We start from the raw sequence: 57,671 nt of genomic DNA on the forward strand, positions 1-57,671 counted from the left end.
TAGCCATGTCGTTCTGTGAGCCAAGGAGTTGGTAGAATGTTTTGTCTTCCTAAGACCGCTTGGCCTCCGACTTGACGGTCAGTTCGGCGACGACAGGTGTGCCGGCGGGTGCGCCGACACCGGTATTGGCAGATTGGGAGTGCAGATTCATCGCAATGGCGCTCCGTTTACTGCGCGCCGGCTTTCTTGATCAGCGTGTCGAGCATGCCGAACTCGGCGTCCGTGAGATCGGTGAGCGGCGCGCGCACCGGACCCGCATCGCGGCCGACGAGCTTCGCACCCGCCTTCACGATGCTGACCGCGTAGCCCGCGCGGCGGTTGCGGATTTCGAGGTACGGCAGGAAGAACGTATCGAGCAGTTCGCCGATCGTCGCGTGATCGTCGGCGGCAAGTGCGCGGTAGAACTGCATCGCCGTTTTCGGAATGAAGTTGAACACCGCCGACGAATAGACGGGCACGCCCAGCGCCTTATACGCGGCGGCATACACTTCTGCGGTCGGCAGGCCGCCGAGATACGAAAAGCGGTCGCCGAGCTTGCGGCGAATCTGCACCATCAATTCGATGTCGCCGACACCGTCCTTGAAGCCGATCAGATTCGGGCAGCGGTCGGCGAGGCGCGCGAGCGCATCGGCGCCGAGCTTCGAATTCGCGCGGTTATAAACGATCACGCCGATATCGATGGCCTTGCAGACCTGCTCGACGTGCGCCGCGATGCCGTCCTGGCTCGCTTCGGTCAGGTAATGCGGCATCAACAGCAGGCCCTTTGCACCGACACGCTGCGCTTCTTTTGCATACGCGATCGCCGTACGTGTCGGGCCGCCCGCGCCCGCGAGAATCGGCACCTTGCCTGCGCAGGTCTCGACCGCGGTACGCACGACGTCCGTGTACTCGGCGGGCGTCAGCGAGAAAAACTCGCCGGTGCCGCCCGCGGCGAACAATGCGGTCGCGCCATACGGTGCGAGCCATTCGAGACGTTGCGCGTACGTCTTCGCGTTGAAGTTTCCGTCCCGGTCGAAATCGGTGACGGGGAACGACAGCAGGCCTTCGGAGACGATCTGCTTCAATTCTTGCGGTGCGGTCATGATGGAGACTGTCCTATGGGTGCGCATCGGGCGCGCGCGACGAAATTTGCAGGATGACGGACGAGGCAATTCCGATGAGTCCGTGCGTGTTATATGTCATCGTACAACGTACGTCGAAGCGGATCAAGTGGACAAAACGCAACCGCACATATGCGACCGGGCCGACCGGATCCGCCGATCGGCGCGGCCGGCCGGCTCAAGCCGATTGCGCCGTCTTGCCGGCGCCCTGCCCGGTTCCCGCTTCCTGAGCGCGGCGCAGCCGTTCGCGGCTGTTCGACAGATGCATGCGCATCGCCGCGCGCGCCGATTCGGAGTCGCGCCGCTCGATCGCATCGTAGATGTCCTCGTGCTCGCGATTGACGCGGTCGAGATATGTCTCGGGGTCGTTGTGCGCAAGCGCCGCCGAATTCACGCGCGTGCGCGGGATGATCGTGTTGCCCAGCTGGCTCAGGATGCTGTGGAAATAGCGGTTGCCGGTCGCCTTTGCGAGCTCGAGGTGGAACGCCACGTCGGCGGCAACCGCATTGCCGGTTCGCTCGGCGACGTGTTGCTGGAATTCGTCCAGCGCGCGGCGCATTTCCTTCAGGTTCCCGTCCGTGCGGCGCAGTGCGGCGAGCCCGGCCGCCTCGGCCTCAAGGCTGATGCGCAGTTCCAGTATGGCCATCACGTCGCGTACCGTCAGCTCGCTCGGCACGCCGCCGAGCAAGCTCTCCTGCTCCTGCGGCTCGAGCACGAAGGTGCCGATGCCGTGGCGCGTCTGCACGAGGCGCGCGGCCTGCAGGCGCGAGATGGCCTCGCGCACCACGGTGCGGCTCACGCCGAGCTGATTCATGATCTCGGACTCGGTCGGCATCTTGTCGCCGGGGCGCAGCGCACCGCCGCGGATACGCCCGGACAGCTCGGCGACGACTTCCTCGGTCAGATTGCGGGAGCGGCGCAGCGGGCGCGCTTCGGGAGCTTGAGGCATGGCGGGCGCCAAGGTGGCGAGCGGTAACGGAACCCCATTATAGAGGCGAAGCAGGCCTTGTACGATGACCTCGATCGGCTGACACAGGCGCAGCGTACTTCGACAATCGCCGTACCGACTGCAACCGCGCGGCTGCAAAGGTGCTGGTTCCGCGTTCCGGCACAGGCTTGCCAGGGTTACTCCGGATTGGTCCGCGCGAGCGAGCCCCGCACACTGATGTACGATGACATATAACTAGCAGCGCCCCATTGCTCGCACGGTAGTTCGTCCACCTGTTGTTTCCACGGATGCCAGACACCGCCCGCGAGCGTTTCTGCGTTGCCTCGCTTCCGGAGATTCGCTGTGCCTCTCGCTTCCCCCTTTTCCGATCCCGCGACGCTCGCGCGCGCCGTCAGCAAGGCAAAGCGGCGCCTGTTTCCGCTGCTGCTCGTGATGTTCATCGCGAACTACATCGATCGCGTCAATCTCGGTTTCGTCGCCTCGCATCTGAAAGTGGATCTCGGCATCGGCGCGGCCGCGTTTGGCCTCGGCAGCGGTCTGTTTTTTGTCGGCTATGCGATTTTCGAGGTGCCGTCGAACGTGCTGATGCAGAAGTTCGGCGCACGCGCCTGGCTCACGCGGATCATGTTCACCTGGGGCATCGTTGCCGCGGCAATGGCGTTCATTCAGGGGCCGGCCTCGTTTTATACGCTGCGCTTTCTGCTCGGCATCGCGGAAGCGGGTTTCTTCCCGGGCGTGGTCTTTTACTTCACGCAGTGGTTTCCGCGTCGCGAACGTGGCGAGGCGGTCGCGGTGTTTCTTGGCGGCTCCGCTTTTGCATCGGTGTTGTCGGGGCCGATTACGGGCGCGTTGCTGTCGGTGCGCGGTCTCGGCCTCGCGGGCTGGCAATGGATGTTCCTTATCGAAGGACTCTTTTCGGTCGCGCTGTGCGGCCTTTGCTGGGTGCTCCTGAAGTCGCACCCGTCGGAAGCGAGGTGGCTCACGCGCGACGAACAGCAGGCCCTCGAAACGACCATCGCCGCCGAGCAGGACGAACGGGAAGCTGCGCGCGGCGGCAAGCTGCCGATCGGTGCACTGCTGCGCGACCCGCAACTGATTCTGTTCTGCCTGCTCTACTTCGCGATCCAGCTGACGATTTATGCGGCAACGTTCTGGCTGCCGACGATCATCCGCAAGATGGGCGGCCTCAGCGACTTTCAGGTGGGCCTGCTCAATGCGATTCCATGGCTGCTCGCAATCGGCAGCATGTATGGCTTTGCGCTGTTGTCGCGCCGCTGGCGTCATCAGCAGGCATGGCTTGCGACTGCGCTGATCGTCGCAGCGGTCGGCCTGTTCGCATCGACGAAAGGCGGTCCGGTATTCGCGTTCGTCGGCATCTGTATTTCGGCGCTCGGCTTCAAGGCGGCAGCATCGCTGTTCTGGCCGATTCCGCAGGATTATCTCGATGCGAAGATCGCGGCCGGGATGATCGCGCTGATCAATTCGCTCGGCAATCTAGGTGGTTTCTTTGCGCCAGCCACGTTCGGCTACCTGCAGGAGCACACGGGGTCGATTACGGGCGGACTCTACGGACTTGGCGTGATTTCGGTGATCGCAGCGCTCGCTGCGTTTCTCGCGCGCGATGTGCCGACGAAGCGCACGCCTGGGCATGATGCAAGTGGCGCGCCAAGGTCGGTTGGATGAACGGCGATGTTCGAACTGGCGTCCGGTCGCCGGTTGCGGGTCAGGCGCGCGCTTTCGGGTTACAGCTGCGGCGCTCGCACGGTGTCTGTCCGGCTCGCGCGCAAGCGATCCGAGGGTGGACGGTACGTCGTCCACCTCGCAAGCCATGGTGCTCAAGCGCTATTGCGTGACCGTGCCGGTTTTCACGCCCGTGTATTTGAGATTCTCGATTTCCTTTGGCGCGGTGTCCGGATCGTCCAGCGTCGGCGTGATATGCCCGACCAGAATTCCCATGCTGATCGACGTGCGGACGTATTTCGTATCGCCGGCGTGCAACGTGAACGTAACTTCTCTTTTCACTTCCGTTGCGGTGGAGACGGTGTAATCGCCCGGAGCTTCGTCAACGTAGAAAAATCCCCCCGCTACTGAACGACCGACGACTTGATCGTTAAGCTTGATCTCCGGTTGAATCATCGCTCCGCCGAACGCATCCGCACGGAAGAAATAGATGCGGCCATGGTCGGAAGCGAGCGTCGGTATCGAAGACGCAATTTCCTTGTACTGTGGCCCGGATGCGCAGCCTGTTGCAACCAATGCGACGCCGGCCGAAAAAAGGAGCGTCCGATAGAGTGTTTTCATCCAGTGTCCCCGTGGATTCTGTTTGATAGTCGACTGATGCTCGGCCAGGACCTCGACACGGAGCGCCTTGGCACGGCATTCCTGATTACGGCTGCAGAGGCGAATTCTTTAACAAGGCAAGATCAGGCGGAACTCCATTGGAGACAGCGCCGCTGCTGCGGGAAAGGATTTCACAGTCCTGATGTTTCGCATTGCAATTCTCGCGGGAATATCAGTTTCGATGCGTCATGAAATGGTTCGCGCCGTAATGTACCTTTCATCTATGTCGATCGCATTCGGCCGACCCTAGCTCGCGACTCCGGGTACCATCGCGGAATCCGCCATCCCCAGCGGACCCCACTCCCCCATCACCCATCAGAGGACTCAAGAGGACACCATGGCAAAAGCTGGCTTTATTGGACTGGGCATCATGGGCACGCCGATGGCGGCCAACCTGATCAAAGGCGGCCACACGCTCTTTCTGCACAGCCGCTCAGGCGTGCCCGACGAACTCGTCAAGCAAGGCGGCAAGGCGTGCGCATCGCCCGCCGAAGTCGCACGCGAAGCGGACATCGTGTTCCTGATGGTGCCCGATACGCCGCATGTCGAGGCGGTGCTGTTCGGCGACAACGGCGTCACGTCGACGCTCGGCAAAGGCAAGACCGTCGTCGACATGAGCTCGATTTCGCCGATCGCCACCAAAGGCTTCGCAAAGCGTATCAACGACCTCGGCAGCGACTATCTCGACGCGCCTGTCTCGGGCGGCGAAGTCGGCGCGAAAGCCGCGTCGCTGACGATCATGATCGGCGGCCCGCAGCCGGTGTTCGACAAGGTCAAGCCGCTCTTCGAGCTGATGGGCAAGAACATCACGCTCGTCGGCAACAACGGCGACGGCCAGACCGCGAAGGTCGCGAATCAGATCATCGTGGCGCTGAACATTCAGGCCGTGGCCGAAGCGCTGCTGTTCGCCTCGAAGGCCGGCGCCGATCCGGCGAAGGTGCGCGAAGCGCTGATGGGCGGTTTCGCGTCGTCGCGCGTGCTCGAGGTACACGGCGAACGCATGATCAAGCGCACGTTCAACCCGGGCTTCCGCATCAATCTGCATCAGAAGGACATCGGCCTCGCGAACGAAGGCGCGAAAGCGCTCGGCGTTTCGCTGCCCAATACCGGCGCGATGCAGCAGCTGATGAACGCATGCATGGCGCTCGGCTTCGGCGACCTCGACCACTCGGCGCTGTGCCAGGCAATCGAAACGTTGTCCGCGCATCGAATCGCCGGTTGATCCGAACCGAACCGAACCGCGCATGAGCGGAGCGCATCGGTCCGCGCTCCGCATGCAAGAAACGGCTCACGTCCTCTCGCATCCCATCTTCGGCAACCGCTAAAATCTCGCTGGCCCGCGGGCGGCCGGCGTGACATCGCACGCACCGTCCCGGCTGTCCTGACACGCATGCGGAGACATAGTGCACCTTACAGCCACCTTTACCCCTTGGTCCGCGCACGATACGCGCCTGATTTTCTCGTGCGCATTGGGCCTCTCGATCATCATCGTTTCTATCAGTGCGCTAAAACTCGCGCCATTCCTGTCGATTCTCGTCGGCACGTTCGCGGCCGGCTTTAGCGCGGGCTTGCCGCTCGAAGCGGTTGCGAGCGCATTCAGTAAAGGCGCAGGCGCGCTGCTCGGCGACATCGGCATCATCATCGCGCTCGGTGCGATGCTCGGTGCGCTGATGGCCGATTCGGGCGCGGCCGACCGCCTCGTCACCACGATCCTCGATCTGTCGACGCCACGTCGGCTGCCGTGGATGATGGCGCTCGTCGCGATCATCATCGGCTTGCCGCTGTTCTTCGAAGTAGGCCTCGTGATGATGGTGCCGATCATCTTCGTGATGGCGCGCCGCGCGCAGCAGCCGATCCTGCGCATCGCGATTCCCGCGCTCGCCGGCATGACGACGCTGCATGCACTGCTGCCGCCGCATCCGGGACCGCTGATCGCGGTCAGCGCGCTGCATGCGGATCTCGGCCTGACGTTAGGCCTCGGCCTGATCGTCGCGATTCCGGCTGTGATTCTCGCGGGACCCGTCTACGGCGGCTGGCTCGCGAAACGCATGCAGATCGCCGAGCCCGACGAGATGGGCAAGCTGTTCCGCTCCGAAACGGCGTCGTCCGCGTTGCCCGGCTTTGCGATCTCGCTCAGCACGATTTTGTTGCCCGTCGTGCTGATGCTTGGACGCACCGTGGCAAAGCTTGCGCTCGAGCCGAACACGCTGGCCCACGACGCGCTCGATTTCCTCGGCGAGCCGCTCGTCGCACTCGGCCTCACCGTGCTCTTCGCGATCGTGGCGCTCGGGTGGTCGCGCGGCATGCCGCGCGAGCGCGTGGGCGGCATTCTGCGCAAAAGCCTGCCGCCGATCGCCGCGCTGCTGCTCACGATCGGTGCGGGCGGCGGCCTGAAACAGACGCTCGTCGTCGCGGGCATCAGTACGACGATCGGCAAGATCGCGGTCGGCGCTCATCTGCCGCTGCTCGTGCTCGCCTGGCTCATCGCTGTCGCATTACGCCAGGCCACGGGGTCCGCCACGGTCGCAACCACGACGACCGCGGGCATCGTTGCGCCCGTGGTGACGGGCCTGTCAGTCACGCACAACTCGCTGCTCGCGCTTGCGATCGGCGCGGGGTCGGTATTCTTCTGTCATGTCAACGACGCGGGATTCTGGATGGTCCGCGAGTATTTCGGACTCCAGTTAAAGCAGACGGTTTTCGTCTGGTCGATTTTGCAGACCATCGTATCGGTCGTCGGTCTCGTGCTGACGCTCGCGTTATGGAGCGTGCTGACCTGAGTGCGCTTCGATAACGCGCGACGAAAGATGCAATGCGTTCGCGCGGCGGCCATGCCATGCATGCGTTTCGCCGCGCATGCATGGCGCGCGAGCTCAGCGCATATGAAATGACGAAGCCATGCGCCTATAGCACGTTCTTCTTATCATGTGATCTGCGACTGTGCATCAACGCACACATCGATGCATGACACCATTGTGTTCGCACGGTATCCGAGCTAGTTTTCTTCGCTGACACGGCTTCCTTCATCAAGTCGACTTCAAGGAGATCACCGTGCTGTCCGCAAACAAGTCACCCCGCCCGCCGATTGTCGCCTTGACGGTTGCCGTCGCAACAATTTCCCTGATTGTGCCGGCCATTGCATCAGCCGACGATAGTGGCGCTGCTGCACGCAGCACTCAAACGAACGCGAACGCGATCGGCGCCATTCCGCCCGTTGCCAATGCGGTCAACGCGAATGCGTCCGGCTCGGGCGATTCGTCGTCCAGTACTGCGGCCGCTCCGTCGGCCACGTCGGCCGCCGCCGCTTCGACAATCAATCCGGCCGACCCGAATCCGCCGGACATTCCCGGTCAGGTGATTCTCGGCGACGGTTTCGTCTATCAAGGCAGCTTGCGCGACGGCATGCCGGACGGCAAAGGCGTCAAACGCTGGCCGACCGGCGACTGGGTTGCCGGCGATTTCACCGCCGGCCTGCTCGAAGGCGATGCCGTTATTCATCGCTCGGACGGCGGCTCGCTGACAGGCACCTTCCGTCACAACGCGCCGTGGGACGCCGTCGAAAAGGATGCGAACGGCAACGTCGTCGCCATATATCACGGCGGCGTGATGCGCGCCGTCACGCAGGCAGCGGCGCCTCGCGTACAACAGGTTCATTCGGGAACGTCGGTTTCCAATCAGTAATGCCGGATCTGCGGTGCAGGACGCGGGTTGGCCGCGGTACCTTGCGGGGGACGGCGGTACGTCGGGTACGTCGGTGCTGCGACTCATGCGCTTGCGTCGCAGCGTTTTCGCCTTGAACCGGTATCCGCGCGTGCCGCGTCTCGTCACGCAGAGAATCAAACGTTCATAGCTCGATGGGCTGGCCATGCGGCGTGCGGCGCGCGGCCCGATCCCATGCCTCGCGCCGCTCCAGCAATCCCGCGGGCGTCACGCAGCCTTTCGCCGCGGCGATGCGCTCGAGCGCGGTCAGCCAGTGCCGGTAATACGTGTCGCCGCGATCGGGGTCGCCGGCCGATTGCGCGTCGCGAATCGCGTCGTGCAGATACGCGGCCCACTCGGCCCATGTGAAAACGCCGCGGCGATAGAGCGCGAGCGTCATCGCAAACGCGGCCGCTTCCCACGGCGCGTTGAAGACGGGGGCGTTGCCGTCGCGCGGCAATTCCGGCAGGTGCGCAAGCAGGTCCGACGATTCGCCCAACCCTGCATGCGCAGCGACTGTCGTTGTCATGGTTGTCATAGCTTTCGCGCCTGTTCCGGCGCGCTCAGTGTTCCTGTCCATGCTCGCCCGCGGGTTCGAGGTACGGTTCCCAGCAGTCGACGCATACCGATGCGGCGCTCGTATCGTCGCCCCACAGCTCCGCCGCCGCGAAGCGCACGGTATAAAGCCAGCGCGGCTGCTCGCCCTGCCCGATCGCATGTGCATCGGGAAACACATGCGCACCGCGCACCGCGACGATTTCGCCGCGCTTGCCGCGACAATAGCGCGGCAAGCGCGTGTGCGTCGCCGGATTCATTTCGCGCGCGCGCACCGCGTCGCCGGCGACAAAGCGCGCCGGATCGGCCATCGGCCTGTCGTATGGAAAGCCGCGTGACAACGTCGGGCGCACTTGCGCTGCCTCAAGCACGCGCTTGAGGCGCGCGGCCGGCCCCGCCGGCCTGCCCGCTTCGATTTCTTCCGCAGTGGCGAGGCCGTGTTCGATCAGCAGCTTGCAAAGGCCGTCGAACCAGATCTCGTAGTACGTATCGGCGAGGTACCGCGCGGGAGGCAGACTTTCGCGCGCTGCGCGCGACATGTCGATATTCCACGTGCCTGTCGCGCCCATCGCGAGCGTCAGCGCAAGGACGCGCGGCTCCCAGTCCGCGTGGAAGATCGGCTCGTCGCGCTCGGGCTGCACGGGGCCGAAGCTCTGCATGCCGCCCATATCGTGTGCGCCGTTCATGCGCGTACTCCTTGCGCGTCTCGGGACGCATGCGGCAAGCCCGTGCCGATCATCGAGTCGCGCGTGACGAGTTCCGCGAGCGCCTCTTCGCTGAAGCCATCGGTTCCTTCGGGACGCATCGGCAGCACGAGATAGCGCAATTCGGACGTCGAATCCCAGACGCGGAATTCGACGTCTTCGGGCAACTCGTAGCCGAACTCTTTCAGCACGCCGCGCGGATCGATCACGACGCGCGAGCGGTATGGCGCCGACTTGTACCAGACCGGCGGCAAGCCGAGCACCGGCCATGGATAGCACGAACACAGCGTGCAGACGACCATGTTGTGCACGCGCGGCGTGTTCTCGAGCACGACCATATGTTCGCCGCCGCGGCCCGAATAGCCGAGCGACGCGATCGCGGCGGTCGCGTCGTCGAGCAGCCACGCGCGGTATTGCGGATCGCTCCACGCGCGCGCGACCACGCGCGCGCCGTTGCGCGGTCCGATCTGATGCTCGTAAGTTTCGATCAGCACGTCGAGCGCCTGCGGGTCGACGTAGCCCTTCTCGACCAGCAGCGACTCGAGCGCGCGCACGCGCAGCTCCATTTCCGATAAGGCGCTGCCCTCGTGGGCATGGTCATGGCCGTGTTCATGCCCGGCTTCATGCGGATCGTGCGGTATGGGGTTTTCGTGGCTCATCGCGGTTCGATTCCCGAATGCGGAAGGTGGCTGATCGGCGTGCCTCGCCGATGTGTTGTCGATGTACTCGTCGATTTTCTGTTTGACGTGCCGCATCGACGGGCATGGGCGACGGTCGCGACGGATAACGAAGCGACCCACTCAGTATCGTTTGCCAGGCTGACGAATGCAATCTTCAGACGATGCGCACGCATCTCACCGCGCGTATCGACCGGCGCTCGCGGCGGCGGACACGCGTCGCACGCGCGCCTCGCTCGGGCGGTACAATTGCGGTTTCGTCTAACGAACGAGTCCATCGACGATGATGCGCTGGCGATAGCCCGCAGTGCACCCAGCCGTGCATCCAGTAGCGTACCGGGCAGTGCGCTTCGGTTGCACGATCATCCCAACCGGAATTGTCTGGCCGTCGCATTTCGGGCGGCAGGCCGGCCACCGCATCGTTATTGATTGCGCCCGCTCGCGCAGCCCTTCGTTCTTCGCTTCTTCAAACACACGAGGTAAGCGCGCGGCCCATTGGCCCGCGCGTCGTCGCACATGGCCGACAGGAAAACCGCTCAAGGCACGCAGGCATTTCGCAGCGTCCTCGCTTTTGTATTCGCACACTGGTGGCGGCAGCCGGCGCGCGTCGCCACGGTCGCGGCGTTCGCGCTGTGCGGCGCGCTCGCCGACGTGATGACGCCGCTGTTCGCCGGACGGCTCGTCGATGCGCTGTCCGCCGGCGCCGCCAGCGTGGCCGCGAAGGCGCAGGCGTGGGACGCCGCGTCGCACGCGTTCGGCGCATTGATTGCGCTCGGCTTCACGGGCATGGTGCTGCGCCAGCTCGTCTATCGCAACATCATCACGATGACGCTGCGCATGATGAGCGAGATCGCCGCGAGCGGCTTTCACCGCGTGCAGCGCTTTGCGACCGACTGGCATGCGAACAGCTTCGCGGGCTCGACCGTGCGAAAGATCACGCGCGGCATCTGGGCGCTCGATCTGCTCAACGACACCTTGCTGATTACGCTGATGCCCTCCTGCGTGATGCTGATCGGCACGACAATCGTGCTCGGCACGCGCTGGCCAGTGATGGGTGCGATCGTCGGCGTCGGCTCGCTGCTCTATATCGGCGTGACGGCCACGCTGTCGCTGCGCTATGTCGCGCCGTCGGCACGGCTCGCCAATATGTGGGACACGCGTCTTGGCGGCTCGCTCGCGGATGCCGTCAGTTGCAACGCGGTGGTCAAGGCGTTCGGCGCCGAACATCGCGAGGAAGCCCGGCTCGCGCGTGTCATCGCGAAATGGAGCAAGCGCACGCGCCGCACGTGGAGCCGCGGCACGACCAACGGCGGCCTGCAAAGCGCGATGCTCGTGCTGATGCAGGCGGCGATCGTCGGCACGGCGCTCTGGCTGTGGACGCACGACAAGGCGAGCGTCGGCGACATCACGTTCGCCCTGACCACCTTCTTCATGCTGCAAGGCTATCTGCGCGACATCGGCCAGCACGTGCGCAACCTGCAGCGCTCGATCAACGATATGGAAGAGCTCGTCGCGCTCGAGCACGAACCGCTCGGCATCGAAGACAGGCCGGGCGCGCGTCCGATCGACATCGTGCGCGGCGAAATCCGCTTCGAACACGTGACGTTCCGCTATGGCGCGGCGCAGGCGCCGCTCTACGAAGATCTGTCGATCCGCATTGCGCCGGGCGAGCGCATCGGGCTCGTAGGCCACTCGGGCTCGGGCAAGACGACCTTCGTCAAGCTGATCCAGCGGCTCTACGACATCGACGCGGGCCGCATCACGATCGACGGCCAGGATATCGCGCAGGTACAGCAGGCGTCGCTGCGCCGGCAGATCGCGATCGTCCAGCAGGAACCGGTGCTGTTTCACCGTTCGCTCGCCGAGAACATCGCGTACGCGCGCCCTGATGCGACGCTCGCGGAAATCGAGCGCGCCGCGCGTCTGGCCAGCGCGCATGAATTTATCGACGCGTTGCCGCAAGGCTACGACACGCTCGTCGGCGAGCGCGGCGTCAAGCTCTCGGGCGGCGAGCGGCAGCGCATCGCGATCGCGCGCGCGTTTCTCGCCGACGCGCCCGTGCTGATTTTCGACGAAGCGACGTCGAGCCTCGACAGCGAAAGCGAGGTGCTGATCCAGCAATCGATGGAGCGGCTGATGGCGGGACGCACGACGCTCGTCGTCGCGCACCGGCTGTCCACCGTGCGCTCGCTCGACCGGCTGCTCGTGCTCGACAAAGGCCGCATCGTCGAGGAAGGCCCGCACGAACGGCTGATCGAGCGCGAAAACGGCCTGTACCGCCGGCTTTTCACGCGTCAGGCAGTCGAACTCGCGAAGGGCATGCTCGACGACGGCAGCCGCGCCGGCAGCGGCGCAACTCACGATGCCGACAGCGCGATCGACGAGGCGAGCGCAGCGCCGCCCGTCGAGTACGCAGGCGACCCGAGCGCGACCCACGGGCTCGGGCCGATCAGCGCAAACCGGTAAGCGTTAGCCGCGCCTTGCGGCCCGCAACTGCCGCTTATCTGCCGCTATCTGCCGGCAGCGGCAAAACCTTGTCTTCGCCTCGCTGCTGAACGATTTGATCCGTGCGAGCATGCCTTTGCGACGATGGATCATATCGGCGCTTAACCCCCTGCCCTACGATTCTTTTCAGGCCGGGCGCAACAGCGCAGTCCGGCAGCGAACGGATCCCGGAGGTTAAGGCAATGGCACCAGTCGAACGGTTTGAGTATGTGTTTCTCGGCGGCGGCAAAGGCGGCAAGACGCTCGCGGTCGAACTGGCGAAAGCCGGCCGGAAAGTCGCCGTGGTAGAGCGCGGCATGATCGGCGGCTCCTGTATCAATGTCGCGTGTATTCCGACGAAATCGCTGATTCAGACTGCGCGGCTCATGCACGCGGCCCGCGAGGCCGAAAAGCTCGGCGCCGCGCCGCAAGCAGGCGGGCTCGATATGAAGCGCGTCTATCAGCGCGTGCGCTCGATCGTGGACGGAATGGTCGACATCAATATGAGCGCGTTCCAGACGTCCGGGCTCGACCTGATCATCGGCGATGGCCGCTTCATTGCGCCGCGCACGATCGAAGTGACGCTCGCGAACGGCGACCAGCGCGTCGTGTTCGGCGATCACGCCTTCATCAACACGGGCACGACCGCCGCGGTTCCCGATATCGACGGCCTGCGTTATGCCGCGCCGCTCACGCACGTCGAAGCGCTCGAACTCGACACGCTGCCCGAGCATCTGATCGTGTTCGGCGGCGGCTATATCGGTCTCGAAATGGCGCAGGCGTTCCGGCGTCTCGGCAGCCGCGTGACGCTGCTGCAGGAAGCCCCGCGCGTCGCGATGCGCGAAGACGCGGACGTCGCCGCGGCGATCACGGCCGCGCTCGTGCAGGACGGCATCGATGTGCGCGTGAATACGCGGGCGGTCAAGGTGGAAGGCCACTCGGGCAAAAGCGTGCGTGTCACGCTGACCGACGGCAGCACGCTCGACGGCACGCATATTCTCGTCGCGGCGGGCCGCACGCCGAATACGCGCGACATCGGCCTCGAGGAAGCCGGCGTCAAACTCGACGAGCGCGGCTTTATCGTCACCGACGAACGGCTCGCGACGAGCGCGCCCAATACGTGGGCGATCGGCGAAGTGGCCGGCACGCCGATGTTCACGCACGCATCGTTCGACGACTACCGTGTGCTGAAGTCGAGCCTCGCGGGCGGCACGTACACGACGGCGAATCGCACGATACCGTATGCGCTTTTCATCGAACCGGAACTCGCGCGCATCGGCCTCAACGAAACGGAAGCCGCGGGGAAAGGCATCAAGGTGCGGGTCGCGACGCTGCCGATGGCCGCGGTGCCGCGCGCGCGCACGAACCAAGAAACGGCCGGTTTCATGAAGGCGCTCGTGGCGGCCGATTCGGACGAGATCGTGGGCTTCACGATGGTCGGCACGCAGGCTGGCGAAGTGGTGTCCGCGGTGCAGATGGCGATGCTCGGCAAGCTGCCGTACACGGCGGTGCGCGATGCGATCCTGAGCCATCCGACCATCGGCGAAGGGTTGAACCTGCTGTTTGCGAAGGTGCCGCCGAGAGTCTGAACCCGGCGTGAACCCGGCCCGAATCTGGCATGAAGCGGGCTTGAAGCGGGCATGAAGCGGGCTTGAAGCGGGCTTGAAGCACGCATCAAGCAACCTCACTCGTGCCGTCAGCGATGCCGACGGCACACAAAAACCCGCAGCGAATGCTTAAAAGTGAAAGCGGCTATGCAATAATCGCGGCTTGTCCCTGTCGCCTAGCGCCGCTCATCGCCGCATCAGCCTGCTCATGTCGTCCGACCAGAAGGGTCTCATCGCTCCTGTCATCGTCGCGTTCGCGATGTTCATGGAGACGGTCGACGCGAACGTGATCGTCACGGCGCTGCCCCAGATGGCGCGCACCTTTGCTGTAGACCCGGTCACGCTGAAGATCGCGGTCACGAGCTACGTGCTCGGTCTCGGCGTGTTTATTCCCGTTTGCGGCTGGCTGGCGGACCGCTACGGCGCACGTACCGTATTTCGCACCGCAATCGGCATCTTCGTCGCCGGTTCGCTGGCATGCGCGGCCTCCACATCGCTCGGCATGTTCACCGTCGCGCGCTTCGTGCAGGGCATCGGCGGCGCGATGATGGTGCCCGTCGGCCGCATCATCATCTTTCGCAGTGTCGAGCGTTCGGACTTCATTCGCGCAATGAACTACCTGAGCCTCACGTCGCTGCTGGGCCCGGCCGCCGGGCCGCTGCTGGGCGGCTTCATCACGACGTATCTGCACTGGCGGCTGATCTTCTTTATCAACATTCCGGTCGGCATCGTCGGCATCCATCTGACCAACCGATTCATCGCGAATACGCGCGAGCCGCATCCAGGGCCGCTCGACTGGTTCGGGTTTCTGCTGTCCGCAGGCGGCGCCTCGGCGTTCATGCTCGGCCTCGCTCTGGTCGGCAGCGAGCTGATCGCCGATTCGACTGCGTGGACGATGACCTTCGCGGGCGCGATCGCATTGGCTTTCTATGTGCTCTATGCGCGCTATGCGACGCGGCCGCTGCTCGATCTGCGCTTTTTCCGCGTGCCGACGTTTCAGGCGAGCGTGATGGGCGGATCGCTGTTTCGCATCGGGCTCGGCGCGGTGCCGTTTCTATTGCCGCTCGTGCTGCAGGAAGGTCTCGGCATGAGCGCGTTCGAGTCGGGCCTCATTACGTGCGCGTCGGCGATCGGCGGCCTCTTCATGCGCACGCTCGCATCGCGCACGCTGCATCGCTGGGGCTTTCGCACCGTGCTGATGTACAACGCCGCGTTCTCGGGTATCGCGATTGCCGCGTGCGGCCTGTTTTTCCCCGGCACGCCGACATGGCTGATCTGGGGCGTCGTGCTGCTTGGCGGCTTCTTCCCGGCCTTGCAGTTCACGAGCCTCAATTCGATGACCTACGCCGAAATCGAAACACGCGACGTCGGACGCGCGACGAGCCTCGGCAGCGTGGTTCAGCAGATGTCGCTGGGCCTCGGCGTGACCATTGCCGGCATCGTCGTGCAGCTCACGCGGTCGCTGCATGGTCATACGCAGATCGAATGGTCCGATTTCTGGCCGGCGTTCCTGACGGTGGGGCTGTGCTCGTTCGCGTCGATTGCGGTCACGCGGCGCCTCGCGCCGAATGCCGGCGACGAGATTGCGCGCGGCAAGCGCATGGAGGTCACGTCGAAGCGTTGAGCGGTCGCGCAAGCGGCCACACCGATACACCGCGCGAATCGATCCGCACGGCTCGATTGCGGCCTGCGTCGGCAAGCGCAGATTCATCGCCGACGTCGAAGCGATGACCGCCGACGTCGAGCACCGCATAGCGGTCCCCGTGGCGCAGTTCGATGCGTTCGAGCGTGCCGCGATACAGGCTGCGTTCGGTGTTCGCGCCGTTTGTGCCGTTCGCGCCGTTTGTGCCGTTCGCGCCGTTTGTGCCGTTCGCGCCGTTTGTGCCGTTCGCGCCGTTCATGTCGTTCGTGCTCGCATGCTCGGCGGCCGTTTCATCGTCGAGCACCGAGATCGCTCGCGGCGACACGCGCCACATCACCGCCTGGCCGGCCGCGAGCGAAGGTGTCGCAATGGCTTCGATGACGAGACCAAGCGGCGTCTCGATACGCCCATCGCCGCGCATCATGCCCTCGCCGACGTTATGCAGGCCCAGCAATTCGGCGACCCGCAGGCTCGCCGGCCGCTCGAACACATCGGCGATCGAGCCCGTCTGCAGCACGCGGCCGTGCTCGATCACCAGCAGTTCGTCGGCGAGCAGCGCGGCTTCGTCGGGATCGTGCGTGACGAGCACCGTCACCGCCGCGATCTCGCGCTGCAGCTCGCGCAGCGATTGCTGCAGGCGCCGGCGGCGCGGCGTATCGAGCGCCGAGAACGGTTCGTCGAACAATAGCAACTGGCTGTGCCGTGTCAACGCACGCGCGAGCGCCACGCGCTGACGCTGCCCGAACGACAATGCGCGCGGCAAGCGCGCCGTCAATGACGCGAGACCCAGGTGCTCGATCCAGTAGCGCGCGCTCGCGGCATCCGCATCGCGCGGAAACGACAACTGCTGCGCGACCGTCATGTGCGGAAAAAGCCCGTAATCCTGCGGCATGTAGCCGATCTGCCGCTGCTCCGGCGCAAGCGGCGCGAGTTCGCGTGCACCGAGCGTCACCACGGACCCGTCGTTGCGTTCGAGGCCGGCAATCATCCGCAACGCGAGCGACTTGCCCGATCCGGACGGCCCGATGATCGCGAGGCGCCGCGTCGTGGGCGCCCATTCGATATCGAGATCGAACGCGCCGAGGTCGCGGCGCAACTGGAACGCGAGGCGCGCATCGGGTTGCGCCGGCAGCGGAACAGTGGCAGCTGTCGCTACGGCGGCAGGTTCGTCGCCGTTTTCCTGCGGCACATCGGCGTGCGGCGCCGCGCGGCGGCCCGCCACGGAGAGCACCGCGCAGATCACCGCGATCGCAAGCGTCGGCAGCAGCAACGGCATCATCGCGGGCAAGCCCTGGCCGCCGAACACGACGTACGTATAGACGGGCAGCGAGTACGGGTGATAAGCGACCATCACGGTCGCGCCGAACTCGCCGAATGCGCGCAGCCAGGCGAGCGCGAGACCCGCGCGAATCGCCGGCCACGCGATCGGCAGCGTGACGCGGAAGAAGCGGCTGCCCGCATGATGACCGAGCGTCGCAGCGACGTCGTCGAAGACCGGGTCGACCGCCGCGAACGCCGAGCGCGCGGCGATGATCAGAAACGGCGCGGCGACGAAGGTCTCCGCGAGCACGATGCCCGCGAACGAATCGGTCAGCACGCCGCCGAAAAGACGCCCAAGCGGGCTATACGGTCCTAACAGGAATAGCAGCAGAATGCCGCTTGTGAGCGGCGGCAGCGCAAGCGGCAACTGCACGATGAAACCAAGCGCGGCCATCGCGCGCGACGACGAGCGCGCGAGCGCATAACCGAGCGGCACTCCGCCCACGAGGATTAGAAGCGCGGCCACACTTGCGCTCGCGACCGACACGCCGACGGCGGAACCCATCGTGTGCCAGTCGACATGGGCCCAGTCCGCGTGATCGATCTGCGGCAGCGCCGCGATAAACGGCGCGCACAGATAAATGGCAAGCAGGCCGCCGAGCCACAGCAGCGGTCGCGCGGCGTGGCGCGTCATGGCAGGCTTGTCCTCATGCTCATTGCGCGGCGTCGATCACCGCCTGCACCGACGGCGGAATCGCCTGCACGTTACCGACCACGGTCGGCTTCACGACGTCGACGCCATGCTCCTCAAGCAACTGGCGCCCTTTCGCGCTCATCAGGAAGTCGACGAAGCGCGCGGCGCCCTTTGCATTCGGCGCGTCGCCGAGAATCGTGATCGTGTAGCTCGCCTTCGCCTGCAGTTCCGGCGCGGGACGAATGGCCGGGATTTTCAGGTCCGAGGTCTCGGTCGAGTAGAAGAAGCCTGCGTCGAGCTGGCCCGACTGCAGACGGCCGACGAGCGTCTCTTCCGGCAGCACCTGGTCCGGATTTTCCGGCGCGCCGAGCGTCTTTTGCACGAGGTCCGGCTGTTTATAGAGCGCTGCCGCCTTCGTCACCATCTCGACCGTGAACGCGCCCTTCGGGTCGAGCTTCGGGTCCGTGCGGCCGATGCGGATACCCGGTTCCTGCAATACCTCGTCCCAGCGCTTCGATTTGAACTGCGCGGCGAATCGGCTTTGCGGGTTGTAGCCGATCATGAGCGGCGATTCCGCGAAACTCACATACCACGTCACATGATTGCCGTTGGCCTCGCCCATCAGGCTCGTGTTGACCTTTGGGCTCGCGCTGATGAAAACGTCGCCGCGGCGCAGCTTGCCTTTGATTTCATTGGCGATCTTGTTCGAACCGGCGGCGTAGCCCTGGAAGTGAACGCCGGTCTCCTTTTCGAAGGCCGGACCGACGCTGCGCTCCATCAGATTCACGAGCGAACCCGCGTACAGCACATCGACCGTGCCGTCCTGCGCCGACGCACCCTGTGCACCGAACGCCGCGGCCGCCACGACGATAACCGACGCAACCAGCTTACGAACCATGTCATTCCCCGTACCGTTATTAAGTCGACTATATTACGATGCGCGCAACGCTGCATCGAACTTCCCCGCTTTCACTCATGCTCAAGGAGAACACTATGCGCACCAGCGCCCGTAACCAGTTTCCCGGCATCGTTGCCGACGTGAAGACCGGTGCCGTCAACGACGAGATCACGCTGCGCACGCAGGACGGCCTCGAAATCGTCGCGATCATCACGCACGGCAGCGCGGCTTCGCTGGGCCTCGCAGCGGGCAAGCCGGCGTTCGCGCTGATCAAGGCATCGTCGGTGCTCGTGATGGTCGACGCGGACGCGAGCAAGGTGTCCGCGCGCAACTGCATCGCGGGCATCGTTGCGTCGGTCACGAAGGGCGCCGTCAACGCGGAGGTCGTGATCGCCGCGCAAGGCGGGGCGAAGATCGCCGCGATCATTACCAACGACAGCGTCGATCGCCTGGGCCTTGCGAACGGCAAGGCGGCAGCGGCAATCTTCAAGGCGTCGAGCGTGATCGTCGGCGTGGATTGATCGCGCCGGCTGTCGTCTGATCGATGCCTTGCGGGCCACTGCCTCGCATGACGATGGGCATCTCAACGCAGCGGCCGCACGCCGGTTACGCTCGTGCTGCCGCTTTTTGCCTGCTTCTTGCCTTCTTGCCCGCCTCTTGCCCGCTTCGTGACCTTCGTGTCCGTCGTATCTTTCGTCTCGTTCCGTCGTTCGACACCCTTGCCCGGCCGATTGCATCAAGCGCGTCGCGCATTTCATCGGGCACGTGAGGCCAGGCGCCGCAAGCAGCTCGCGCGGCTTACCGCAACGATATGACCGGTGTCGATCGAATTTTCCCCAGCGCTTGCGCTACACGCAGCGTAATATACCTACCGATATATCGACAGGCAAGCGCTAGTTTCGAGTAACGCGGCATGGCACCGGAAATGGAGCATTCGAGCATGACAGCAACGCACCAGACGAACGGCGCAAACCAGACAGAGCGCGAAGCATCGGCGCAAAACGCCATGCTTTCGCTAACAGGCGACTTTCAACGTCCGCTCACGCTGACGCTCGACCAGCTGCGCGATCGCGCAAACGCGCGCGCCGACCCGTTCGACCTGCGCTGCTTCACGACCAACCGTTTCATCCGCAAAGTGGACAGCTACCGCGGCGTATTGCTGAAAGATCTCATCGAAGTGGCCGGCCTGCGCAACGACCGGCCGGGCGATTTCAAGCGGACCATCTTTATCGCCGTTGCCCACGACGGCTATGCGGTCACGTTCTCGTGGCACGAGCTGTTCAACACGCCGGTCGGCGAACGCGTGCTTGTCGCGTTCGAGCGCGGCGGCGCGCCGCTTGCGATCGAAGACGGGGCGCCACTGCTGTTTTCCGCGGGCGATATCCTGCCCGCGCCGCGCCACGTCAAGCGCCTCGCGGGCATTGTCGCGCGCGTGGTGGCGCCCTGACCGGTCAAGCCGCTATCGAGCCGCGATCAAGGCCGCCAGCACAGCGGCCATCGCGCGAGCCAGCTAGAAGCGGTGCCGCAAGCCGACGCGCGTCGCGACCTGGTTGTTCGCGCCGGCGCCCGAGGTGCCGAGCATCGCCGGCACTGTGCCGATCTGCGCCTGCACCGGCACGTCGCGCCCCGCGACCGTATTGCTGCCCGATGCAATCTGATAGACGGCGAGCAGGTAGACGTCGGTACGCTTGGACAGCGCGTAGTCGAGCGCGCCGGTGACTTGATGCCATTTTCCGCTGAAGCGGTCGTCGAGATCCGAGAACGTATAGCCGAGCCCCGCCGCAAGCGCGGGCGTGAAGCCGTAGCGGCCGCCGATTTCATAGTTGTTCAGCCGCGACGAAGCGCCCGTGAGCGGTTCGAAGGTCGTATGCGTCCAGTTGCCCCACACGAGGCCCGCGCCGATCGCGACGCGCGCACCGATGCCATAGGTCTCGAGGTCGCGCAGGCCGCCCGTGTTCACGTTCGCGATGCTGACGCTGAACGGTGGCGTCGCGCCGTTCGGATAGCGGATGTTCGTGTACGCGGCGCCGATGCCGAATGGCCCCTGTGCGTAGTTCGCGCCGAAACTGTACGCGCTCGACGCGCCCTGTTGCGAGGCGCCGCCGGCCGTGACGGTCGGCGTGCCGGCGAACGCGCCGGCCCGATTCGAAAACCCGTACATCGCGCCGAACGTCAGGCCCGAGATATTCGCGCTGCTGAACTTCACCGCGTTGTTGATGCGGCTCGCGCTCAACTGGTCGACATCGTTGATATGCCAGCCGTAGTTGCCGGCGGGCGTCTGGCTGCCGGTCGTGTAATTCGCGCCGAGGTAGTCGGTCGAGAACGAATACTGGCGGCCGAACGCCAGCGTGCCGATGCCGTTCTTCGAAACGCCGACGTATGCCTGCCGCCCGAACAGCGCGCCGCCCTGCCCGATCGAACCGTCGGCGCTGCTAAAGCCGTTTTCGAGCACGAACAGCGCCTTCAGCCCGCCGCCCAGATCTTCCGTGCCGCGCACGCCCCAGCGGCTGCCGGACGCGACGCCGTCCGCGTATTTGACGAGGCTCGCATGGCCCGTCGGCGTGGCCGAGTTCGAGACATAGCTGATGCCGGCATCGATGATGCCGTAGAGCGTGACGCTGCTTTGCGCATGCGCGCTGCTCGTGGCCGCGGCAATTGCACCGAGACCGCCGGCTACTGCGGCTGCATTGAAGATTTTTTTCATTTAGACATCCTTTTTAAAGATTTCACGCGTCCGCGACGGGCGCAAACGCAGCGTGGTTTGTTCGATTCGGAAAATGCCGCTTCGCAGGCCGCCACGAGTCGCGACGCAAAAGCGCGCGCAGACAGCCGCGCGCACCACGCGCGGCGGCTAGCCGGGCACGGCACGATGGCGATTCGGTTCGAGGGAATGTTTAACGGTCTTTGTCGCCCGTGTCGGGCGGCCCGCGCCTTACCCAGGGTATGGGAGCCCGCGCGAAGCATTGTGTCCGGCAATGTAGCGCGCAGTTATATCTCGATAAAGGGCCGGCAGGCGATCTGTATCGTTTTGCAGACAGCACGCATGCCGCTTCCGGAAACGACTGTGCAATACGCGTTCATGGCACGGCGACACCGTACGCCACGCGCAGCGCCTGTCGTGTATCCTTTCGCAGATTCGAACCGTCAGAACAACGCGTCCCCATCGCGGCCTACAACGATGAAAACTTCGACAACCGTGAAACCCGAGGTCAGGTTCCGCATGCGCATCCAGCAGGCCGATACGATCGCGCTCGGTCCCGGAAAGGTCGCGTTGCTCGAAGCGGTCAGGGAGCACGGCTCGATCTCGGCCGCGGCGCGCAGCCTCAACATGTCGTACCGGCGGGCGTGGCTGCTGATGGATGAACTGAACCGGTCGCTGAAGTCGCCGGCGACGGTCGCCGAGCATGGCGGGCAAAGCGGCGGAGGCTGCGCGCTGACATCCGTCGGCGAGGAAATCATCCGGCTGTATCGCGGCATCGAAACCGAGGCGTATGCAGCCTGCGCAGCCGAGATCTCGGCCTTGACGCGAATGATCCGGCGATAGGCCGTGTGTGGGGCACGCTCGGCCGTGCCGCAAACAGAACCGCGACACGCGCGCCGTCGGCCCGGGCGTCGGCACTGCGGCCGGCCGCGAGCCGCGCGATCAGTTCGACGAAGCCCGCCACGCTATGTGCGAGTCTGGCCGCTCGCCGCGTAGATCGCCTGCCGGATGCGCGGATACGTGCCGCAGCGGCAGATCACCGGCGTCATCGCCTGATCGATATCCGCGGGGCCGGGCTTGTGGTTGCGCATCAGCAGCGCGCTGGCCGCCATCAGTTGCGCGCTCTGGCAGTAACCGCACTGCACGACGTCGATGCGCAGCCATGCGGCCTTCAGTGCGCGCGCCTGCGCTCCGCCGAGCCCTTCGATCGTCGTGATCTTCGCGCCGTGCAGTTGCGCGACCGGCTTCGTGCAGCAGGTCTGCGCGGCGCCGTCGATATGCAGCGTGCACGCGCCGCATACGCCGACGCCGCAGCCGAACTTCGTGCCGGTCAGTTTCAGCTCGCAACGCAGCACCCACAGCAGCGGCGTCGCCGGATCGGAGCGGATCGCCGTGTCGTGTCCATTGATGTTCAGAGACAGCATCGTCGTCTCCATCGCCCGGCATGGCGGGCAAACTCGAACTTACGCGAGCTTGAGCGGCAGCGAGCGCAGCCTCTGCCCCGTCAGCGCGAATATCGCGTTCGCGACCGCCGGCGCGACGGGTGGCGTCGCCGCCTCGCCGACGCCCTGCGGATGCTCGCGGCTCGACATGATTTCAGTTTTGATCCGCGGGCATTGCTCCATTCGCACGACCGGATAGTCGCTGTAATACTGCTGCTTCACGGCTCCGCCCTCGAGCGTGATCGATTCGTAAAGCGCCGCGGATAATCCGAACACGATCGCCCCTTCGAGCTGCTGCGCGATCAGATTCGGATTCACGGGCAAGCCGCAATCGATCACGCAGACCACGCGGTTCACATGGATCGTCCTCTCCTTATCCGCCTCCACCGATACTTCGGCAACCTGACCGACGATGCTGCCGAACGCCTGGTGCAGCGCGATGCCACGCGCCTGCGCAAGGCCGCGTTCATCGGCTTCGAGCGGCGTGCGCCAGCCCGCGAGCTGCGCAACCCGGCGTAGTACCGCGAGATGACGCGGGTGATGGGCAAGCATCGCGGCGCGGAACGCAACGGGGTCTTTGCGCGCGGCGGCCGCCAGTTCGTCGACAAAGCTCTCGACGAAGAACGCCTGATGCGAATGCCCGACCGAACGCCAGAAGCCGACCGGCACCGGCAGCGCGACCGGCTTGTGGCCGATGCGCACATTCGGCCATTCGTACGGCTGGTCGAACGCGCCTTCGTCGCTGGTCTTGTCGAGGGTGCGGCCAAGCGCTGCAACGAAACCCGGCACCCCGTAGTTGCGCGCGAGCCAGCTCGTCACGATCGACTGGCTTGCCGACGTGTTGCGCCATGCGGTCACCGTGCCCGCATCGTCGAGACCCGCGGTGAAGCGCGATACGCAGGCCGGCCGATAGAAGTCGTGCGTCGTGTCCTGCGGGCGCGTCCAGATCGTCTGCACGGGTGTGCCGCGCACGCGGTTCGCGATCGCAACCGCTTGCGCGATGTAATCCATCTCGAGCCGCCTGCCGAAGGCGCCGCCGATCAGTTGCGGGCGCAAGTCGACTTTCTCTTCGGCTACGCCGAGCATCTGCGCCGTATAGCGGCGCGCGACGTCGGGCACCTGCGTCGCGGCCCAAACGATCGCCGAACCGTCGTTTCCGACCTGTGCCGTGCAATTGATCGGTTCGAGCGCCGCATGCGCGAGATACGGCGCATGGTATTCGGCGCTGACCGTGCGTGCGGCAATGCCGAGTGCGGCATCGGCATCGCCGCGTGCGTACCACGTGTGGCCCGCGCTTTCGTCGAGCGCCGCGGAAAGGCGCTGCATGGCATCCATGCTCGACACGCGCGTATCGTCGTCGATCCGCCATTCGCACTTCACTGCGTCGAGCGCGTGCATTGCCGCGTACGCGTTGTCGGCAATCACGGCAACGCCCCCCGTGCCGCCGTGAAACGGCGGTACCGCGAATACGCTGACGACGCCACGCTGCATGGCCGCGGCGGCGCCGTCGAAATGCGCGACAGCGCCGCCCAGCACCGGGCACATCGCGACACTTGCGTAGAGCAGACCGTCGGGCGTCGCATCGATGCCGAAGCGCGCCGAGCCGTCGAGCTTCGACGACGCCTCGATACGCGCGAGCGGTTTGCCGATCAGCCTGAATGCGGCCGGATCTTTCAGTGCGACCTTGCGTGGCAGCGCCTGGCGCGCCGCAAGCGGCGCAAGCTCGCCGTACGTTGCGCTGCGCCTTGCCGAGGTCATGCCGTCGGCGGGCGCGTCGATCGGCCCGTCGTAGACGCGGCCTGCTTTCGTATGGCACTGCTCGACAGGCACGCCCCACTGCGTCGCGGCCGCCTCGATCAGCATGGCGCGCGCCGCGGCGCCGGCCTCGCGCATCGGCAGCCACGCATCGTTGAGCGACGTCGAGCCGCCCGTCATCATCGAGCCTGCTTCGCGCGCGCCCTTGCGCGCAAGCCACGTGAAGAGCCCCTTGACCACGCTGTCGTCGTCGGGACGAAACGGCAGGTTGCCGGCGACGCTTTCCACGTTGTTGTAAATCCTGTCGACCGGCGCGTCCTCGACGCCGACCGTAGCCCAGTCCGCGTCGAGTTCCTCGGCGACCAGCATCGCGAGGCCCGTGTGCACGCCCTGCCCCATCTCCGCGCGGCAAACCATCACGGTCACGCGGTTGTCGGCGTCGATCTTGACCCAGCCGTTCATCGCCGTCTGCGCGGGGTGCATCACAAGCGGCTCCGCCGGCTTCAGCCGCTGCCGCGGCGGCAGTGCGGACCAGCCGACCACGAGCGCACCGAGCGTCGAGGCACCGCCGACAAGGAAGGTTCTACGCTTGACCATGGCACGCTACGAAGCGGTTCTTGACGATGGTTATATCGGTCGCCACGGCCCACCGGGCGCCTCTGACCGGCGGCAGAGGTCGCGGTGAGCGGACATCAGGTAAAACGCACAGGCGCGGATCCGAATGAAAGCAGGCGCGGCGATCAGCGAGCACGGCCGGGATCCGTGCCACCGTCCGTCGTCGCCGCGCAGCGCCCGATTTTCGGTCCGGCTGCGCAGTCGCGCCTTCCTGCATCTTAGTGCGCGGAATCGCACCTGCGTAGGCCGGGAATGCAATTCGCTAACGTCTCTGCGTCGATAGATACGGAGGAACCACCATGGCAAGCGTGTTTCAGGAATTCAAGCAGTTCGCGGTCAAGGGTAACGTGATGGATCTCGCGGTCGGTGTGATCATCGGCGGCGCGTTTTCGACGATCGTCAATTCGATCGTGAAGGATCTGATCATGCCGATCGTCGGCATCGTGACCGGAAACATCGACTTCTCGAACAAGTTCCTGCGGCTCGGCGCGATACCGGCGACCTTCAAGGGCAACCCGGATTCGTACAAGGACCTGCAGACGGCAGGCGTCGCCGTGGTCGGCTACGGCTCGTTCATTACCGTCGTGCTCAACTTCCTGATTCTCGCGTTTATCGTCTTTCTGCTCGTCAAGTTCATCAACAAGCTGCGCGAGCTCGAAAGGACCGAAGCCGAAACGCCGGCGGCGCCGGCCGCGCCGCCCGAGGACGTCCTGCTGCTGCGCGAGATTCGCGACGAGCTCAAGGATCAAAGGCAGCGCGCCTGAAGGCGGCGCGAACGGCGTTGCAGCGGCGCGCGGACGATGCGGGAACGCCCCATGCTCGACCAGCGTGAAGCGGCGGCATCAGGGCGCCGCAACAAGGAGGCTCTCATGCTGCCGAATCACTCAGACTCGCCCGCCCCCCTGCGCGCATCCGATCCCGCCGCGGACCCGCCGATTCCCGATCAGCCGGCTATTCCGGACGCACCGAGTCCCGGCAGGCCCGCCGACGTGCCCGACGTCGGCATTCCCGAACCTGAACCGGACCGGACGCAGCCGGAACCCGGCAAGCAGCCGGGCCAGTAGCACGACTGCGGCACGACTGCGGCATGACTGCGCGCGGCCGGGCTGCTGTGGCTTCGCTCGGCCGAACTGAAACAGTTTCGCTGCCCCCGGGTGCCCGCCCCTTCGCGGCGGCGAAGCTTCTGCTTTTGCCGTTGGAACCGCGGTGCCGATGCACGCATGCCGGTTCGTCGGCCGACGCAGGGCGATGTCGCGCGTCCTGCCCTTGCGCGCGGGCATGCGCGCAAGGGCGCGACGCGGCGCGACCTGGCGTTTTCCCTCAAAAACTATTGCTCGACCAATGCCAATTGATTTTTTAAGCTAGCGCTGTGTTTTTTGACCTTGTCAGATGCATAGCTCATGACCGCACCGACCCGCTTTAACTCGAAACTGATTCCCATCACCCGCGACACCCATGGTGTCGACATCGACCTCGTCTACGCGACCGCAAACAACCTGACGGGCAAACCGATTTACGAACGCGCGCACTGCCTGCTAATCGAGCCGGCTGAAACCGCGCTGCGCACCGCGATTGCAATCGCGCGCGACAGCGGGCTCACGCTGCGCATCTTCGACGCGTACCGTCCGCCGCAAGCGCAGCAGGTGCTGTGGGACTTTCTGCCCGATCCGACCTATATCGCCGACGTCAAACGCGGTTCGAACCATAGCCGCGGCGCCGCGGTGGACCTCACGCTCGTCGATGCAAACGGCGAAGCGCTCGAAATGGGCACTGGCTTCGATGCAATGACGGTCGAATCCGAGCACTTTCATCCGGGCCTGCCGGAACCGGTGCAGCGCAACCGGCTGATGCTGCTCGGCATCATGCACGCGGCGGGCTTCACGCATATCAAAAGCGAATGGTGGCATTACGAATTGCCGGGCGCACTCGCGCTGCCGCTGATCGACAATGCGGACAGCGGACCACTGCGGCTGATGTGATTGCCGCGCGCCGACACGCACCGCCGGTTTGCACGCGTTACAACGACTGCACAACGAATTTCACGACTATCGAGGGGAACACAGAAGATGAAACCGCGTTTGCGCAACGTGCTCGCCGCGGCCGCACTGGCTGCGGCGATGGGATTATCGCTGACGGCCACCGTGCCGGCCCGCGCCGCGACGCCGAAGGACATGCTCGTGATGGCGACGATGCTCGACGAATTCTCGACGCTCGATCCGGGCGAAGTGTACGAGCTCGTGCCCGAGGAGTACATCGCGAACACCTACGACCGGCTCGTGCGCGTGGACCTCAAGGACCCGTCGAAATTCAACGGCGACGTCGCGCAATCGTGGAGCGTGAGCCCCGACGGATTGACGTTCACGTTCAAGATCAAAAGCGGGCTCAAGTTCCATTCGGGCAATCCGCTCACGGCCGATGACGTCGCCTGGTCGATCCAGCGCACGGTGCTGCTCGATAAAGGCGCGGCCGCCGTGCTGCAAGGCATCGGCCTCACCAAAGACAACGTGCTGCAACGCGTGAAGAAGATCGACGACACGACGGTCAGCGTGACCACCGATCAGAAATACGCGCCGACCTTCGTGCTGAACGTACTCGGCGCCTGGCCCGCTTCGGTGGTCGACAAACAGCTGCTGCTCACGCACCAGAAGAACAACGACTTCGGCAACGCATGGCTGCGCACGAACGAGGCCGGCTCGGGCGCGTACAGGCTCGTCAAGTGGACCGCCAACGAAAGCCTGATTCTGCAGCGTTTCGACGGCTACCGCGTGCCGCTCGCGATGAAGCGCATCGTGTTGCGCCATGTGCCCGAAGCGGCGACGCAGCGCCTGCTGCTCGAAAACGGCGACGCCGACATTGCGCGCAACCTGAGCCCCGACGACCTCGCCGCGCTCGAGAAATCGGGCAAGGCGCATGTCGTGGCCGTGCCGCAAGCGACGCTGCTGTATCTGGGCCTGAACGTGAAGAACCCGAATCTCGCGAAGCCCGAAGTGCAGGAAGCGATGAAGTGGCTGATCGACTACAACGGCATTCAGACCAACATCGCAAAAACCACGTTCAAGGTGCACGAGACTTTTCTGCCGGAAGGCTTTCTCGGCGCGCTGAACGACAATCCTTATCGCCAGGACGTCGCGAAAGCGAAGGCGCTGCTCGCGAAAGCGGGCTTGCCGAACGGCTTCAAGGTGACGATGGACGTACGCAGCGGCTACCCGTATAACGAAATCGCGCAGGCGGTACAGGCGAATCTCGCGCAAGGCGGCATCAAGGTCGAGATCATTCCGGGCGACAACAAGCAGACGCTCGCGAAATACCGCGCGCGGCAGCACGATATCTACATCGGCGAATGGTCGGCCGACTATATCGACCCGCACAGCAACGCGCAGGGCTTCGCATGGAACCCCGACAATTCCGATAAGTCGGCGTACAAGATGCTCGCATGGCGCAATTCGTGGAACATTCCCGATCTGACGAAGGAGACGAACGAAGCGCTCGCTGAATCGTCTACCGCGAAGCGCGCACAGCTGTACCAGGCGATGCAGAAGCAGATGCTCGCCCATTCGCCGTTCGTCATCATGTTCCAGCAGGTGTCGCAGGTCGCGATGCGGCCCGGTGTAAGCGGCATCGAAGTCGGTCCGATCAACGATCTCGTGTCGTATCTGCACCTGAAGAAGCAGTAGCGAGGCAGTCACGAAGCAGCGGTAACGGAAGCGAAACCGCAATCAAACCGGCGTTGCCGTCGCGCGGCGCCCGTGCAAGGAAGCCATCATGTCGACTCCCGTCACGCCGTTCGACCGCCTGCGCGCGCTGCCTGCCCGGCACGCGGGCCTGCGCTGGGCGTTGCGCGCGCTGCGCTGGGTGGCGACGCTCGCCATTACGTTCGTCGGGCTGCTTGCCGTCACATTCGTCATCGGCCGCAAGGTGCCGATCGATCCGGTACTCGCGGTGGTCGGCGACCGCGCATCGGCCACGGCGTACGCGGCCGCACGCGCGCAGCTAGGTCTCGATCAGCCGCTGGCCGTGCAGTTCTGGCTTTACGCGCGCGACGTGCTGCATGGCAATCTCGGCGTCTCGCTGCTCACGGCCAACCCGGTGCTCGATGACATCAAACGCGTCTTTCCGGCCACGCTCGAACTCGCGACACTGTCGACCGTCATCGGTGTGCTGATCGGCATACCGCTCGGCGCGATCGCGGCGGTCCGTCATAACCGCTGGATCGATCACGTCGCGCGCTTCGTGGGCCTGATCGGCAGCTCGGTGCCCGTGTTCTGGCTCGGGCTCATGGGGCTGCTGCTGTTCTACGCGAGGCTGCATTGGGTGGGCGGCCCCGGCCGTATCGATCCGGTCTACGACGGCATGGTCGATACGCGCACCGGCAGTCTGCTGATCGATGCGCTGATCGCCGGCGAATGGGATGTATTTTTCAACGCGCTATCGCATATCGCCCTGCCGGCCGCGATTCTCGGCTATTACTCGGTCGCCTATCTGAGCCGGATGACGCGCTCGTTCATGCTCGAACAGCTGAGCCAGGAATACATCACCACGGCGCGCGCGAAAGGCCTGCCCGAGCGGCGCGTGATCTGGCGGCACGCCTTCGGCAACATCATGGTGCCGCTGCTGACCGTGGTCGCGCTGTCGTACAGCTTTCTGCTCGAAGGCTCGGTATTGACCGAGATCGTGTTCGCGTGGCCCGGCATCGGTTCATATCTGACCGGCGCGCTGCTGAATGCCGACATGAACGCGGTGCTCGGCAGCACACTCGTGATCGGCGCGACATTTATCGCGCTCAATCTGCTGACCGACGCGCTGTACCGTGTGTTCGATCCGCGCGCCCGCTGATGATGCTTCGCTACCCGCTTTCCATCTGTTTATGAGCCGTGTTCGACCTTCAACCGAATCGACTGCGTTGCCCGACGATCGCGCCTCGATCGCGCAGGACGCGCCCATGAGCGACGAGCAACCGCAGTCGTCACGCACGTCGCCGGGCTTGCGCGCGTGGCTGCTCAGCGACACGCCCGCGTCGCGCCGCCAGGCCGCGTTCGGCCGCGCGTATCGCCGGTGGCGGCGCTTTGCCGGCAATCCGTTGTCGCTGTTCGGCTTCGCGATTCTGGTGCTGCTCGTCGGCGTCGCCGCATTCGGGCCGCTCGCCGCGCCGCACGATCCGCTGCGCCAGGTCCTGTCCGACCGGCTGCTGCCGCCGGGTTCGGTATCGCACTGGCTCGGCACCGACCAGCTCGGCCGCGATATCCTGTCCCGCCTCATTTACGGCGCGCGCATCACGCTCTCGATCGCGATACTCGTGGTGATCGTGGTCGTGCCGATCGGTCTCATGATCGGTACGGTCGCGGGCTTTTTCGGCGGCTGGATCGACAACGTGCTGATGCGCGTGACCGATATCGCGCTTGCCTTCCCGAAGATCGTGCTTGCGCTCGCGTTCGCTGCCGCCGTCGGGCCCGGCGTGATCAACGCGGTCGTTGCGATTTCGATTACCGCATGGCCTGCATATGCGCGGCTCGCGCGCGCCGAAACGCTGCGGCTCGTCGATGCGGACTTCATCCACGTCGCGCGGCTGCAAGGCGCGTCGCGCGCGCGGATCCTGCTGCGCTATATCGTGCCGTTGTGCTCGTCGTCGGTGATCGTGCGTGCGACGCTCGATATGGCGGGCATCATTCTGACCGTCGCGGGCCTCGGTTTTCTTGGCCTCGGTGCGCAGCCGCCGAGCCCCGAGTGGGGCTATATGGTCGCATCGGGCCGCAACGTGCTGCTCAACGCGTGGTGGGTCGCGACGATTCCCGGATGCGCGATCCTCTTCGTGAGCCTCGCGTTCAATCTGCTCGGCGACGGCTTGCGCGACGTGTTCGATCCGCGCCATGGAGACTGACCGCATGTCGGATGCTTCCCCGAAAGCGAATGCCGCGGACCGGGCGCCGAGCCCGCCGCTTGCGGGCACCCCCGCCTCTGCCGCGCTCGCCGAAATCGACGATCTGCGCATCGCTTTTCGCGGCCACGACGGCACGCTTGCGGAAGCGGTGCGCGGCGTGTCGTTCGCGCTCGACAAGGGCGAGCGCCTCGGCATCGTCGGCGAGTCCGGTTCCGGCAAGTCGCTGACGGGCCGCGCATTGCTCGGCCTGCTGCCGCCTGCCGCGCAGATGCGCGCCAACACGCTGCGTTTCGACGGCACGGACCTGCTCGCACTGAACGCACGCAAGCGCAGGCAGTTGTGCGGGCAACAGATGGGCATGATCCTGCAAGATCCGAAATACTCGCTGAATCCGGTCATGACGGTGGCCGAACAGATGCGTGAAGCGTTCGCGCTGCATGCGCCGAAAACCGGCCGTCGCGAGATGCGCGAGAAGATCGTCGACGCGCTCGCGGCCGTGCATATCCGCAATCCGCAGCGCGTCGCCGACGCTTACCCGCACGAGCTGTCGGGCGGCATGGGGCAGCGCGTGATGATCGCAATGATGGTGTCGACCGGGCCGCGCCTGCTGATTGCCGACGAACCGACCAGCGCGCTCGACGTGCTCGTCGCCGCGCAAGTGCTGGCGATTCTCGATGAAACGATCGCGAAGCACGACACCGGGTTGATTTTCATCAGCCACGATCTGCCGCTCGTGATGTCGTTTTGCGATCGCGTCGTCGTCATGTACGCGGGACGTGTCGTCGAAACCTGCGCGGCGCGCGATCTGTTGCATGCACAACATCCTTATACGCGTGGTCTGATGGCCGCCAACCCGCCGCTCGTCGATCCACCCGAGGAATTGCCCGTACTCGCGCGCGACCCGGCGTGGCTAGCCGACCCGCTCGCGAGCGCACGAGGAGCTGCCCTATGAACGAGCCGATCATCGACGTCGATGCGCTGACCGTGCGCTTTCGTACGAAAAGCGGACCGTTCGATGCCGTGCGCGGCGCGAGTTTTCAGGTGCGGCCCGGCGAAGCATTCGGACTGGTCGGCGAATCGGGTTCGGGCAAATCGACGGTGCTGCGCGCGCTGACGGGGCTCGTGCCGATAGCGGGCGGGCGCGTGGCGATCGGCGGACGCCTGGTAGGCGCGCAAGCTCAGCGCGGTGCTCACGGCCGCGCGCTGCAACGCGAAGTGCAGATGGTGTTTCAGGATCCGTACGGTTCGCTGCATCCGCGCTTCACCGTCGATCAAACGCTGCGCGAACCGCTTGCGATCAACGGTCTCGATCGCGAGGACGAGCGCATTGCCGCCGCGCTGCGCGAAGTCGGGCTCGGACCGGCATACCGCTTCCGCTATCCGCATCAGCTGTCGGGCGGCCAGCGGCAGCGCGTGGCCATCGCCCGTGCACTGCTCGTCGAACCGCGCGTGCTGCTGCTCGACGAACCGACGTCGGCGCTCGACGTATCGGTGCAGGCCGAAATACTCAACCTGCTGCGGCGCCTTGCGCGCGAGCGCAATCTGACGATCGTCCTCGTGAGCCACAACCTCGCGGTGATCGGCTTTCTTTGTTCGCGCGTCGCGGTCATGCGCAACGGCGAGATCGTCGAAGAACCCGGTATCGAAGCAGTGCGCGAGCAACGCGTGCAGCATGAATACACGCGCAGCCTGCTGCTTGCGACTGCCGGTTATCGGCGCAATGCAGCCGACGCGATTGGGGTGGACGCGGCGATGTAACGCGCGCAGGATGTCGTGCGCGGTCGCTGGCGTTATTTCGTCGCCGTCAGCTTCCGGTTGAATCGCCTCATTCCATCGAAGACCTTCGTGGCGACATCGGCTGGAAAATCGGCCGGCAAGCGCGCCGACACGCTGTCGATCACCGCGTCGGTACGCTGCGCAACCTGCGCGATCATCTCTTCCACCTGGTCCGCCGGATAGCCGACGCGGGCGCCTTGCGCGATCCAGTGACGCCGCTGGATCTTTTCGATGTGATAGTGCTTGTCCTGGCTGCGTACCGACATCGCGAGCTTCGCCTTTTGCCGCGCAAGCCGGTTGCGGCCGTTGCCGATAATCGGGTGAGCCGACAGAACATCGTAGAGCGGCGTTGCCCTGTACCGATTGTTCGGGAAATGAGCGATGCTGAAGTTCTTCGCGTGGCCGTCGGTTGCGGCGAGAAGCCAGAACACGATCTGCGTCACGAAGAAGGCGCGCCGGTCCGATGCCGCGTCGGCGGAACTCGAGAGAATTTCCATGATGCGTTCGATGCCGGGGCCGCGGTCGCTCTCGTACTTGCGCAGCGCCGGCGTGCCGGTCGCCTGGCACATGTCCTCTTGCGGAAGCCGGAGGATCCAGCGGCGGTTGCTGGCTAGCCTGCGATCGAAGCGCCTGACGACCAGAACTTTCTGGTCTTCGAAGCGCGCAATCGCGCAGTCGGCCACCGGCAGTCCGTACGCCGCCACGATCTTCGAGCAGAGCCATTCGTTTTCGACCGACGTACGCATATCGGCCTGCATGTTACCGACGAGCCCTAGCGGAAGCTTGAAAATATGCGTGGTAGGCGTACTGCCTTCCGGCAGCAGCCATTGGCCGCCGTGCCACAGCAACGCAGTTTTCTCCTGCGCGCCGGCGATCGACAGGCGTAGGTCTCCGGCAGCGTCTTGCCGGCCGAGCACGCCCGTCGCCGTCGTGTCGCGCAACAGCTGCGCCACCGCTGCCTCATCGAGTGGCCTGCCGTGGATCGATTGCAGGTCCGCCGGTACTTCATCGGGCGGCAGCAACTGGATCGCGCCGACGCAGTCGCGGCCCAATTCGGTCAGCATCGCGAAAGAGGACGTGTCGCGCGCCCGATAACGCACGGCGATGCGCCGCCGTATCGCCTCGCTGTCGGGCAGCAGATTGTCGAAGAACGCCTCGACTTCGGGCCCCTGGTACGGCTGGTTGCCAGGCGTAAAGGGCAACGAGAGCGACAACGGACGGCCTTGTACGTCCGCCACCCAGTCGTCGTGGTACACGAGCCGCTCCGCGCCGCGGGAGACTTCCCAGTAACCGACGGGCAGCCCGTTCATCCAGATGTCGAGTCTGTTCGCACGGGCGCCACGCATCATGGTTACCAATCCTCTCGCTTACGAATCACACGTTTGGTCGTCTTTCGCGCCGACGTAGCTGGCGTTTTCGCTTTCGCGCCGCCGTTTGCCGGAACCGCCGCGCCCTGCTGTTTCTTCGCACCGGCGCGCTCGGGCGCCCGTTTTTGGGCCGCGGCCCCCGCTTTGGGCTTGCTGGCCGATTGCAGCGCCGGCTGTCGCCCCGACTGCGGCCTCGACTGTTGCCCCGGGCGCAAACCGTTACCGGCATCCGGGGGGACAGGCGGGCGCGGCGAGGCGCGACGCGGGCGCACGGACCAACTGAGCGTCATATCGACGTTCAGGATGCGCAGCACTCTGAGCACGCGCTCGGTGCTGGCCGAGCCCGGATTGGCTTCCAGCGCCGCGTATGTCTGCTGCGTGATGCCGAGAAGGTCCGCCATGCCCGCCTGGGTGAGGCCGGAAGACTTCCGGAATGCCCTGAGCATCAGATGAAGCTCACTGGCTGTACGAACGGGATATTCCACGGCCCCACCTCCGCTTTCGTCGCCCGATACAGTCTATTGCCTGTAAAACGATACTACAGGGTAAAGGCTGTACACAATACAGCGTATAAGCTGTAAATCCAAAATACAGATTATAGGCTGTAAATGCAAAATACAGCCTAAAGGCTGTAATCGTGCGGTGACCCCCCTGCGGTGACCCCTGCGGTGACTCCATGACTTCGCTGTGCCCCCGCAGTGACCGTCATGCGGCCGGGGCCGCTCCTGCCCCTTGCCCCTTGCCCTTGTGCCGGTCTTCACCCCGCCATCACCCGGTTCCTTCCCCTCGCCTTCGCCGTATACAGCGCGGCGTCAGCGCGCGCCATCAGATGCGCGAGTGTTTCGCCGCGCCGGTGTTCGTCCGCACCCGCGCTAAACGTGTAGACGAGACGTTCGCCGTCCGACAGCAGGCAGCCGCTGCCGGCGATTTTCGCGCGCAACCGGTCGAGTTGTTCGACCGCGTCCGCGCGTCCCGTCGATGGGCAGAGCACCGCGAACTCCTCGCCGCCGAGACGCCCGAACAGGTCGTTCGAGCGGATGCACGCCGCAACGACGCCGCCGAAATGCGCGAGCACCTCGTCGCCGCACGCATGCCCGTGCTCGTCGTTGATCGACTTGAAATGGTCGATATCGATAATCGCGATCGACAGCCGCGTGCCGTTCGCGAGCGACTGCGCAAGCCGCGCTTGTGCGCGTGCAAGAAACGCGCGGCGCGTCAGCGCGCCCGTCAGTTCGTCGATGTTCGCCCAGCGTTCGAGCCGCTCGGCCATCCGGTCGTGAGCGAGCATCACCATGCCGATCGACAGGGACGGCAGCGCGAGAATGCCGAGGCCGAGGAACGCGACGTTGACGGCGTTCGGCTGCAGCAAGGCCGTCTGATGTACAAGGTCGAACCCATAGATCAGCCCGCGCGACAGATGGCCGAGCGCGCCGAGCGAAGCGGCCGCGGTGACGAAGTGGTAGCTGTATTTCGGCCGTCCGGGAACGTGACCCTTCCAGGTGATCCAGCCGACCGACGCATACACGTACGCATGAAACAACGACGCGAGCAGAATGCGCGCGTTGATGTCGGGCACGACGTAGGTCCAGCACAGGAAGCCGATCATCATCGCGGCCCAGCACGCATACTCGCCGAATTCGATCGGCCGTCGTCCGAAGAATTGACGGCAGCCCTGCAACATCTGCAGCACGGCGATCGAGAAAATGCCGTTGGCGATGATCACCGACAGGTAAAGCGGCGTGGTGCGTTGCAGTGTAAAGAGAACAAGCCCGACGATCGCGAGCAGATTGCCGCTGATCCAGTAACCGACGCCCGGAATCGCCGCGGGCCGCAACGAACCGAGCACGGCCATGCTCATGATGCCGGAGAGCACGGTCACGATCAGGATGTTGACTGGGTCGAGCATGGACTAAGCGGGATCGTGCAAAGCGTCGCCGAAGTTGCAAAAGGACACGCGGCAGCGCCTCGTGCCGGCAAGGCTGCGCAACGGGATTGTCTGACTATACGAGTCAGTTTACGGCACAAAGCCCGCGTTTCTTGAAAACGCGCGCAACATCGCGCGACACGTCATGTATAAAATCGACGGATGACCGCACCGCCGACCTTGCCCTCGCCGCGTTCGCGCGACGAACCCGAGCTGCCGTTGCACACATCGGGCCCCGCCCCACTGACAGCCGCGGCATCGATCGCGCTGATCGCGTGGCTCGCGTTCGCCGCGCAAACCGACATCACCATCGACCGGCTCATTGCGCATGGCTATGGCGTGTTCGATGCGCTCGAACGCATGAGCAGCTATCTGACCAACCTGACCGTGCTGCTGTGCGCCGTCAGTTTCACTTGCGTCGCGCTGCGGCCGCCGACGCCGATCGGCCGATTCTTGCGCGCGCCGACGGTCGTCACGGCGATCGTCGTGTACATGGTATTTGTCGGCCTCGCGTACAACGTGCTGCTGCGCCATCTGTGGACGCCTCATGGCTACCGGTCGCTCGTCAACGAAGCGCTGCATACGGTGCTGCCGGTGCTCAGCGCGCTGTACTGGCTGCTCTTCGTGCCGCGCTTTCATCTGACGATTCGGCGGAGCCTTTTGTGGCTCGTGTATCCGCTCGCATACATCGCCGTCACGATGCTGCGCGGCAGCCTGTCGGACTTCTATCCGTACCCTTTCATCGACGTGCTCGAACTCGGCTACCAGCGTGTGTTGATCAACGAAATACTGCTGGTGGGCGCGTTTGTCGGGCTCATGGTGCTGTTCATCGCGATCAATCACAGGCGCCCGTTGCGCGTGCGGGCAGCATCGATAGCGGCAGGCGCGGCACCCGATACGACGCAGGATGCCGGACGCTAGTGCGTGCACTTGGTCGCGTCGCCTTCGCCGATTTCGGCGTGGCATGGGGATTGCCCGTTCCGTGAAGCGAGCGCATCCGGCGTCACACGCGACGGCTCTGCGCTACGGACCACAAGCGAGCCCACTCATGACACGTCACCTGTCGCAAGACACACGCAACTGGCGTCTTCATACGCCGACGCCGCCTGAAATCGAGCCCGATCCCGCATCGCCGCCAGCCGACGATCCCGACGCGCCTCCTATCCCCGAACGGGAACCCGGCAGCACGCCGCCACCCGCCGGCGATCCGCCGTCGGAAGCGCCGCCGACGCACATGCGCGCATATGCCATGCGTGGCGCCTGCTGATCGAGCCCGCTTTTCGACTTTTCAACACGCTATCCCGCAGCCAGCGCCGCGAGCGTATCGCCAAATCCTCCGCGCACGCGCGCATCGACACGCGCGCTCGTGACGACGCGCGGCGCCGCGCTCCATGCGATGCGCACGCCGGCCGCGATCAGCAGATCGACGAGCGCGACATCCTCGCTGCACGCGAGCGGCGGAAAGCCGCCCGCGCGACGATACGCGCGCGCCGACACACCGATGTTCGCGCCATGAATATGCCGGTGCCCGTCCGCGTCCATGTAGGTGCGATAGAACGAGGCGCGCGTGCGTTCGTGATGCGGCGTCCAGTCGTCGACGGTAACCGGCCCGCACACCGCCTGTGCGCGCAATGCGAGTTGCGCGGCGAGCCAGTCCGGCGCAACGCGGCTATCGGCATCCGTGAAGGCGAGCCAGCGCGCGCCACGCGCGAGCAGCCGATCGGCGCCGGCCGCACGCGCAATGCCGACATTGCGCGCGTCGATCTCGATGGTCTCGACGTCGAACTCGCGCGCGACCGCGGCACTGTCGTCGTCGCAGTTATCGAGTACGACGACGGTCTGCACCGCTTCGCCGCGCAGACGCGGATGCCGCGCCGCCTCGCGCGCCGCACGCAGGCATGCACCGAGCAATTCCTCTTCGTTATGCGCCGGAATCACGATGCCGATCATGCGAGTCCCTCCTGTTGCGCGACCGAACGGCCGTCCGCGGACCACACGTCGAGCAGCAGGTCCGGTTCTTCGTGGTGAACGATGCGGGTGAGGGACGCCGCGCAGTCGAATACGGCGTGCGCCGCCTCGGCCGACTGGCGGCGCTCGACGAACGCGTGGCGCCAGTGGCACGCGACCAGCGTGCCGTCGGCGGCAAGCGACGCGCACGCGCGTTGCGCGAGCAGAGCGGTTTCATCGGGATCGAGGTAGTACGCAAGTTCGCCGATCGCGATCAGATCGAACCGCGTATCGGACGAACCCGGCCGTGCCCCGGTCACGTTCGCATGAGGCCACTCGTGCGGCAGCACGCGCTGCTCGATCACGACGTTGCGCAGTCCGGCACAGCGCTCGCGTGCGAGCTGCACCGCCCGGCCGCTCAGATCGCACGCGAACAGCGCGTCGCAGCGCGCCGCCAGCAGCGCGGTCAATTCGCCATTCGCGCATGCGGGCTCGAATGCGCGTCGAAACCGTTCGCGCGGCAACGCGGCGAGTGTCAACTGTTGTTTGCGCCGTTCGTACCAGCGATGCCGATAACCCCAAGGGTCGTCGTCTTCGCGATACAGATCTTCGAAATAGGTGGTGGAGAGTGCCATGCGGTCGGTTCCTCACGCTACAGACACGCTGGCCGCCACTGCGCGTCCGGCTCCTCGCACGCGAGCGGACTCAGTGACGCGGTTGGATCGGGCGAGTTGCGCAACGCTTCGCCGAGCGATGCCGCATCGCGTTCCGCGTGGCTTTGGCGCAGGAATACCGGAAGGTCCGCCGCGGCGCGCGCAAAATGCAGGTCCGTGCATAACGGTCCGGGCCCGAGCGCGCGCGTCGCATGCGCGAGCACCGACGTCGCCGCCTCTTCGACTGCGAGGCGTGCGCGCATTGCGCGGCGCATCGCGTCGGCACGCGGATAACGGTCGATCCATGCGGCGGTCTCGCGCAGCAGTGCGCCCGCGGCAGACAGTTGCGCGTCGGCCGCGCCCAGATGCGCGCAGGCATGCGGCTCCGTGCGTCGGACGAGGTGCGCACGCAGCACAGCCGCAATTCCGACCGCGCAGCCATACCAGCAGGCGGCAATACCGGCACCGCCGTGCCAGAAACCGGGGCGCGCGAGATAGGCGCCCGGTTCGCCGACCTGCACCGCTAACGCGCCATCGAAACAGACCTCGCTCGTGCCGGTCGCCGCCATACCGACTGCATGCCATCCGCCGTCCGAGACATGAACCGATGGCTGCCTGAGTTCGACTGCGGCAAGCACAGGCTCGCCATACCTCGACACCGTGACGAGTGCATGCGTGAGTAGTCCCGCGCCCGAGCACCAGGGCTTGATGCCTTCGAGGCGCAATGTGGCGTCCGTTCCCGCCGTCGCCGTTCCACGCGATACGCCGCTCGCATCGGAACGCGCGCTGATTCGCTCCGGCACCGCCGCTACTTTGCGGTTCGGCGGCTCAGCGGCCCAGACGCCCCAGCGCTGTCCGCGCGAGGCAAGTCCCGATGCATGCAGTTCGGCGAGAATCGCAAGCGCGTCGGTATGCCCTTCGTAGAGCTTGACGAGCGACAGGTCGCACCGGGCCACCGCGGCAAGCGCGCTCCAGCGTTCGACCGTGCGTCCGCGGCCCGGCAGCGGCACGCGGTCGAGGCCGCGCGCGCAGAGCGCCTCCAGCGCGGCGCCGCGGCTTTGCGGCGCATCGGTTGTAAAACGCAGCGCGGCGAGCTGCTGCTCGAGCGCGCATTGAAACCCGTCATTTTCGTCATCACGGTCACCCGCGCTTTGTGCGCGGCGCACAGCGTCGCGCGCCGCATCGTTGCCGATGTGGTTCATCGAAACCTCCGTCCGGGAATCATTGCGGCACGGCCCGAACGATCGGCGCAGTCGGGCCAGCTTCAAATGGTCCGAAGCGGTCCAACGCGGCCGTTCAGCGCACGCGTGCCGTGCCAACGAAACCCCAAACGCAAACGTCATGCCTATGCGCGAAATTGCCTGCCGTGTCGCAGCTACAAGCCTTGCAGGCGTGGCAGCGCATCGCACGCGCACGCCACGACGCGCCTGCGCAACGCAACGCAGCACCATCCTGAGAGCGAAACTGCCGACGCAAACCGCAGGTAAGCGGGTAAATACCGAGCGGCGCAATTGCAGTCGTCGCCCCCTTTCCCAAGGCACCGGCACACCGTTTGCGAGGCGTTCCGGCAATCCGTGGTCTATCGCGAATCGCGCACCCCGCCATCGCGCCCGAACCAGCGCCGCGCTTGATGTCCCGTGCCCTTCGCGACCTTCCGTTTCAAGATACGACCGTCACGAGGTTTCCCATGTCCATTCAACCGATGCAAAAGGTCGCCGCGCTTGCCGATCTCGAAGAGGGCCGTCCTCGCCGCGTCAAGGTCGGCGACACGCCGATCGTCCTGATTCGCGCGGGCGAAACCGTTCATGCCTACGGCGCCGATTGCCCGCACGCCGGCGCGCCGCTCGAACAAGGCGCGCTCTGCCATGGGCGACTGATCTGCCCGTGGCATAAGGCGACGTTCGACGTCGCAAGCGGTGCGATCGTCGAGCCGCCGGCGCTGCTACCACTCACGCGCTATCCGGTAGAGATCGACGGCGGCAACGTGCTGGTTTCGGCACACGCCGAAACCAGAACCGGAACCGGGGGCGAGCCGGTAACCGTGTCGACGAGAGGCGCTGGCGCGACGAAATCCGCGACCCCGCGCGTCTTCGTCATCATCGGCGCGGGAGCGGCTGGCGCGGCCGCGTGTGCGGCGCTGCGCGAATTCGGCTATCGCGAACGCATCGTGCTGATCGACGACGATGCGCACGCGCCGTACGACCGCACCGCGTTGAGCAAATTCGTACCGTCCGGCGATATGAAAATCGACGACGTGCCGCCGCTGCTGCCCGATGGCTTTTTCGAGCGACACAAGATCGAGCGGCTTCACGCGCATGCGACGCGGCTCGACGCAAAGCGCCGCGAAATCGAGTTCGACGGCAGGCCGATGCTGCGTTATGACGCAGCGCTCGTCGCCACGGGCGGCACGCCGAAAATGCCGCCGTTACGCGGCAGCGAAGATCCGGCGCTCAATGAGCTGCTGTTACTGCTGCGCAACCGTGCCGACGCGGCGCGCCTTGCGGGACTCGCGGCGCAGGCAAAACATGCGGTCGTGCTCGGCGCAAGCTTTGTCGGGCTCGAAGTTGCCGCATCGCTGCGCAAGCGCAATCTGCGCGTGACGGTCGTCTCGCCGGACAGCGTGCCGTTCGAGAAGCAGTTCGGCGCCGAGCTCGGCCGCATCTTCATGAGGCTTCACGAACAGAACGGCACTGAATTGCGCATGCGCACGCAAATCGAAGGCGTCGAGACAGGTACGCCGCTGCGCGTAAGGCTCTCGGGCGGCGATGTGCTCGATTGCGACTTCCTCGTGGTCGGCACGGGTGTCGCGCCGGCGACGCATTTCGTGACCGGCGTTGCGCACAACGACGATGGCGGCCTGAACGTCGACGCGTCGATGCGCGTCGCCGACAACCTCTACGCGGCTGGCGACGTCGCCGCGTTTCCATACGGCGACAACCGCCGTGTGCGTATCGAGCACTGGCGCGTCGCGCAGCAGCACGCGCGCGCGGCGGCTCGCGCGATGGCCGGCTGCAGCGATCCGGAGCCGCTCGTACCGTTCTTCTGGACTTACCACTTCGAACGGAACTTCAACTATCTGGGTCACCCGCAAACATGGGACGAAGTCGTGATGACGGGCAAGCCCGACCAGTACGAGTTCATCGCGCTGCTGTGCAAGCACGGATATGTGGCAGGCGCGCTGGGCTGCGGCCGCGATACGGAGCTAGCGAAGCTTGCCGAAGCGATGCGCGAGCCGCTCAGCTGCGAGGAAGCGCAGCGAATGATCGGCGCGAGCGGCCGTTGAGCCGGCCTGAATTGGGCTCGCTAAAATGGCGTTCCGTCGAAGTCGTTGCGCGCATAGACGGTCTCTTTACCGTCGGCAATGAGCACCAGGCGCACGGAATAATTAAAACTCGCGTAACGTCCGACGAAATGGCTCAGCACGTCGCCAAACAACGCTACGTCGCCCGCTCCGGCGAATTTCGCCGCATCGATCGCGACGTGGATCCGGACGTCGCGCACGGCCGACCGATAATCGACGAAGCTTTCCGCGGTCACCCACGCGCGCTCGATCGCCGCAATGCGCTGGGCGTTGTCGGGCAGTTCCGTCCAGTCATATAAGGCAAGCGCACCGCGCAGCACGCGCTCGTCCAGCATGTTCAATTCGGCGCAGCCGCCTCCGCTGAAGTGCGCGATCACGCGCCAGTCGTATTGACTGCGCTGGCGCGGCGCATAGAGCGGCATGGTTGGCGCGGTAAGGTTTTGCACACGGTCGATGCCGGTGAAGTCCGAGGCGGGTTCGGTAATCGTCGAATCGGCGAGTGCCATGCGCGGCAGGCGTCCGTTGTTTGCCAATACGCGCACCGCAATGTTTCGGTCCGGCGCGGCTCCGGACGATGCGCCAGGCTCCCAACTCTGCCCGCCAAGCGTTACCGATAACTGCCGGTCATTCGTCAAGCCAACCCGCGTTGCCGTATGGAAATACCGTTCGGGCGCATCGAAGCGCATCATGCCGCCGCGATGACGGAACGCCTTGAATGCGCAGTACTCGTGGCGTCTGCTATTCACCGGATCGGTCGCCGTCACCGACACCACGTCGTACGCCTGAACGTTATCGCTGTCGTCGCCCTGCACTTTCAACCGATGCTCGCGATCGTGGATGCCGCGAGGCCGCAGCGGCTCGGCGTCGGCCTCGAACAGGTTGATGACCGGTGTGCAAAAAAGCCGGATGTTGGTCGAGTCGATCTGCACATCGGCGCATAGCGAGCCCGCGAGTTCGATCTCGAATTCGATGCGTGTTTCGCTAACGGGCACGCTCGCGGCATCGAACCCGCATAGATCGACGAAATGAAACTTCTCGGGAAAGGCGAAATATTCGAGCATGGTTTGCTCACGGTCGAAGTTTTGCCCTGCCTTGGCCTGCGTCTCGTCGACCGGCGACAGGCGCGACGACGGTCCGAACCCCGACCGCTCGAGCCTGAGCCCCGGCTGCAAGAGCAGTTGCCCGTCGCGGATCAGCGGCATACGCACGCCGATCGCGCTGACCTGACGCGTGAGCGCTGCATAAAGCGCCGACGCTGTAGCCCGATCTCCATGCAGATATAAGCGAATGCGCGACAAGTCGTCGATTTGCCGCTGCTCGGCATGCCGCAAGTCGAACGCGAGACGGATCACGGTGCGGCCATCGGCGCGCACAGCCACCGCGGCCTCGCGCACATCGAGCGGCAGCAAATCGACGCTTTGCGTGGTGCGGTACCGGCACACGACGCGATCGGGCCCGACAGGGCTCGAATGGACGGCGAGTCCCGCGGGCAACGTGCCGAGCAGCCTCGCTTCGCCTGCGCGCGGCACACATTCGAGGATCGCGAGCGACGGAATCGTGCGTGCCGTATGCGGCCACAAATTGCCGAGCAGCGGGTCCGTTATTTCCGGAAGCGCATCGTCGAGTTTCGCGTGCAGCCGCGCCGTCAGAAAGGCAAATGCCTGGTAGAGCTGGTCGACACTCTCATGCCTCGCTCCAGGCGTCAGTAAACCGAGCCGCCGCGCCGCTTGCGGATGCGCCGCGGCGAACTCCGCACTGGCCTCGCGCAGATAGCGCATCTCAGCGTCGAAGTATTTCAGGAAGTCTGGATCGTCGCTCATTGCAAGCTCGGCGGTAGGGGTGGAAGAACGGGGACACGCGGCATGCTTGCGTCTGTGGGCTGCGCGAGGTGCGCCACGTGCATGGCGCCGGCCCTGCCGACGAGGAAAATGCGCTCGGGCATTCTGAAACCGCGCAGCTTCAGCAGATCGAGCGGACCTGCACCGAGCTGCGTGCGCAGGACGTAACGCAGCGGCGCCGCATCCGGCTGATCCCACGTCAGTTCATAGCGGCTGCTGTCGAGCTGTTTGACCTGAGCCTTTGCGAGCAGCCGCAAAAATGCCCAGTCTCCTGTCGTGTCGAAGGCCTCGCGCAAGCCCGCGTTGACCATCTGCCACATCAGGCCGGCGCGTCCGTTCAGTCCGTCGCCGGGCCACGTGAGCGCGGTCCATGACTGCCGCTGGTTGAAATAGACAATCGGTTTGCCGTCGACGACGAGCTCGGTGCGTGTCACTTGCGCGCTCGGCAACGGCATGATCTCGAAGCGATATCCGGCATCGCCCTGCGCATAGGCCTGCGCACCGATGGTCGAAAGCTGACGAAGCGCTGCAAGAAACGCCGGATCGATCTGCAGCAACCGCGGCGCGAGTTCTTCGGGCACCCACTGATCGCCCTCGCGCCTGAGAATGCCGCGAAGTTCAGCCATGACGAAACGGCTGACGAGGCCCGTGTCCGGACGCACGTAGCGTCCCAGTTCGGCAAACGATGCATCGGCATTCGTTTCGAGAAACGGATAGCGGCCGTCGAATGTCGTTCTGAACGGCATCGCCACACTGTTGCGCCACGCCTCGTTCAGACTCGCCGCGGCCGGCTGCAGAATGGTTTGCCATGCCGCATCGAGCGGTCGCGCGAACAGCGCATCGCCAAAGCCCGCCCACTGTGCGCCGAGGCTGGCAGCAGTGAGCGCGGCATCTTCGCGAGCCTGCGACAGATCGGAAGACTTGCCCTGGAAGATTGCCTGCGCCAACAAACGGGCCAGCGCCTGCGCATCGGGACTCGCGGCGATCTGCTGCAGTTTCAGACGCATCGTGGTGGCCACCGTGAGGTAACGCGCGAGACTTACGCCGCTCAACGTCACGGGCCCGCCGGCAACCTTGCTATCGCCCGCACCGGCCGCGCCGAGGTCTCCCATCAATGCGAGCAAAGGACCGAACGACTTGTCGAGCGGATCGATGGCGGGCGTTTGCGTGCCGCTATTGCGGTTGTCGTCGCTGTTGTCGCCGCTCTTCCTGCCGATCAGATCTTGCGCCCTGCGCACCAGCCTGTCGGCCAGCGCTTCCGATCGTTGGCCCGCTTGCGCCTGATACGCGATTGTTTTCATCAGCGCGATCACGGGCGAGGTCTGCGCGTCCGCAAGCCGTGTGAGCTGGTCGATCGCTTCGTTGAGGCTGGCCGCGGGCTGCCACCGGATGCTGTTCAGCATGCGCTGCCAGGCCGCCGTGTATTCCGCGAAGTAGCGAGCGGCGAGCCGCTGTTTCAACGCCTGCGCGGCTCGCTTGTCGTCGGCCGCCGATGTCGCGCCGCCCGCGCGTTCGGCGAGCTTTGCGCCTGACCGTGCGCGCTCGTCGCCGCCGAGCACCCAGTCGCCGCTTGCGCGGCGCTCGTCGGCTGCCTTCTCGATCGCGTCGGCGATGGCGCCGTCCCACGCCGCGCGCGTGTAGATACCGGGCACCGTCTGCGCCGTGCTGAAGAGCCCGCGTGCATCTGCACCATCGAGCAGCGTCGCGAGCGAGGCATCCGCGTACTTGCCGCGCACGCTCGCGAGCATGGACTCGTACACCGTGTCGTCGGCATTTGCGAGACCCAGCTGATTGACGAGCATCTTGCGCGCGCCCGTTACCAGCGCGTCCGACGCATGCGCGCGCCATTCCGGGTGCGCGCTCAGATGACCGGCGTAGAAGCCTGCGAGACGTCGAGCGAGGTCGTCTCGCTCACCGACGGACATGCCGGAAGGCAGCGGCCACGAGGCGACCAGTGCCTTCCCGAGAAACGCCGCATCCGTGCGCTGCGGCTCTGCAAGCATCAGATATGTCTTCAGCGTCCGGTATCCGCTTTGCCGCGTGCTCTCGGTTTGCAGTGCGTCGGCGCGTGCTTCGCTCATGTCTCTCAATGCCTTTTCCAGCGACGCGACGACGGGACGCTGCAGGTTGCGCGCCGCGACCGCCGCATACGGCGACCACAACGCATCGAGCAGCGCGTCGTTGCGGCTCAGGCCCGCGCGCAGGTACCACGGCGCACCATGTTCGTGCCGGTATTCGAGCGTATCGATCTGCAGTTGCAATGCAAGCTGCGCACGCAGGGCATCCGGTGTGCCGGGTTGCGCGGCAAGCGCCGCATGTGCGACCGCTTGCGCGTCAAGAACCAACTGCCGGTTGCCGATAAACGACACGGTCAGCGCCGCGCACCAGCCGATCGCACAGGCCGTCGCCAGCGCGGCAAGCGCGTTCGGCCAGTGAAAGCCCACGCGTTTGCCGCGACGGCGGCACAGCGCACTGCTGCCGATCGACTGCCACGCGGGAATCAGAGAGGCCGGTTGCCCACGCATCGCCACCGCTGCCGGGGCCGGTAGCGTCCCGGCGGGATGTCCTGTCGACGTCGTTTGCATCGCGTCGACGGCATCTTCCTCTGGTACGGGTACGGGCGTGCGGCCTGCGCCGCCATAGACTGGTGCGAACATGACGCCGGCCAGTTGCGCACGCAACCATCCTGATGCGACGAGTCCGGTCCAGTTTTCGACAATCCGGTCGCGCTGGTCGCCGATATATTTCGACACCTGCGCGAGGTAACGTATCCATCCCTGCTCGACGCACAGTTCGACGCCGGGGCTCGCCGTAAGCCATTCGAGTTCGATCAGATCGTCGCTCAGTGTGCCGGCCGCCGCCTGCTTTGTTTTGCTCGTGCGCGCCGTCATCCATGCGCCGACTGCTTCGAATCGCTCCGGCTGTCCGCCGCTTGCCTCGACGGTATGTAGAAACGTGATGGGCGCCGCCCAGCCGAGGTCCGACGCAATGGCCGCGAGCTTGCGCGCCTGATCGAATTCGAGCCGTGCCCCCTCCCCCATCCGCACGACGTGCACGAGACTATCGACCGGTCGGCGTCGGCGAGCCCGGCTGATGTGCCGGCGCCATTGAGCGGCTTCGATGCCGTCCGGCGCCGCATGTACGAGCACCGTGCCGGCGACCAGCATTGCGCCCGCCTGTTTGAGACCCGGCGCCGCTTCGTCGATCCGCTCGTCGCTGCCGGTCAACATCAGCCACGGCGTACGGTTACGCCAGCGCCAGCCATGGGCGACGCGCAGTTCCTCGATCACGTATTGCAGGCGCGGATCGCGTTTGAACCGCGTCGCGCGCGGTTCGTTGCCTGCGCCGGCTTCGTGACGGAACAGGCGCGCCGCCATCGCATAGGCGCCGAACATCAGCGCGATCGAGTGCAGAAACACGATGACGACGAGTGCGCTGGCCGTCCACAGTAGCGCCGCGATGCGCGCGTCTTTCGATGGCAGGCCGAACAGTTCGCCTTTGGACCAGATGAGCGCACCCGCCGACAGTGCAAGCGCGAAGACCGCGAGCGGAAAGCCCCAGACGGCGAAGCGTCGCGAACGCGATTGCGATTGCGTGGCTTCTGCGCTGAGTATCTGAGTGTTATGCGTCGGAGGCATCGTACGTGGATTCGAGCGTGGAATGTTGCGGATAGACGTGAAGGATCGCGGCCTGTGCACGATCGACAATCAGATGCGGGCCAGGCTCACCCGACCCGAGAGACGCCGCCATGGACAGCCAGCTGTTGACGGCTGCCGCATCGCCGACAATGCGGTCGGGGCGCCGCTGCGCGTCCTGTTTTGCGATAGCGGAAAGCGACGCCTCGCGAAAAGCCGCGACGAGCGCAGTGTCGTGCTCGCTATCAAGGCCCGTAATCCATGCGCGCTTGACGTCCGCACCCGCAACGTTCCCCCAGATGGAGGCATTCGCGAACAGGTCGCCAAGCGCCGAAAGTTCTCCGGCTACGGGACGGTGCAGCAAACCGATAACATTTACCGGCGCGGGCAATCGATAGAAGCCCGAATCGAGCAGCACCGCGACACACGCTTCGCAGCTGTTCGCGGGCGGTTTTGCGTCGTGCCATGTCGCGGCTATCACGAGGAGCGGCCGGTGTTCGCGAGCGTCGAGCCATGCATCGGCGACGAGCAAGCCGTCCGCCGCGCAGACCGCGTGGCATGCGAGCGGCGGGAGACCGGCGACGCGCAACGCGTCGCGCACGTGCTGCACGTGTGACGCTTCTTCGCCGGGTTCGGCCAGCACGCGTGCCTCGGGCCAGTGAACCGGATCGTACGCGGTGAGCGCGCGAAGACTCGGGACAAGCGGTTCCAACGCCTGTGCAATCTTGAGCGCGATCGTTGCCACCTGTTGGGGCTGTGGTGCAGGTTGTCTGTCGGCCTCGCCGTTGTTTTCGTCGGGCCGAACATCGGACGGGTCGTCGGTTTGCGTCTCGTCTTCCGCGAAGCGGGTGTGCAGGATGGTTCCCGGGCCACGGCGCGGGCGCTGGACCTTCATCACCGATTTTCCCGATTCGATCGCCTCGGCAAGAGACTGATCGCCGAGTGGCACGCTGTAACCGATACCCAATACGCGCAGCGGCTGCTGCGCTTCGCGTACCTTGTCGTCGAGCCAGTTGCGGCGATGGATATTCCGGTAATGCGCGCGAAGCCAATGTGTCTCGTAACCGGCACGATCGAGGCCGAGCAGCATCACGAAGACACTGTTTGGCATTCCGAAGACCCAGAACCAGAATTCCAGTCCTCGTGTCGGCGTGCCTGCAGGCCACAGTAAAACCACAATCGTTGCGCCGACTGCGTTGGTGAAGAACCAGATGCCGAGCCATGGCCAGAATCGCGGCCCGTGCGCGGGGTAGGCGCTCGGCGGCCCGGCAGGGGAAAGATCGATCGGCATCAGGCGATGCTCACGTTCAGCAGCGACGAGATCAGCCGGCAGCCGCACGCGCACAGATGCCGATGCATAGCGACGGGTTGGCCGGTCTTGCCGGGGAATGATGCCGCGCCTTCGGCGATTGTGGTCTTGCCGTGCAGCGCGCAGAGCGCTTCGTCGCCCCGGCAGGCGAGCAGGCGGCCCATGAACGTCATGCCGGACGATGCGGTTGTCACTTCGCCGCCGTTTTCGAGTGCGTCGCCTTGGCGGATGGGGGATCTGGAGGTCATTTGTTGAATGATCGTGGTGTAGGTTTGTTCGGGTGTCCGTTGAGTTAGTGGAGCTGACAGGTTTTGTTTCGATGAACTTGTGCTGCTTCACATCTTGAAATCACCATGCGCACCCCGTTTCCAGTGACGACTAAAAAAATGAGCTAGATTTACTTCCGGTTTGACAGTTTCTATAGGTCATTAAAATGATATTTACACCTTGGCTCACCATTTGGTACTCTCCCGTGATTTTTCCGCCATACGATTCCATCCAAGTTGTGGTAGCTCGGGATGGTTAAATTTTATCAAGGATTTTTTCCATCCTTGGTCACCAACAACACTAGCGATTTTCAATTCCAATATTTAACAAACGCACCTTGCCATTTAGTGGATCTATCATCATAGGTGCACAGCTCAAATTCTCGAACACCCTTGTCGGGAGAAAAGCAATATATCTCCGAGACTGCTTCAAAATGCCCCGAAGCATGGAAAATAAAAATAATATTGCTACACCTTTTTCACACAATTCTCCGCGCAGAAATTATTTCTGTCAGTTATTCAACTATCATCGAATCATGGGTTTGCCGTATCTGCCGGTGCGACAGACTGCACGTCGATAAATTCGATGCTTTGCAATAACTGAACGACCTGAGGAAACATAGATTCCCTCGGTTTTAACAGGTAGCCAACATCAACATATCCGCAAACTGCAAGCTGCCGATGCGGAATACAAAAATTGAAAGTACGCATGCGCCGAGCCTCATCTCCGTTCACATCATCCTGTGTTGTACCCCCTCCAATCCATCCTTTGCCGTGTAGCGGATAAAACGTCGTATGTTGTTGTTCGATTATTTCGCGGCCTGGCGTTGGATCAAGAACCCACCCTTTATCAGTCATTTTGATAAGAGCACGTTCGGATAATGTTTGTGCAGTTGCCGGATCTTGACAACTAAACTGAATCCATATTTCAAACGGGTAAGCCCCGCCCGTGTTGACATTTGCAATGTAATTTGCCAATGGCGGCAGACGAGATTTCGTTGCGCGAAAGTGCGCTCCATACGGATCTTTCAATTTGAAGTGACATTGGCCGAAAGCGACCTCAATCTCGACAGTCTCAAATTTACCAGGTTGCTTTGAATTAGCCGTCGACGCCATCAACCCACACGCTGCTACCGCTACTATTGCTTTTCTCATTGCATCTTCACTTGTTCAAAGCGCTCCGACGCGGCCGCTATATGCCCACTCAGGTAAAAAAAGCGGATAGGAATCCATCCATACCATTAGCGTACTGGCATTATCCGGAGGGGCAGGCTTATGCTTGGTTACTCTTCTAACTGGAATAAAATAGCCTCGATGCGAAATTTGTACTTAATTCGCTGGTGCGGCAGACTGCATGTCGATGAATTCGATGCTTTCCAATATCTGGATAACCTGAGGAAGCACGGATTCATTAGGCCACTTTAGGTAGCCAACGCTTTGAGCAACACCACAGATCGCAAGTTGCCGATGCGGAATGCAGAAGCTAAAGGTGCGTGTCCGTCGTGTCTCGTCTCCGTCTGTATCGTCTTGCGTTACACCACCGCCTGACCAACCCTGGCCACGCAGCGGATAAAATGTTGTGTGCTGCTCCTCGAAATCATTTGGCGTTAAATTAAGCACCCACCCTTTGTCACTCATCTTCATACCGGCAATATCCGTTAACGTCCGGGAGGTCACGGGATCTTCGCAACTAAGTCGAATCCACGTTTGAAAAGGATGCTGTGCCCTCGGATCGATGGTGACGACATAGCTTGCCGAATGCGATGAACTTCTTGTGTCTATTGAGACGCCCACATGGTATGGATCTTTCATCCTAAATTTGCAACTATCGAGGCTTATTTCACGTAGGACGGAATGATTCGGATTCGATTGTTTCGCATAAACTACGCTCGCTACCAGGCCCAACACAATGGTGGAAAATTTTATAACTTTCATTGGATATTCCTTCGTTCATAACCGTCAGGCGTAATTTCTACGACACCTGTCGCACCGGAAAATGGCATGTAATCAGCAAGTACCACCAATGCGTTCACATAGGCCTGGTAGCGCGCGACAATGCCATTGACCTTGGCGATACTTGCGTGATTGATGACAGGACTACCGAAGTTCACTGTCGCTGCTACTTGCCCAAAATGTTCATTGCTGTAATAAATGTGCGACGCGTTGTTAATAATCTGAATCTCACGTTTCAACGCAGGAAACCGGTCTGCGTAAATAGATGCTTTTGTCCAGGCCCAATACGCACCGGCACTTTCCGTTGCGTCAATGGCGCTCACTTCTATGTCCTTGCGCCATTGAATCACTTCACTCGTCAACTCCCGCAGCCTTGCATCTAGCAACGCCTCATTCTTTCGATCATCGTGCGCTTTCCTGGCTGCTGCATTCAATGCGGCTTCGCACGAATCCGGAATCGATCGTCCGAGGAATCGCCAATATTTAATGTAGTTGCCGGGCCCTGTTAACTGTAGTAAGCCACGGCCGTCCCATGGCGAATACCAAGCCGCAGAGTTGTTTTCGTAAAGCTTGCTGAACCATTGCGTCTCTTGCGTAGCGTTGCCAAAAAAAGCTGCCGTGCGTAAGGGGCAAGGAGTGATGCTGAACTTGCGTAATGTTTTATTGAGGTCGAGGTCGATTTTTTTGATGATGTCCTGTGCTCCTTTCATCAAATCGATCTTTTCCGACACCCACTTTCCGTGGCCGTTCTTTCGCATCGCCTTTGTGGGGACCAACTGCGTCAACTCCTTCCCACTCAACCACCCACACTTCCTAAAATGCCGAATAAACGCCAACGGATGAAAGAACCAAAACTTCTGCCCTCCCCCTAACGGCGTCTGTTCAATAAACTGAAACCGCTGCCGGAACGCAATGAAGTTTTCGTACCCATTCGGATCGCTTTCCTTGCGCTTGCCAAAAAATCCATCTGGCTCGTTGAGCCTTTTGAAGCGCTCTTCATCTGTCGTCGCGTCCCATTCGCTCGGCGCGTGGCACACGAAGCCCTTGAGCCTGTTGCGAATTGCCGCATCGCCCTGCACGTAGGCCGTCAACCGGTCTTCATGTCTGAATTCCGAATCGGCCACGTTCGACGCATCGCTGAATCCACCGTGCCCATACTGCTGCTTCCCTAACGGCAACCCCACTGCTTGGGTGCCGTGCCCTTCACCCACTTTCCCCTGGTCTCCGCGCAACGCATGCGGCCCTTCCTCAGGCGACGTCGCAATCTGTGCCTCGACATCACCGACGATCCTGCGCAGTTCGGCATAGCCGCACAGCCCATCTTGATCGAACGGCGTATTCCCATCTTCGATCTTCTTCCAGCCGGTGAAGAACGGGAAATCCGCATCCGACAGCTTCAGAATGGCGCTCTGATTGACGTCGACATACCCCTGCGTGCCATTCGCATCGAACGGCACTGCCACCCACGTCGCACGATCGGCAGCAGGCAGCGTCGGCTGCTCCGAGAGGATGCGGCCGAAGCGCATCAGCTCATAACCATCGCTCGGACAGGCTGGATAGAGGTCCACCGCGCGCTGATAAAGCTTGTACTCGTAATCCGCGTACCGGTCTTTCACCGGCTGCTCCGTGAGCAGCGTAAGTTTGTTGCCGTCGCCCGCTTCATCGAACCACGATCGCGTATAACGCTGCCCCTTGTGGAAGTACGCCTCGACGTACAGCTTGCTGTTCGCCGGCACCGTCCACGCGGCAAGCGTCGGGAAATAGGGGCTATCGCGTCTGCCCGGCGGTGCGCTGACCAACGCCTGACCACCAGGAATCACGAAATAGCTGTGCCCCCAGTAATCGCGCGATGCCGGCTGTACCGGGTTCGCCAGGCCAAGCTGCACCTTGTGCCCGTCCTGTTCGAACCACGCGCCAAAGTCCGCTTCGGTCATGAAAATCTCGAAGTGCAGATGCGGCTGTCCATGGCAGGCGCCCCAATATCCGAGCCTGTCCTTCCGATAGATCTTCCTTCCGCCGCCTGACTGGACCTTGCCGTCCTTGCCGCCAGCGTTGTCCAACAGCCACGCGGGCAATGCGGTAGCAGAGCCTTGTTGTGGCGGATCGTTCGGCTGGCGCTCGAGACGCTCCTGCTCCGCCATGTCCCGCAGATGCATGTACAGCGAATAGAACGTGATGGTCCGCCCGCCGCCCGTATCGGTCACATGCTTGAGCAATACGAAACCCGTGTTGGAATTCAGCGCCGGCTTTCCCGTTTTCTCATCGGGTTGTCCATCGGAAATCGCCGTTCCCGCCACGCGAAACGCGATCACCTCGCCATCTGCGATCGCTCTGACGGGCTCGGTCTGATCGTTCGGCGCGAGATGCATGCCGCAATGCCAGCGCCGGTCGAACGCAATCGGATAAATGCCGTGGTGGCCAAGTTCACACTGCTCGACGGCCGCCATCATCGGATCGGTTTCATACTCGTCGGCGCAAACAACACCCGCCGGCGGCAGGAAGGGAGGGCTGATAATCATGAGTTAGAGAGACGAAGGATAGGAGTCGGGCATCTGCAGCGAGCTCTTCGGCATCTGGCGTAAGGGCAGATTCATGCTCTGCGGCCCTTCGTAGACGAACGAAGCAGCCTTGATGCGAAACTCGCCCGGGCAATGAAAAACGACGTTGCCGTTCTCGATCGTCAGCGCAGCGCCGCCACTTGCCATCACGGCCTTTTCCTTCGCGACCACCAGTACGTCCGCATTCGTGCTCGACATCAGCAACTGCTGGTTGGCGAGCAGATCGAGCGCATCGTTTTGTGCCTGAATCTCGAGCTTCCCCTTCGCCGCGAAAAGACACATGCCGAGTCTGTGCGCGCATATCGAGATCAGTTCTCCCGCAGCCAGCGTGAAGCGTTTGAACGCGCTCACGTCGACGTGCCGGCCCGCCGCCAGCATCACGTTCTCGCCAGCGGCATGCTGTACCGATTTCGGCGTCGCCAGCGCAATACCAGCCGGCGCGCTCGCGATCAGACCCGCGGCCTTCAAGTCGTTCAGCGCATTCAGCAGACTCGCTTGCGTCGCCTGATCGGCCGGCGCAGCCTTCGCAAGCGTGGTGGCTTTAACCAACTCCGTCACGCGCTGCAGCGCCGCCCGAAGTTCGCCAAGCGCGGCATGCATCTCCAGTTGCGGCGCGTCAGGGCTCGAAAGCGCATCGGCGGACACGATCATCCCTTTGGGCGCGTGCAGCGTGCCCCAGCCCTGCGTGCTGATCTCGAAGCCGTGACCACGCTCTTTCTTCGCGCTGTCGACGAGAAAGCCCAGGCTCATCGACGTCTTCATGTAGACGGTCGCGAGCTTCGCGCCCTCGCGCTGCTTCATGTCGTCGAAGCGCAGATCCGCGCCGCCGAGCGGCGAACGCCATACCGCGCGGCTATACCAGCCTTCCCGGCTGTGCACGATGTCAGGATGCGAATAGTCGTGGACCGCGCCCGCAATCAGCAAGCGGTCGACATCCCCGTTCGTCGCAAGCAGCCGCACCTCCGTTTCAGGCAGCTGCGGCGAGTGGAAACCGCCGAGATACGATGCGCCGGGCCGCAGCAGCCGCAACGACATCAGATTCTTGCCTCGCTTGCCGCTGCGGCGGGCGAACACAGGTTCGACTTCGTAGCGTCCCTGTGCGTCGAGCCATGCATAAGGCTGTGCATCGCGTGATTTCACGACGCCCGTCACCACGCCCGATACCCAACGCCAGTGCTTGAACGGGTCGTATTCGGGACGCCATGTGAGATGCGCCGGTGTGGCCTCGAACTCGCAGAACACCGGCTGCGTGAGGCTGCCGGTCGTCTTCTGCCGTGTGATGAGCATGCCGTAAGGCGCTTCGGCCAGCGTGCGATTCGTCAGCCGCACTACAAGGCCCGGCGTCATGCCGATTGCGTCGCTCGTGCCATACAGGGTCTGTTGCCGCGCAATCAGTTCGTCGCGGCGCGCATCGGCCAGCGCCTGGCCTGCTTCCCTCGAATGGTGATGCTCGATGCTGCGGTTCACGCTGCCGAATATCGTTCGGTCGTCGTGCGCGACGATCGCGCTCGCCGTCAGCGGGTCGTCGGGTATCCGATAGTTGCGGTCCCACAGCTCGACGCGCTCCGGCACGAGTTCACGCACGGTGTTGATCGACAGCACCGCTTCGTGCCAGTTGCCGCTAAGGCCCGAATCGGGCATGAACGGCACTTCGAGTGCACGCACATAACCGCGCGGGTTGTTGCCGAACACGAGCGTGTCGCGCTGCGGCCCGTCTCCTTCGCTGCCCTGTTTCCAGTAGTAGTAGATGCCGGCACGACGGCAATGGCGATCGATAAATGCCTTGACGGTCTCTTCATACATCACCGTCTGCTCGAACTTCGCGTCGAGGCCTTCCAGATGAAATTCGATATCGTGCGGATCGAACAGGTCGCGATCGACGATCGCTTCCGTGATCAGTTCCTTCAGCGATACGTTGCGGAATACGCCTGAGTCCCACACCTTGCCGAGCAGTGCGTAACGCGGCTCGATACGCAGCGCATAGGTCGTCTCGTCGCGGCTCGTCTTCCTGCGCTCCCAGCGCGTTACCACGCCATGCACGACGCGCGCGGGCGCGATAACCGATTCGATCAGCCCCGACATCGACGGCACGCAGCCTTCTTCCACGATCGTGAAGGTAGCGCGCCGTCCCACGCAGCCCTCCGCATCGATCGCATGGTCAGCCGACGTAGCGACGACATCGAGCCGATACGTCTCGTTGAGCGCCTCGTTCAATTCGAAACTGATTGCGCAAAGGTCCGCTTGGACCGAGCCGATCTTCAACTCGAAGCGCTGCCGCACGCGCGCGCTCGGGTACTTCAGGATATCCGCAATGACTCGTTTCATCGTCCCGGCTTTTTCTGTTAAGTGATCCGGACTGCTCAACAGGATGCGTCCCAGTCATCCAGAAAAGCGAAACTAACGGTCATTACGTGGTGTGTCTATCAGACGACTTCAGTCGATTCCTAAGATTTGCAAACTTTTACAATGCGGGCTCGTCGGACATTGCTGTGCTCGAGCGCGACGGCCCATACCGGCGACAACGCACGCAACACCTCGGGATGCTGAACGATTAGATAAAGACCGACGCACGGCCAGCCAGGCAATCCATATCGCCATCACGGGCCCCGAACGTGCAGCGCTCGGAGCGCTGCGCGCGAGGCCATCGTTCGCGGTCGCCGTCATGCGCCGCCAGGCCTCCTGAATCGAGCCGCATGTGGAAATTTGCCGTTCACTTGCCGAGGCTGTCGCGCATGCTGCGCACGTCGCGCGTCGTCACAGGCGCCGCAACGTTGCCCCACGTATTGCGCACGAAGGTCAGCACGCGAGCCATTTCCGTATCAGTGAGCTTGCCCGCGAACGCAGGCATTTTCTTCGGCTCCGGACCCGTCTGCGTATGCGGCGCCTCGCCACCTTCGACCAGCAGACGCACGAGCGAATCGGTATGCGGACTCAGCACGACCGGGTTGCCTGCGAGCCGCGGATACGTCGATGGCTCGCCCATGCCATCGGCCTTGTGGCAGCGCGCGCAAAAACTCCGGTAGAGCCCCGCGCCCGGCAACTCGACATCGCCCGTATCGAGCGCACGCACGGTACGCGCCGCCGCGCGCGACCGGTCGTCGAAATGCCCCGAAGGTTCGCGCGGCGGCAGGGTCTTCAGATAACCGGCAATCGCGTGAAGATCGTCGTCGGTCATGTATTGCGTGCTGTCCTCGACGACCTGCACCATGCTGCCGAACGTGACGAGTCCGCCGCCGAGCCCCGGCTTTTCAGCGTGTCCGCTGCGCAAAAACGCGACGATCTCGTCTTCGGACACGCGGCCGAGGCCCGAGCCCGCGTCGCCGGTCAGGTTCGGCGCGAACCAGTGGTCGTTCGTGCCGCCGGTCAGATAGAGGCGCGAGCCCTGATCGTAGCCGCGCTCTTCGTACGCCGGCCCGCGCGGCGTATGGCACGCGCCGCAGTGGCCAAGCGACTGCACGAGATATGCGCCGCGATTCCACTGCGCGCTGTGCGTCGACTGCGGCACATATACGTCGTTCGGCGCAAATGCGACGCTCCAGAACATCAGCGCCCAGCGCTGGTTGAACGGGAACGGCAGTTTCGTCGGCGGCGCCAGCGTCGCGACCGGCTTCACGCCATGCATGAAATACGCGTAGAGCGCGCGCATATCGTTATCGTCGATCTTCGCGAACGACGGAAACGGCATCGCCGGATAAAGCCGCTTGTTGCCCGGCGCTACACCCTCGCGCACGGCGCGCACGAAATCGTCGTAGCTGTATCGGCCGATTCCCGCGTTCGGGTCCGGCGTGATGTTCGACGAAAAGATCGTGCCGAACGGCGAACCCATCGGCAGACCGCCTGCGAACGGCGCACGCGGACGCAACGGCTCCTTGCCCGATGGACCGCCCGGCGGCGCGGTGTGACAGCCCGCGCAATCGGCCGCCTTCGCGAGATATTCGCCTTTCGCGATCAGCTTTGGATCGCTTGCATCGAATCGCGCGGCAGACGTCTGTGCGCCGGCACGAGGCGGCATTGCGCTTGCGGCTAACAGCGCCGCCCCCGCGAGTGCCGCGAAACCGATGGCGGACAGTGTGCGTCTTTGCATTGTCGTCACCATGGGCCGCCGCACGGAGATACGATCGCGACGGCAAGCCCGGTCGCGATCATG

General features: G+C 64.0%; 48 protein-coding genes (1 of these 48 running past the window's edge). 21 read left to right on the forward strand and 27 right to left on the reverse strand.

The genetic code is table 11. From position 1 onward, the window contains the following. Positions 1-167: 167 nt before the first annotated feature. Together kdgD and QYH69_RS09825 are read right to left on the reverse strand one after the other, a co-directional pair. On the reverse strand, positions 168-1,082 hold the full coding sequence (kdgD, locus tag QYH69_RS09820; protein ID WP_308831674.1) for a 5-dehydro-4-deoxyglucarate dehydratase: 915 nt from the start codon (positions 1,080-1,082) through the stop codon (positions 168-170). A 196-nt stretch (positions 1,083-1,278) separates the two neighbouring features. Continuing rightward, complete coding sequence (locus QYH69_RS09825; RefSeq protein ID WP_308831675.1) at positions 1,279-2,049, reverse strand: FadR/GntR family transcriptional regulator; 771 nt, start codon at positions 2,047-2,049, stop codon at positions 1,279-1,281. Between the two features lie 432 nt (positions 2,050-2,481). Here QYH69_RS09825 and QYH69_RS09830 point away from each other — a divergent pair, with 432 nt between their 5' ends. Then, positions 2,482-3,732, forward strand: a complete 1,251-nt coding sequence (locus QYH69_RS09830; protein ID WP_308831852.1) for an MFS transporter — start codon at positions 2,482-2,484, stop codon at positions 3,730-3,732. 159 nt (positions 3,733-3,891) lie between these two features. On the opposite strand, the gene QYH69_RS09835 is transcribed toward QYH69_RS09830, so the two are convergent. Further along, positions 3,892-4,350: a DUF2846 domain-containing protein gene (locus tag QYH69_RS09835; RefSeq protein WP_308831676.1), complete on the reverse strand. Its 459-nt coding sequence runs from the start codon at positions 4,348-4,350 to the stop codon at positions 3,892-3,894. A gap of 376 nt (positions 4,351-4,726) precedes the next feature. On the opposite strand from QYH69_RS09835, the gene QYH69_RS09840 reads away from it, so the two are divergent. The 3 genes from QYH69_RS09840 (at position 4,727) to QYH69_RS09850 (ending at position 8,070) form a co-directional block, all read left to right on the forward strand. Next, positions 4,727-5,611, forward strand: a complete 885-nt coding sequence (locus QYH69_RS09840; RefSeq protein ID WP_308831677.1) for a 2-hydroxy-3-oxopropionate reductase — start codon at positions 4,727-4,729, stop codon at positions 5,609-5,611. 181 nt (positions 5,612-5,792) lie between these two features. Next, on the forward strand, positions 5,793-7,169 hold the full coding sequence (locus QYH69_RS09845; RefSeq protein WP_308831678.1) for a gluconate:H+ symporter: 1,377 nt from the start codon (positions 5,793-5,795) through the stop codon (positions 7,167-7,169). Between the two features lie 271 nt (positions 7,170-7,440). After that, positions 7,441-8,070: a hypothetical protein gene (locus QYH69_RS09850; RefSeq protein WP_308831679.1), complete on the forward strand. Its 630-nt coding sequence runs from the start codon at positions 7,441-7,443 to the stop codon at positions 8,068-8,070. A gap of 163 nt (positions 8,071-8,233) precedes the next feature. Here the strand turns inward: QYH69_RS09850 and QYH69_RS09855 are convergent, their stop codons facing one another. The 3 genes from QYH69_RS09855 to nthA are packed head-to-tail and all read right to left on the reverse strand — an operon-like array spanning position 8,234 to position 10,006. Next, positions 8,234-8,626, reverse strand: a complete 393-nt coding sequence (locus tag QYH69_RS09855; RefSeq protein ID WP_308831680.1) for a nitrile hydratase accessory protein — start codon at positions 8,624-8,626, stop codon at positions 8,234-8,236. 25 nt (positions 8,627-8,651) lie between these two features. Then, positions 8,652-9,329, reverse strand: a complete 678-nt coding sequence (nthB, locus tag QYH69_RS09860) for a nitrile hydratase subunit beta (RefSeq protein WP_308831681.1) — start codon at positions 9,327-9,329, stop codon at positions 8,652-8,654. Then, the gene (gene nthA, locus QYH69_RS09865; RefSeq protein WP_308831682.1) at positions 9,326-10,006 is read right to left on the reverse strand and encodes a nitrile hydratase subunit alpha; all 681 of its coding nucleotides are present in this window, start codon (positions 10,004-10,006) and stop codon (positions 9,326-9,328) included. The genes nthB and nthA overlap by 4 nt, the downstream gene beginning before the upstream one ends. 534 nt (positions 10,007-10,540) lie before the next feature. On the opposite strand from nthA, the gene QYH69_RS09870 reads away from it, so the two are divergent. The 3 genes from QYH69_RS09870 (at position 10,541) to QYH69_RS09880 (ending at position 15,739) form a co-directional block, all read left to right on the forward strand. Further along, the gene (locus QYH69_RS09870) at positions 10,541-12,490 is read left to right on the forward strand and encodes an ABC transporter ATP-binding protein (RefSeq protein WP_308831683.1); all 1,950 of its coding nucleotides are present in this window, start codon (positions 10,541-10,543) and stop codon (positions 12,488-12,490) included. 221 nt (positions 12,491-12,711) lie between these two features. After that, positions 12,712-14,097, forward strand: a complete 1,386-nt coding sequence (locus QYH69_RS09875; protein WP_308831684.1) for an FAD-dependent oxidoreductase — start codon at positions 12,712-12,714, stop codon at positions 14,095-14,097. Positions 14,098-14,323: 226 nt separating this feature from the next. Beyond that, on the forward strand, positions 14,324-15,739 hold the full coding sequence (locus QYH69_RS09880) for an MFS transporter (RefSeq protein ID WP_308831685.1): 1,416 nt from the start codon (positions 14,324-14,326) through the stop codon (positions 15,737-15,739). Here the strand turns inward: QYH69_RS09880 and QYH69_RS09885 are convergent. Both QYH69_RS09885 and QYH69_RS09890 read right to left on the reverse strand, forming a co-directional pair. After that, positions 15,723-17,711, reverse strand: a complete 1,989-nt coding sequence (locus tag QYH69_RS09885; RefSeq protein WP_308831686.1) for an ATP-binding cassette domain-containing protein — start codon at positions 17,709-17,711, stop codon at positions 15,723-15,725. The genes QYH69_RS09880 and QYH69_RS09885 overlap by 17 nt on opposite strands. Before the next feature lie 19 nt (positions 17,712-17,730). After that, positions 17,731-18,609 carry an extracellular solute-binding protein gene (locus QYH69_RS09890; RefSeq protein ID WP_308831687.1) on the reverse strand — a complete coding sequence of 293 codons (879 nt, stop codon included), beginning with the start codon at positions 18,607-18,609 and terminating at the stop codon, positions 17,731-17,733. Between the two features lie 95 nt (positions 18,610-18,704). On the opposite strand from QYH69_RS09890, the gene QYH69_RS09895 reads away from it, so the two are divergent. Together QYH69_RS09895 and QYH69_RS09900 are read left to right on the forward strand one after the other, a co-directional pair. Beyond that, on the forward strand, positions 18,705-19,130 hold the full coding sequence (locus tag QYH69_RS09895; protein ID WP_308831688.1) for a TOBE domain-containing protein: 426 nt from the start codon (positions 18,705-18,707) through the stop codon (positions 19,128-19,130). A gap of 485 nt (positions 19,131-19,615) precedes the next feature. Continuing rightward, a complete protein-coding gene (locus QYH69_RS09900; RefSeq protein WP_308831853.1) occupies positions 19,616-20,056 on the forward strand; it encodes a molybdopterin-dependent oxidoreductase in 441 nt (146 codons plus the stop codon). A gap of 63 nt (positions 20,057-20,119) precedes the next feature. Here the strand turns inward: QYH69_RS09900 and QYH69_RS09905 are convergent, their stop codons facing one another. Continuing rightward, positions 20,120-21,313 (reverse strand): porin, encoded by a 1,194-nt coding sequence (locus QYH69_RS09905; protein ID WP_308831689.1) that lies wholly within the window; start codon positions 21,311-21,313, stop codon positions 20,120-20,122. A 516-nt stretch (positions 21,314-21,829) separates the two neighbouring features. On the opposite strand from QYH69_RS09905, the gene QYH69_RS09910 reads away from it, so the two are divergent. Continuing rightward, positions 21,830-22,153 (forward strand): winged helix-turn-helix domain-containing protein, encoded by a 324-nt coding sequence (locus tag QYH69_RS09910; protein ID WP_374992384.1) that lies wholly within the window; start codon positions 21,830-21,832, stop codon positions 22,151-22,153. Between the two features lie 122 nt (positions 22,154-22,275). Here the strand turns inward: QYH69_RS09910 and QYH69_RS09915 are convergent, their stop codons facing one another. Both QYH69_RS09915 and QYH69_RS09920 read right to left on the reverse strand, forming a co-directional pair. Then, entirely contained in the window at positions 22,276-22,734 is a 459-nt protein-coding gene (locus QYH69_RS09915; protein ID WP_308831691.1) for a 2Fe-2S iron-sulfur cluster-binding protein, read from the reverse strand. A gap of 39 nt (positions 22,735-22,773) precedes the next feature. Further along, on the reverse strand, positions 22,774-25,104 hold the full coding sequence (locus tag QYH69_RS09920) for a molybdopterin cofactor-binding domain-containing protein (RefSeq protein WP_308831692.1): 2,331 nt from the start codon (positions 25,102-25,104) through the stop codon (positions 22,774-22,776). 317 nt (positions 25,105-25,421) lie between these two features. On the opposite strand from QYH69_RS09920, the gene mscL reads away from it, so the two are divergent. The 8 genes from mscL to QYH69_RS09960 all read left to right on the forward strand — a co-directional run bounded on the left by mscL (position 25,422) and on the right by QYH69_RS09960 (position 32,755). Next, positions 25,422-25,886 carry a large conductance mechanosensitive channel protein MscL gene (mscL, locus tag QYH69_RS09925; RefSeq protein WP_308831693.1) on the forward strand — a complete coding sequence of 155 codons (465 nt, stop codon included), beginning with the start codon at positions 25,422-25,424 and terminating at the stop codon, positions 25,884-25,886. A gap of 105 nt (positions 25,887-25,991) precedes the next feature. Continuing rightward, positions 25,992-26,186, forward strand: a complete 195-nt coding sequence (locus tag QYH69_RS09930) for a hypothetical protein (RefSeq protein ID WP_308831694.1) — start codon at positions 25,992-25,994, stop codon at positions 26,184-26,186. A gap of 336 nt (positions 26,187-26,522) precedes the next feature. Continuing rightward, entirely contained in the window at positions 26,523-27,101 is a 579-nt protein-coding gene (gene ddpX, locus QYH69_RS09935) for a D-alanyl-D-alanine dipeptidase (protein ID WP_308831695.1), read from the forward strand. An 87-nt stretch (positions 27,102-27,188) separates the two neighbouring features. After that, entirely contained in the window at positions 27,189-28,796 is a 1,608-nt protein-coding gene (locus QYH69_RS09940) for an ABC transporter substrate-binding protein (RefSeq protein ID WP_308831696.1), read from the forward strand. Between the two features lie 88 nt (positions 28,797-28,884). Then, positions 28,885-29,955: an ABC transporter permease gene (locus QYH69_RS09945; protein ID WP_308831697.1), complete on the forward strand. Its 1,071-nt coding sequence runs from the start codon at positions 28,885-28,887 to the stop codon at positions 29,953-29,955. Between the two features lie 106 nt (positions 29,956-30,061). Continuing rightward, positions 30,062-30,997, forward strand: a complete 936-nt coding sequence (nikC, locus tag QYH69_RS09950) for a nickel transporter permease (protein WP_308831698.1) — start codon at positions 30,062-30,064, stop codon at positions 30,995-30,997. A 4-nt stretch (positions 30,998-31,001) separates the two neighbouring features. After that, positions 31,002-31,949 (forward strand): ABC transporter ATP-binding protein, encoded by a 948-nt coding sequence (locus tag QYH69_RS09955; RefSeq protein WP_308831699.1) that lies wholly within the window; start codon positions 31,002-31,004, stop codon positions 31,947-31,949. 8 nt (positions 31,950-31,957) lie between these two features. Next, on the forward strand, positions 31,958-32,755 hold the full coding sequence (locus tag QYH69_RS09960) for an ABC transporter ATP-binding protein (protein ID WP_308831854.1): 798 nt from the start codon (positions 31,958-31,960) through the stop codon (positions 32,753-32,755). A 32-nt stretch (positions 32,756-32,787) separates the two neighbouring features. On the opposite strand, the gene QYH69_RS09965 is transcribed toward QYH69_RS09960, so the two are convergent. From QYH69_RS09965 to QYH69_RS09975, 3 genes are all read right to left on the reverse strand, one after another. Continuing rightward, complete coding sequence (locus QYH69_RS09965; RefSeq protein WP_308831700.1) at positions 32,788-34,122, reverse strand: type II toxin-antitoxin system HipA family toxin; 1,335 nt, start codon at positions 34,120-34,122, stop codon at positions 32,788-32,790. 2 nt (positions 34,123-34,124) lie between these two features. Beyond that, entirely contained in the window at positions 34,125-34,625 is a 501-nt protein-coding gene (locus QYH69_RS09970; protein WP_308831701.1) for a helix-turn-helix domain-containing protein, read from the reverse strand. A gap of 272 nt (positions 34,626-34,897) precedes the next feature. Further along, positions 34,898-36,046 carry a GGDEF domain-containing protein gene (locus tag QYH69_RS09975; protein WP_308831702.1) on the reverse strand — a complete coding sequence of 383 codons (1,149 nt, stop codon included), beginning with the start codon at positions 36,044-36,046 and terminating at the stop codon, positions 34,898-34,900. Positions 36,047-36,226: 180 nt separating this feature from the next. Between QYH69_RS09975 and QYH69_RS09980 the strand changes: the two genes are divergently transcribed. After that, a complete protein-coding gene (locus tag QYH69_RS09980) occupies positions 36,227-36,985 on the forward strand; it encodes a Pr6Pr family membrane protein (RefSeq protein ID WP_308831703.1) in 759 nt (252 codons plus the stop codon). A gap of 127 nt (positions 36,986-37,112) precedes the next feature. Then, positions 37,113-37,331 (forward strand): hypothetical protein, encoded by a 219-nt coding sequence (locus QYH69_RS09985; RefSeq protein WP_308831704.1) that lies wholly within the window; start codon positions 37,113-37,115, stop codon positions 37,329-37,331. Between the two features lie 29 nt (positions 37,332-37,360). Here the strand turns inward: QYH69_RS09985 and QYH69_RS09990 are convergent, their stop codons facing one another. The 3 genes from QYH69_RS09990 to QYH69_RS10000 are packed head-to-tail and all read right to left on the reverse strand — an operon-like array spanning position 37,361 to position 39,866. Continuing rightward, the gene (locus tag QYH69_RS09990) at positions 37,361-38,014 is read right to left on the reverse strand and encodes a glycosyltransferase (RefSeq protein ID WP_308831705.1); all 654 of its coding nucleotides are present in this window, start codon (positions 38,012-38,014) and stop codon (positions 37,361-37,363) included. After that, complete coding sequence (locus QYH69_RS09995) at positions 38,011-38,646, reverse strand: SAM-dependent methyltransferase (RefSeq protein WP_308831706.1); 636 nt, start codon at positions 38,644-38,646, stop codon at positions 38,011-38,013. Before QYH69_RS09995 ends, QYH69_RS09990 begins: the two co-directional genes overlap by 4 nt. A 17-nt stretch (positions 38,647-38,663) precedes the next feature. Further along, entirely contained in the window at positions 38,664-39,866 is a 1,203-nt protein-coding gene (locus QYH69_RS10000) for an acyl-CoA dehydrogenase (protein WP_308831707.1), read from the reverse strand. Positions 39,867-40,351: 485 nt separating this feature from the next. On the opposite strand from QYH69_RS10000, the gene QYH69_RS10005 reads away from it, so the two are divergent. Next, positions 40,352-41,947 (forward strand): FAD-dependent oxidoreductase, encoded by a 1,596-nt coding sequence (locus QYH69_RS10005; protein ID WP_308831708.1) that lies wholly within the window; start codon positions 40,352-40,354, stop codon positions 41,945-41,947. A 20-nt stretch (positions 41,948-41,967) separates the two neighbouring features. Here the strand turns inward: QYH69_RS10005 and tssF are convergent, their stop codons facing one another. The 10 genes from tssF to QYH69_RS10055 form a co-directional block, all read right to left on the reverse strand. After that, positions 41,968-43,785, reverse strand: coding sequence for a type VI secretion system baseplate subunit TssF (gene tssF / locus QYH69_RS10010; protein WP_308831709.1), 1,818 nt, complete (start codon positions 43,783-43,785; stop codon positions 41,968-41,970). Continuing rightward, entirely contained in the window at positions 43,782-47,441 is a 3,660-nt protein-coding gene (locus QYH69_RS10015; RefSeq protein ID WP_308831710.1) for an ImcF-related family protein, read from the reverse strand. The genes tssF and QYH69_RS10015 overlap by 4 nt, the downstream gene beginning before the upstream one ends. Next, entirely contained in the window at positions 47,425-48,729 is a 1,305-nt protein-coding gene (locus QYH69_RS10020; RefSeq protein WP_308831711.1) for a hypothetical protein, read from the reverse strand. Before QYH69_RS10020 ends, QYH69_RS10015 begins: the two co-directional genes overlap by 17 nt. Further along, entirely contained in the window at positions 48,729-48,995 is a 267-nt protein-coding gene (locus tag QYH69_RS10025; RefSeq protein WP_075157057.1) for a PAAR domain-containing protein, read from the reverse strand. Before QYH69_RS10025 ends, QYH69_RS10020 begins: the two co-directional genes overlap by 1 nt. Before the next feature lie 552 nt (positions 48,996-49,547). Beyond that, positions 49,548-50,168, reverse strand: a complete 621-nt coding sequence (locus tag QYH69_RS10030; RefSeq protein ID WP_308831712.1) for a hypothetical protein — start codon at positions 50,166-50,168, stop codon at positions 49,548-49,550. 174 nt (positions 50,169-50,342) lie between these two features. Beyond that, positions 50,343-50,948 carry a hypothetical protein gene (locus tag QYH69_RS10035; RefSeq protein WP_308831713.1) on the reverse strand — a complete coding sequence of 202 codons (606 nt, stop codon included), beginning with the start codon at positions 50,946-50,948 and terminating at the stop codon, positions 50,343-50,345. Beyond that, positions 50,945-53,485, reverse strand: coding sequence for a hypothetical protein (locus QYH69_RS10040; RefSeq protein WP_308831714.1), 2,541 nt, complete (start codon positions 53,483-53,485; stop codon positions 50,945-50,947). The genes QYH69_RS10035 and QYH69_RS10040 overlap by 4 nt, the downstream gene beginning before the upstream one ends. Before the next feature lie 3 nt (positions 53,486-53,488). After that, positions 53,489-55,849, reverse strand: a complete 2,361-nt coding sequence (locus tag QYH69_RS10045; RefSeq protein WP_308831715.1) for a type VI secretion system tip protein VgrG — start codon at positions 55,847-55,849, stop codon at positions 53,489-53,491. 385 nt (positions 55,850-56,234) lie between these two features. Beyond that, on the reverse strand, positions 56,235-57,608 hold the full coding sequence (locus tag QYH69_RS10050; protein WP_374992378.1) for a c-type cytochrome: 1,374 nt from the start codon (positions 57,606-57,608) through the stop codon (positions 56,235-56,237). Positions 57,609-57,613: 5 nt separating this feature from the next. Beyond that, a protein-coding gene (locus QYH69_RS10055; RefSeq protein WP_308831716.1) for a hypothetical protein crosses the window boundary here: on the reverse strand, positions 57,614-57,671 show its 3' end. 401 nt of this gene lie beyond the right edge of the window; the window shows 58 of its 459 coding nt (coding positions 402-459); its start codon lies beyond the right edge, outside the window — the gene reads right to left on this strand; it ends in the stop codon at positions 57,614-57,616.

The organism is Paraburkholderia sp. SARCC-3016, assembly GCF_031119615.1.
Taxonomy (GTDB): domain Bacteria; phylum Pseudomonadota; class Gammaproteobacteria; order Burkholderiales; family Burkholderiaceae; genus Paraburkholderia.

Coding starts and splice junctions, on each gene's coding strand:
- QYH69_RS10000 (WP_308831707.1), bottom strand. CDS start 39,866: ATGAACCACATCGGCAACGATGCGGCGCGCGACGCTGTGCGCCGCGCA.
- kdgD (WP_308831674.1), bottom strand. CDS start 1,082: ATGACCGCACCGCAAGAATTGAAGCAGATCGTCTCCGAAGGCCTGCTG.
- QYH69_RS10045 (WP_308831715.1), bottom strand. CDS start 55,849: ATGAAACGAGTCATTGCGGATATCCTGAAGTACCCGAGCGCGCGCGTG.
- mscL (WP_308831693.1), top strand. CDS start 25,422: ATGGCAAGCGTGTTTCAGGAATTCAAGCAGTTCGCGGTCAAGGGTAAC.
- QYH69_RS09835 (WP_308831676.1), bottom strand. CDS start 4,350: ATGAAAACACTCTATCGGACGCTCCTTTTTTCGGCCGGCGTCGCATTG.
- QYH69_RS09985 (WP_308831704.1), top strand. CDS start 37,113: ATGACACGTCACCTGTCGCAAGACACACGCAACTGGCGTCTTCATACG.
- QYH69_RS09840 (WP_308831677.1), top strand. CDS start 4,727: ATGGCAAAAGCTGGCTTTATTGGACTGGGCATCATGGGCACGCCGATG.
- QYH69_RS09855 (WP_308831680.1), bottom strand. CDS start 8,626: ATGACAACCATGACAACGACAGTCGCTGCGCATGCAGGGTTGGGCGAA.
- ddpX (WP_308831695.1), top strand. CDS start 26,523: ATGACCGCACCGACCCGCTTTAACTCGAAACTGATTCCCATCACCCGC.
- QYH69_RS09930 (WP_308831694.1), top strand. CDS start 25,992: ATGCTGCCGAATCACTCAGACTCGCCCGCCCCCCTGCGCGCATCCGAT.
- QYH69_RS09990 (WP_308831705.1), bottom strand. CDS start 38,014: ATGATCGGCATCGTGATTCCGGCGCATAACGAAGAGGAATTGCTCGGT.
- QYH69_RS09945 (WP_308831697.1), top strand. CDS start 28,885: ATGTCGACTCCCGTCACGCCGTTCGACCGCCTGCGCGCGCTGCCTGCC.
- QYH69_RS09920 (WP_308831692.1), bottom strand. CDS start 25,104: ATGGTCAAGCGTAGAACCTTCCTTGTCGGCGGTGCCTCGACGCTCGGT.
- QYH69_RS09975 (WP_308831702.1), bottom strand. CDS start 36,046: ATGCTCGACCCAGTCAACATCCTGATCGTGACCGTGCTCTCCGGCATC.
- QYH69_RS09875 (WP_308831684.1), top strand. CDS start 12,712: ATGGCACCAGTCGAACGGTTTGAGTATGTGTTTCTCGGCGGCGGCAAA.
- QYH69_RS10030 (WP_308831712.1), bottom strand. CDS start 50,168: ATGAGAAAAGCAATAGTAGCGGTAGCAGCGTGTGGGTTGATGGCGTCG.
- QYH69_RS09910 (WP_374992384.1), top strand. CDS start 21,830: ATGCGCATCCAGCAGGCCGATACGATCGCGCTCGGTCCCGGAAAGGTC.
- QYH69_RS09940 (WP_308831696.1), top strand. CDS start 27,189: ATGAAACCGCGTTTGCGCAACGTGCTCGCCGCGGCCGCACTGGCTGCG.
- QYH69_RS10015 (WP_308831710.1), bottom strand. CDS start 47,441: ATGCCTCCGACGCATAACACTCAGATACTCAGCGCAGAAGCCACGCAA.
- nthB (WP_308831681.1), bottom strand. CDS start 9,329: ATGAACGGCGCACACGATATGGGCGGCATGCAGAGCTTCGGCCCCGTG.
- nthA (WP_308831682.1), bottom strand. CDS start 10,006: ATGAGCCACGAAAACCCCATACCGCACGATCCGCATGAAGCCGGGCAT.
- QYH69_RS09870 (WP_308831683.1), top strand. CDS start 10,541: ATGGCCGACAGGAAAACCGCTCAAGGCACGCAGGCATTTCGCAGCGTC.
- QYH69_RS10050 (WP_374992378.1), bottom strand. CDS start 57,608: ATGCAAAGACGCACACTGTCCGCCATCGGTTTCGCGGCACTCGCGGGG.
- QYH69_RS10035 (WP_308831713.1), bottom strand. CDS start 50,948: ATGAAAGTTATAAAATTTTCCACCATTGTGTTGGGCCTGGTAGCGAGC.
- QYH69_RS09895 (WP_308831688.1), top strand. CDS start 18,705: ATGCGCACCAGCGCCCGTAACCAGTTTCCCGGCATCGTTGCCGACGTG.
- QYH69_RS09995 (WP_308831706.1), bottom strand. CDS start 38,646: ATGGCACTCTCCACCACCTATTTCGAAGATCTGTATCGCGAAGACGAC.
- QYH69_RS09825 (WP_308831675.1), bottom strand. CDS start 2,049: ATGCCTCAAGCTCCCGAAGCGCGCCCGCTGCGCCGCTCCCGCAATCTG.
- QYH69_RS09885 (WP_308831686.1), bottom strand. CDS start 17,711: ATGACGCGCCACGCCGCGCGACCGCTGCTGTGGCTCGGCGGCCTGCTT.
- QYH69_RS10025 (WP_075157057.1), bottom strand. CDS start 48,995: ATGACCTCCAGATCCCCCATCCGCCAAGGCGACGCACTCGAAAACGGC.
- QYH69_RS10005 (WP_308831708.1), top strand. CDS start 40,352: ATGTCCATTCAACCGATGCAAAAGGTCGCCGCGCTTGCCGATCTCGAA.
- QYH69_RS10040 (WP_308831714.1), bottom strand. CDS start 53,485: ATGATTATCAGCCCTCCCTTCCTGCCGCCGGCGGGTGTTGTTTGCGCC.
- QYH69_RS09915 (WP_308831691.1), bottom strand. CDS start 22,734: ATGCTGTCTCTGAACATCAATGGACACGACACGGCGATCCGCTCCGAT.
- nikC (WP_308831698.1), top strand. CDS start 30,062: ATGAGCGACGAGCAACCGCAGTCGTCACGCACGTCGCCGGGCTTGCGC.
- QYH69_RS10020 (WP_308831711.1), bottom strand. CDS start 48,729: ATGCCGATCGATCTTTCCCCTGCCGGGCCGCCGAGCGCCTACCCCGCG.
- QYH69_RS09830 (WP_308831852.1), top strand. CDS start 2,482: ATGTTCATCGCGAACTACATCGATCGCGTCAATCTCGGTTTCGTCGCC.
- QYH69_RS09965 (WP_308831700.1), bottom strand. CDS start 34,122: ATGATGCGTGGCGCCCGTGCGAACAGACTCGACATCTGGATGAACGGG.
- QYH69_RS09980 (WP_308831703.1), top strand. CDS start 36,227: ATGACCGCACCGCCGACCTTGCCCTCGCCGCGTTCGCGCGACGAACCC.
- QYH69_RS09955 (WP_308831699.1), top strand. CDS start 31,002: ATGTCGGATGCTTCCCCGAAAGCGAATGCCGCGGACCGGGCGCCGAGC.
- QYH69_RS09880 (WP_308831685.1), top strand. CDS start 14,324: ATGTCGTCCGACCAGAAGGGTCTCATCGCTCCTGTCATCGTCGCGTTC.
- QYH69_RS09905 (WP_308831689.1), bottom strand. CDS start 21,313: ATGAAAAAAATCTTCAATGCAGCCGCAGTAGCCGGCGGTCTCGGTGCA.
- QYH69_RS09890 (WP_308831687.1), bottom strand. CDS start 18,609: ATGGTTCGTAAGCTGGTTGCGTCGGTTATCGTCGTGGCGGCCGCGGCG.
- QYH69_RS09900 (WP_308831853.1), top strand. CDS start 19,616: ATGCTTTCGCTAACAGGCGACTTTCAACGTCCGCTCACGCTGACGCTC.
- tssF (WP_308831709.1), bottom strand. CDS start 43,785: ATGAGCGACGATCCAGACTTCCTGAAATACTTCGACGCTGAGATGCGC.